Below are 44119 nucleotides of genomic sequence, written 5' to 3'. Positions count from 1 at the left end.
TAGGATAACCTGCTAACTTGGAAAAGAATTTATCAAAAGCTATAGTTAGTTGCCTTAATGCCACTTGCAAGCTTTGAGAGTTGCATTCGTTTAGGTAAGTGTAAGTCTCTTGTTTTTTGAGAGTAGTGAGCACCTTTTGCATGCTAAAGTAATTTCCTCTAATGCCTTGTGCGTATTGTTTTTGGCGGTATTCTAAAAAGTAGTTATAGACCACCCTAACAGCCAAAGTGCTTGTGTATCAAGGTTTTTTGCCCAATACTAGGGTGAACCGCCCCTCCCCAAAGGGAGGAGCTTCCCAACTAACAGAAATCAGCGTTTCTTAAGCTCGAAAAGCTTTGCATTTTAGAATCTGCAAGGCTAGTTCCTAGTCCAAGAGACTTTACCCCGCCCTTAAGATATTCTTGGTGGCATTGATGTCTCTATGCTCTATAAAGAAAGCTCAAAAAATCCCACCCCCTCACTTTTTGCAAATTAAAACCCTTTTAAACTTTTCCTTGCCATCAATGTAGGGGTGATATTGCGTTAGTTGCGCGATTTTAAACCCACACTCCAGCACGCCGTTTAAAATAGGATTAGTCGACACCGCAAAGGGCAAAGTATAGTCGCTAGGGATATAGCTATGATCCACCAGCAACACCCCGTTGTCATCAAATTTTTTATAGGTGTCGGGGATGTGATCAAGAGACATAAGTTTTAACCTTGCGGTATTGGGTCTATTTTTAATAACAAAGTTTGTAAAGAAATGCCCAGCTGCGCGCACTAATTGGCGTTTAGGGGTAAGGTACCAATCCACACTATGAAACCCTGCCCATGCCTTCTTTTTGGCAAAATAAGGGATAAAGGCAGTATTGACACAATTTGTGATGTTTGAGAGAATGATGAACTTCTTTTTACTTTTAATGAGTATTTTCCAATATTCTATGGCGCGCGAAAAGGGCGGATTAGTGCAGACAATGTCGGCTTCCTCGTTTAAAATCCTCAAAGATTCTTTTTCTTCAAACCCTCCATTATAATTAGGCGGGGTGTGCTTCATCTCGTGTGCGCCCTCTTTGGTAAAAATATAGCCCCGTGCGCCGGCGTTGAATAAATCTTGCGGACTGCCATAATGCGTGCAGATAAGTTTTTTCAGCTTGAGTCTGAAGAAGTGCTTTAAGAAGTAGAGAGCAAACGCGCTAGAGTCGGTATAATCTCTATTCTCTCCAATGGCATCATCGCAGTTACAAAATACGACTTTATTTTTCCATATTGCTATAGGGTATTGGGATAACTCTTTTTCTACATCCTCGTATCGGGTGTAAAACTCGTCATTTTTGACACGCATCGCCTTGTCTAGCAAAGTCTTTCTAGTAACCCCCGTTCTTGCATACTGGGCGTAGTTAAGGGTTTGAGTTCTTTTTTTGGCTTGGGGGGTTTGATGTTGATTTGGGCGATGAAATCGGGGTGGGCTTTGATGTAGCTTAGATAATTCTCAAAAAGGCTAGGGTTATAAAAATAAATTTCTCGTGTCTGCACTTCTCTTAAATGCGCAAAGGCGTTTTTAATGTCCTGCTCGATTTGACGCATATTAGCCACTTCACAAGTAAAAAGATAGTTGTAGGTATTCTCTTGTGATTGCCCTGTAACGCTGTTGTATTCTTTAAGCCGCCTTTTTAGGTCATGGGTAATACCAATTTTGCACTTGCTAGGCTCTAGACTGGATTGGACAAGGTAGAGGTATTGTTTTGGCATGGGGTTTTCCTAAAAGTTTGCAAAGGGGTATTTTAACACAAGGACAGCTATTTTCTTAGATTTGAGAATCTGCGCAAGCCCCCGCCTTTCTCACCCTTGCAAAGGGTAACATAGGAGATTTTTTAAACTAAAATAACCCTCTCGCCTTTGGCTTTTAAGGCTTCTTGCACCTCTTCATACCACCCCATAATGATTTGTGAGGTTTCTGCCCCCGGGTTTATGCATTTGTTTAATGTGCCTCTACCCTGTGGAATTGTTTGCCCCTCACCTGCCCAAGCTAAGATTTTAACAGGTCGTCTGTAGTGCATCCAATCCACTAAAGGGTCTTCTTTTTCAGTAACGCATAGAGCACGATCTTTTCTAATGTCATACGCCCCGCCAATGACTTGGGCGAGCGCAACGAGTGCTTGCCCATGTTTGATTGCCACAATGTCATTCACCCGCATCACTTCTAAAAAATCTTTAATTTGCCCTTTCTTCTCTTCCCAATCTGCCAAACCGATGAAATGATATTTTTCTAAAATTTGGCGCACATCTAGCACGCTCCATGCCTGTTGCATATGTTGCTGACTAAGTTGCATGTGCCAAAATTCTTGAAAGGGGATACCTGAAACATCTACAACCATCAAAACCTCCTAATTTTATGAATATCCTAGTGCTTTATCCTAGACCATAACCCCCACCCCACACCCCTAGCCTTAGGGTCCCACAAAAAAGCTTAAAGAATCTTGAATGCTAAAAGCTCAAGTTCTAAAACAGAAAACAACTTTTTTAAGCTACAATGCTTGCGTTACTCTTATATCAAGTATCAAGGATTGGGCGTTGTTGTCGCGTAGGGCATTTATTATTAAAGGGACAGAGGTTCTTTTGGGGCTCAGTGTGCCTCTTTTGGGGCACGATAGAGTGTCCATTAAAGAGGTGTTGGGTATTGTGCATGTCTTTGGCGATGGGGCCAAGTTAGATACCCTTAGCATCGCCTATAACACAGAGATTTCCAGAGTGCACAAACAAGACTTTAAAGTGTTGGGGCGCTTAATCACAGATGTCTATATCAGTCAAGATGCTAGGGGGGAGAAGCGCGTAGCCAGTGGAAAGTTTGTGATCTTAAAATTAAAAGAGCCCAAGTTAGCTTTATTGACAAGTATCCAACACCATAAGCCAGATCCACAACACAAAAAGAAATTTGTCGCTGGTGGCAAACCCGGGCACACCCTGAAATTACAAACCCCCACAGCACAACTTGTTGAAACTAAAAATAGCCAAAAAATATGGAAACTCTCTAGGGTATCTTATCCCATCATAGAGAATTTTAAAGCTTTCACATTTGAAGATAAAATCTTGCGAAGAACTTTGCGCTACAATCTGTTTATCCCTAAACACCAAAATAACCAACCCCTCCCTTTGGTGCTTTTCATGCACGATGCGGGCACAACGGGTACTTTACAGCAGGCTACCTTGTTGCAAGGTTTGGGGGCACTCATTTGGGCGCATCCAGAAGAACAGCGCAAACGCCCCTGCTATGTGCTCGCCCCGCAATATGATGAAATTGTAGTTGATGACAACTCACAAGCCTCAGCCATGCTAGATGTAACCATGCACCTAGTTCAAGAGATAAGCCAAAAATATCCCATAGATACCTCCAGAATCTATACTACAGGGCAATCTATGGGTTGCATGATGTCCATAGCCCTGCTCATCAAATACCCACATTTCTTTGCCAGTGCCTTTTTAGTGGCGGGGCGTTGGGATGCGCATTTGTGTGATCCTCTAGCACAGGATAAATTTTGGCTGCTCACCTCCAGCGATGACATGGGTAGCTTTGCATTTAGCAACGCCATTATAGAGAGATTAGAACGCAGGAGAGCTAAAGTGGCTAAGGCTATTTGGAATGGCAAATGGGATCAAGTACGATTTAAACAAGCTTGCCAAGAGATGATCGCCCAAAATGCTCCGATCAATTATGCTGTGTTTCAAAAAAATAGCCTGTTAGGTACAGATAAAATAAGCGCGCACCGCAATACTTGGCGTATAGCCTATACAATTGAGCCCATCCGTGCATGGCTTTTTGCGCAACGCCTAGAGAAAGACTAAAAGCAGATTGTCTATGACAAAAAGCAAGCTTTAAGGCTGTAAAGCAACCAAAGACTTCAAAAAGATTTAAAAACACACAGGAAAAGCGAGGCACATACACCAACCCCCCATCCCCTACCTTTCTTACCCTTGCAAAGGACAACCTACCCCTACCTTTTGCTACCACTCCTTACCCTTATGCTCCTGTGCTTTGGCTTCGTTTTGCTTTTGGGATTTATACTGGTATTGTGCTTGTGCCATGTAGTTTTTGGCGGCTTCTTTATCCCCTCTTGCCTCTGCCTCCTTGCTTTGGGCGTAGTAGCGATCCCCTTGCTTTTTGTTGTTTTCTGCGCGTTGTCTAAACATGTCCTCTTGGTTTTTGTAGTAAGCCATTAGACTCTCCTTGTTTTTTTTAAAGTCTTTTGCTTTATGCCTCTACATCCACGCCAGCCCAATCGCCATCGCTTACCTTAAAGTAATTTTTGGCTTCATCTTTGAGCATCCATAAAAAATTTATAGCATTTTCAAAATCTCCACTCATGCATCCTGCTGTAAATTGGTGGCAATTATCGAATAAGAGATTATAATCCCTAGTGTCATCCACCTTATCCAATGCACGCTTGCAAACATCTTGATCACCTACAGCAACCCAATCTCCATCACTATCGCGTTTGCAAAAAGCACGGATTCTGCCCTTAAGTAGAAACTTACCCTCTTTTTGATCACTTAAAGGCGTTATAAATTCCTTTATACCCACTTTCTTAATAACCCCATCAGAACACAACTCTACAAACTCATTGTTACCCACATAAATACCCGAATGCTCAACTGCACCCATATCACATTGAACAACCGAACCTTTTTTAAACTTTTTATCTAAATCTGTTGCCATGAATCCTCCTTGCACTAAGAAATTTCTAAAGCCTAAAGAAATTTAAATATCGATAAGAAAAACATCCAAAAGAAAAAAGATAACGCAACCCCTAAAACTGCATTCCATAGGGTAATAGTTTTCTAACACTTAACCGGTACTGCAACAGTTATGCTACGCTGATATTGAGTATTTTTTTTAACATCTCCAACGATAATACCACCCCTACTAATAAGGTGTGCTTTTAAATTGGAAAGGGCTTTCTCAGTATTTAAACCCTTATATACAAGATTTTCATCGTCTAACCAACTTTGAACCACCCCATCAACATCATTTTGAGGAACAGCTTTCGTTGCTTTTTCATCCCCATTGCTATGAAGCAAGACTATCACTTGTTTATTTGTGCTCACGCTACGCCTCCGATGTAGAAATTCAGGGATTCTAGCATAAAAACTTAAAAAAGCAAACATGAAAAAACTAAGCAAAGTTGAAAAATAAAAGAATAGAAGTGAATGAGTTTTAAACAAACCCCCCGCATCACCCTACTTTCCCACCCTTGCAAAGGGCAGTATCATCGGCGTTAGAGAGCTTGACTTCCAGGTTCGGGATGGGGCTGGGTATTTCCTCTCCACTAGGGACACGGGGAAAGCAAAGCTTTTAAAAAACTCTGTAACTTGTCAAAGCCTTGAGTTAGCACCTTAAGCATTGCCAAATGCTTTAGCAATGCTTAAGGGTTAGCTTGTCTTTTGCTCTTGTCAAACCAAGAGATTTTAAGGTCTCAAGCCTGAGTTTAAGCTAAGTTTAGCCAAGCCTCAAAGGTGCAAACTCCAAAGCTTAAGCAACCTTGCTTAAGCCCAAATGCTAGGCTAACTCAACACAAGCCACACAAGCAAGTTTGAGGCTTTGGAGTCCTAAGCCCAAAGCTTTAAAATAAAAACGCCACTCTAGCATTTTTGTTTTAAAAAAACAACAACAAGGCTTAAAAGCTTTGCTTTTGCCAATAACCTACGCTCCAGTTCCTACAAAGCACCATTACACTCAACAAGGCGGTGATACCTTATCAACCAAACAAGCCAAACGCTCTATTAGTAGTGGTTAGCTGAATGCATCACTGCACTTACACACCCACCCTATCAAACATGTAGTCTTCATGCGAGCTTCAGGGAAAGCTCATCTTGGAGTTGGCTTCGAGCTTAGATGCTTTCAGCTCTTATCACAACCATGCGTGGCTACTCAGCGGTGCTCTTGGCAGAACAACTGATGCACCAGTGGCATGTCCATCCCGGTCCTCTCGTACTAGGGACAGCTCTCCTCAGCTTTCCTACGCCCACAGCAGATAGGGACCGAACTGTCTCACGACGTTCTGAACCCAGCTCGCGTACCGCTTTAAATGGCGAACAGCCATACCCTTGGGACCTGCTCCAGCCCCAGGATGCGATGAGCCGACATCGAGGTGCCAAACCTCCCCGTCGATGTGAGCTCTTGGGGGAGATCAGCCTGTTATCCCCGGGGTACCTTTTATCCTTTGAGCGATGGCTCTTCCACACGAGAACCACCGGATCACTATGACCGACTTTCGTCTCTGCTTGAGTTGTCTCTCTTGCAGTTAAGCTAGCTTGTGCCATTACACTCAACTGGCGATTTCCAACCGCCATGAGCTAACCTTTGTAAGCCTCCGTTACTTTTTAGGAGGCGACCGCCCCAGTCAAACTACCCACCAAGCATTGTCCTGCCTAAGGATGACTTAGGCCAGTTAGCTAACAAAAACGCCAAGGGTGGTATCTCAAGGATGGCTCCACAGACACCAAAGTGTCTGCTTCAAAGCCTCCCACCTATCCTGCGCATGGCATTCCCATTAGCAGTGCTAAGCTATAGTAAAGGTCCACGGGGTCTTTCCGTCTTGCTGCGGGTAGGAGGAATTTTCACCTCCACTACAATTTCACTGGATCTCTCTTTGAGACAGCTCCCATCTCGTTACGCCATTCATGCAGGTCGGTATTTAACCGACAAGGAATTTCGCTACCTTAGGACCGTTATAGTTACGGCCGCCGTTTATTCGGGCTTCAATTCAAAGCTTCGCCTTGCGGCTAACCCATCCTCTTAACCTTCGAACACCGGGCAGGCGTCACACCTTATACTTCCTCTTACGAGTTGGCAAAGTGCTGTGTTTTTGGTAAACAGTCGGGAGGGACTCTTTGCTGAGACCTAATCGCTTAGGCACACCTTATCGCGAACTTACGGTGCTAGTTTGCAGAGTTCCTTAAAGAGAGTTCTTCCACGCGCCTTAGAATACTCATCTCATCTACCTGTGTCGGTTTGCGGTACGGACAATTAGGGCTAAACTTAGAGACTTTTCTTGGCACGATAGTATCAGTGATTCTCTCTTTGGTCCGAAGACCGCCAAGAGCCTTTCAGGTTTCAAATACAGGAGCGGATTTGCCTCTCTCCCAATCTACACCCTTAGACCAACACTTCCATCCGTTGGCTCACCTAACTTTATGCGTCCTCCCATCGCACACCCTAATTGGTATAGGAATATTAACCTATTTCCCATCGCCTACCCCTTTCGGACTTGGCTTAGGACCCGACTAACCCTACGATGACGAACATCGCGTAGGAAACCTTAGATTTACGGCGGATACGATTCTTACGCATCTTATCGCTACTCATTCCTGCATGCTCACTTCTGTGCGCTCCAACACTCCTTACCGGTATGCCTTCAACGCTGCACAGAACGCTCTTCTACCACTGCTCTAAAAGAGCAATCTACAACTTCGGTGTCTATCTTAGCCCCGTTATATTTTCAGCGCATGATCACTAGACCAGTGAGCTGTTACGCTTTCTTTAAAGGATGGCTGCTTCTAAGCCAACCTCCTGGTTGTTTGAGTAACCACACATCTTTTTCCACTCAGAATAGAACTTTGGGACCTTAGTTGGTAGTCTGGGTTGTTTCCCTCTTGACGATTGATTTTATCACCCACCGCCTGACTCCCAAGATACAACAAAAGGTATTCGCAGTTTGACAGGGTTTGGTACTGCGGCGAGCAGCCCTAGCCCAATCAGAGCTCTACCCCCTCTTGTTATGACTTGAGGCTATACCTAAATATATTTCGAAGAGAACCAGCTATCACCAAGTTTGTTTGGCCTTTCACCCCTATCCACAGCTCATCCCAGCCCGTTTCAATGGGCACGGGTTCAGTCCTCCACAAGCTGTTACACTCGTTTCAACTTGGCCATGGATAGATCACTTGGCTTCGGGTCTGCAGCGTCTGACTAAATAGCCCTATTCAGACTCGCTTTCGCTACGGCTCGTTTTCACTTAACCTTGCCAGACACCACAACTCGCAGGATCATTATGCAAAAGGCAGTCCATCACCCTGATAAATCATAGGGCTCTGAATGATTGTAAGTAGATGGTTTCAGGTTCTATTTCACTCCGTTACCCACGGTTCTTTTCACCTTTCCCTCACGGTACTTGTGCGCTATCGGTCAAAGAGTAGTATTTAGGGTTGGAGAGTGGTCTCCCCGGCTTCAGCCCGGATTTCACGTGTCCTGGCCTACTCTGGATCCGGCTATCTAGGGTTTTCCTTTCGCATACAGGGCTATCACCTTCTATGGCTTGTCTTTCCAAACAACTTTGCTAGAAAAACCCCTTGAATGTTGCCGTCCTCAACCCCGCGTGCAAGCACGCGGTTTGCCCTTTTCCCCTTTCGCTCGCCACTACTGAGGGAATCTCGTTGATTTCTTTTCCTCTAGGTACTGAGATGTTTCACTTCCCTAGGTTCGCTCTCTAACTTAATAGAGTAACCTACATTGCTGTAAGTTGGGTTGCCCCATTCGGACATCTGCGCCTCAACGCTTCTTGACAGCTCCACGCAGCTTATCGCAGTCTAGTGCGTCCTTCATCGCCTCTCTTTGCCAAGGCATCCACCATCCACTCTTAACATCTTGTTTGTTTCAGTTAGCATATCCGCTAAACTGCCTTGATAAGATTTCTACCGCCTTATTGAGTATAATTCTTTGGCTTTGTAGTTTTTACCTTTAACATAGGCTATTGACAATGAAAAGTCAAAAAACACTAAGCAAAAACCTTCCAGCGACACATCCCAAAAACGCACCTCTTAGGCAAAACCCCAAAAACACGCTTTAGAAAAAAGCCTTCGAGCTATCACATTTGCTTAGGCAAAAGCGCATTATATCGGTGTAAAGCTTAAGGGGGGCTTAAAAATAACGAAAAAGACAAAGACCCTTTTAAGAAACACCAATTAACACTTAATCTCCCCCCACATTGAGATCAAATATGGCCGCCTTGCACCCATCGACACCCTCAGGCGTTACATTAGGATTTGCTTTAACTGGATGGGCACTTTTGCGGCAAAGACCCAAATAATATTGCGCTTTTTTCTGACTCTTAGGAACACCTGATCCCTCATAATACATTCTCCCCAAACTAGCATACCCAGCTCCCCAACCCACTGCACCTGCTTTTTTATAGTGCTCGATGGCTTTGGGGATATCCTTTTTAACCACTTTTCCACAGCCAGACTCATAGAGCCTACCCAAACCCTCATAGGCCGCAAAATCCTTTTCTTGCACAGCCTGCTTAAAATACTTAAGAGCTTGTTTGCAATCTGTCTCCGGGTTTGTAGAAGTGTCATAGCCCCCACTAGCCCCGTAATAAGCCCAATACATCGCATCGCCTTTTTTATAAGCCTTGCTTTCTCCTAGCTTGAGTGCTTGCAAACCCATACTAGATAAAGCCACCACCACAGCCACACGCCACACAGATTTGAAAACCATGACCTACCTTTTATCAATTATTCAAAATGCCTAAAAATTGATCACATAGTTGGCAAAAGCAACAATGTTGCGTCTAAATGTGACAATACTATTGACATTGACACTGCGCTTTAAAATCCCCGTTTTTGTTGTGTAAGTGCCTTTATCAAGATAATAGGGATCATCAACAATAGGGATGCGCACACCCACCTCAAGCCCCTGATGCTTAGTGAGATTAAGCCTAAAGCCTAAATTGACAATCACTTGTAAAAAATTAGGCGCAAAAAAAGTCTTGAGTCCGGGGTAATGCTCGCTATTAATGCGCGCTTGATCTTTAAAAAATTGATTCAGCGTTACACAACCGGTTGTGCCATGGTTATAGGCATTAGCCCAATTACAATACTTATCCTTGCCCATAAACCAAGAACTCCCCCCAACCATCGCACCCCCAAAAATGCCAAAAGAATGCTCGCCATCATCATAGAAATTAAAGAGCATATCCATACCCCCACCATAGAAAATATTAACGGCGTTTAAATCCTTGACAATAAAATGAGAATCTGAGTCGCTGCCACGCACAGAGTTGGCATACCCTTTTTGCCCGCTGAAAAAGCCATAAAAACGCAAGCCAAAGCGTCTTGTTTCGCCAATAAAGAGCTTGTAGCCGATTTGGATATCCCCCCCATAAAGATTGCCATCATAAGGATTTGCCGCTTGAGTCGTTGCCTTGAAGACATAGGGCATCCCTGGTATCATGATTGTCTCTTGCAAGGTTATATTTTGCTTAAAAGAACCTCTAGCATAAGAGTACTGGAATCCCGCTTCTACAAATGCCCCACTCTTCTCAGCACCCAAGGGGAGCAAGGAAAAAAGTCCTAAAACACCGGGTAAAAATGTATTGGCTAATTTTTGTCTGATAGCCATACTCACTCCTTTTATTTGGACAAACAATCCTATCACACATCATCATAATTTTTTCTAAAAACGGACCGGGTGCTTGGGCTCAAATCCGGGATTGCTTCTGTCTAAACGCAATGAATCCCCAAAGACCTAAAGAGACCAACACCATCAGCATGCTCAAAATCTGCCCCATGCTCAAATGCCAAAAATAATACCCCAGTTGTGAATCTGCCTCGCGGTAATATTCTGAGACAAAACGCGCAGCCGCATAGCTCAAGCCATAGATCACCATGAGCATGCCATGCGCGTGGGTGTAGGCTTTGGCAACACCCACCACCACAAAGACCACCAGCCCCTCTAAAAGAGCCTCAATGAGCTGGCTAGGATAGCGCAACACCCCCTCAACCACAATGCCAATATGTTGCCCGAAAGTGTCCCCACTGGGCACCACGCGCCCAAAAAGTTCTTGGTTTAAGAAATTGCCTATGCGCCCAAAAACATAGGCTAAAGGGAGACTGATGGCAATCAAATCCAAATAGATCAAAAAATTTTGCTTTTTAATCACGCTAAAGAGCCAAGAGGCTAGCAAAAAACCCACCAGCCCCCCATGGTAGCTCATCCCCCGGATGCCGATAAATTCCCCATTATGGAAGGGGTTAAAAATCTGCCATGGGGCTTTGAGATAATAGAGGGTGTTGGGATCGTAGATCAAAATATAGCCCAAGCGCGCCCCCAAGATCACACCCACCTCAGCATAAATAAAATAACTTTCAAAATTGGCTTTGCTGATGGGAAAACGCTTTGGATCGCTTTTTAACGCCCTCAACGCCATTAAAAAAGCCAGCAAGAGCGCGGTTACATAAGCCAATCCATACCAATGCACCGGGACCCCAAAGACACTAAAAGCAACAGGGCTAAAATGGCTATAAATCTCGTTCCAATAACTCATCAAACTCCTTAAAATAGGGCGGGATAGGTGCACTCAAGGCGTAACCTAGTAGGGTGATTTTATGGGCGTGCAAGAGCAAATAGGGGTGGGGAGATGCCCCATAGAGTTGATCCCCCATGATGGGATGCTTAATTGCACTTAAGTGGGCGCGGATTTGGTGGGTGATCCCCGTTTTGATCACCACTTTTAAGAGCGTGTAATTTTTGTGGGTGGCTAGCGGGCTAATGTGTGTGATCGCCTCTTGCCCTTTAGGGTCCATATAGGTTTTTACAAAGCCCTTGCTAAAATGGCGGTGGCTTTTTTGCACTCTGAGGGGTATTTTGAGGGTTTGGGGCTCTTTAATCACCCCCTGCACCACCGCTAAGTATTCTTTATAAACTTTTCTTTGCCTAAAGGCTTGCAGGGCTTGGGTGTAAAGTGGTTCGGTGGCCAAGAGTAAAACCCCGCTGGTGCCTTGATCTAGGCGGTGTAAAAGCTGGTAGGGCGGGTGTTGTCTTTGCAGGGCATAGCTCTCCGTGTGTGCGCTTTTATTCAAGGCTAGCAGGTGATCATCTTGATAGAGAATGCCGGCCCTTTGGGGGGTTAGTAGGCTAAAATGCGTATCTAAGGGTAACTTAGCACGCGCTAATCTTAAGGGTTTGCCCCCCAACCCCACCAAGCCCCGATCAATGAGGGCTTTAGCTTTTTTGTGCGAAATGTCTAGCTGGAGACTCAAGAGTTTATAGGCTGGTTGGGTAGATGGCATGGGCTAATTCATTGATTTGGTGGTTGTGGGTGTCTAAAAAGCTGGGCAATAGCTGGGCGTGGTTGGCTAGAGTGGCACTCAGTTGTTCGGGCTCGATCAAGGCGTAATTTTGCACGCAAGCAAATAGGGCTTGTTGGTTAAAAATGTGCTTGCCACTGATGAGCTTGACCCCAAAAAAGGCGGGCTCTAAGGGGTTATGCCCCCCAATGGGCACAAAACTCCCCCCCAAGATCACCACATCGGCTAAGGGGTAAAAATCGTTGAGCACGCCCAACTTATCGATCACAAAGACCGACTTATCCAGATCAAAACCCTTGGAGAGGCTATTAAAGGCGGTGCTTTGATGGGCTAGTAGGGTTTTCACCTCTGCAAAACGCTCTGGGTGGCGCGGGGCGATCAAAAGCCTAGCATGGGGATCATTGAGGGCCAAAAAGGCTTTTAAGATCAATTCTTCCTCCCCGGGGTGGGTGCTGGCAGCTAAAACAATCAAATGATCGGGTTTGGTGTAGGTGTGAGAAACCTTAGGGGGGTTAAAGAGTTTGAGATTGGGGAAAATCTGGATATTTTGCGCGCCCAAAGTGGCTAGGCGTTCCTGATCTAAGGGGGTTTGGGCATAAATGTGATCAACTTGTTTGAATAGGCGGGTATAAAAACCCTTGAAGCGTTGGTAGCGCGGGTAGGAACGCTTAGAGATGCGCGCGTTGATCAAAAAGGTTTGTGCCCCCACACTTTTAGCTAGCCTAAAAACATTAAACCACAATTCAGCCTCCGTAACCACTAGGGCTTTTAAATGCGCTAAATCCTTGCGCCACAAAAATAAGAGCGTTTCAAAGAGCAAAAAGCGCACTTGGATACGGGGGTTTTTCGCATAAGTGGCACAAGCCAGCTCAAAGCCGGTTTGGGTGGTGGTGGTGAGCAAAATGGGGACTTGGGGGAATTGATCTAACAAGGCTTGTAAAGACTTGATTTCCCCAAAAGAACAGGCATGGAACCACAAGGTCGGGGGGAAGTCTAAAGCGTGCTTGCGGGCTAAAAAGCGCGCTTTGAGGGAGTGCTGGTATTTAGATTTGAGGCTAAAGAGCCCCACTAGGGGCAAGGCAAGCCCATGCAAGCTAGCCAAAATGCCCGTATAGAGAAACTCAAAGGGCTTGATTGGCAACCTCTGCAGGTGGGGTATGTGCATACAAAATACGGCCACAATGCGGGCAAGTGAGGATGTCCCCACTGCTCAAAAGCTCCGCATAGGTGCGATCGTTAATGCGGATAAAGCACCCCCCGCAGGCTTGTTTCTTCACACTCACCACGCAGGTATTTCCTGCCCAACGGCGGATTTTCTCATAAAAGGCGATGAGCTTACGATCCATTTTAAGAGTCAATTCCTGCTTTTTGTGGAAAATCTCTTGTTGCTCCTCTTTGAGCTGGATGGTGTCTAGTTCGACTTGTTTTTCAAGGATTTTGATCTGTTCCTCTAAATTTTGCAAGGAATTGTCCAAACTCTCTTGAAGCTTACTTTTATGGGCGATCTCATTTTGCAAACGATCGATCTCTTTATTGGCTTGGTTGGCACGCTCTTTGGTGATGTCCTCCTCAATGTTGAGGGAGCGCAATTCACGTTCCGATTTTACTTGTGAGATTTTCCTTTGGATACTCTCAATCTTGCCATTGGTTTCTTGGAGCATTTGTTCATTTTTGCCAATTTGTATATTTAGAGCCCTTTTTTCCTCTTCCAGTAGGGCATGTTCGGCTTGTTTCTTGCTTTTATTGGCAAGGGCCTTATCTAAATCTGCGCGCTTTTCCTTGATTAAGGGCTCTAGGGCCTCAATGTCTTTATCTAATTGTGCGATCTCAATGAGTTGGGATAAATGGATATTCATCAATGTGCCTTTAGGGTGAATGGACTTTTGCAATCAAAAAGTCTAACATGCTTTAACTGAGTTTGCAAGATATAGGGTTGTAATAGATCGTGCAACAAGGGCACAAAAGCCTTTTCACTCGCATAATGTTCGACCTCAATGAGGCTAATCCCCCGACTGCGGGCGGCCATGCTCTCATGGTGTTTTAAATCTCCGGTGATCAGGCAAAAATTGGGGGGTGGGTTTGTTAGGGTATCTAAATAAAACCCCCCCGATCCACAAATGACCCCGATATGCTCAATGTGGCTAGCCCCCCGCACGAAGCGCACATAGGGCAAGTTGAGGCGTTTTTGCACCTGTTGGGCTAAACCCCCTAAAGCGATGCGTTCTATCTGGCCTTGCAGGGCAAAGCCGAGTGCCTCTAGGTTCTCAAAGCCTAGCAAGCTAGCAAAATGCGCATTCAAATGGGTTTGATCAAAATTAGTGTGCAAGGCGATCAAGCTACAAGATTTTTGGATCAAAATTTGGGCGATGTTGCAAGGGTAAAGCGTGGGGTCAAAATTTTTGAGGGGCTTGAAAAAAAGCGGGTGGTGGGTTAAGATGAGCGTTTTAGGTTTGACTTCTTGAGCCAGCTCTAGCGTAGCCTCTAGGCTAATGGCGACTCGCTCAAACTCTGAGCCCAAAGACCCCAAGTTCAGCCCACTATTGTCCCAACTCTCCTGTAAGCTAAAAGGGCTAAGTTGGTCTAAAAAAGCGTAAATCTCCCCTATTGGCATAGGCGCTCCAAACGCGCGCCCTCTTGCTCTTTGTAAAGCAGCGCACACGCCTTAGCCAGCTGGCGGATTTTTAAAATACACTCTTGACGTTTAGCCACAGAGAGGGCTTTTCTAGCGTCCAGCACGTTAAAAAAATGCGCGCTGAGCATCACAAAGTCATAAGCCACTAAGGGCAGTTCTTGCTCCAAGCAATGGCGCGCCTCCTCTTGGTTGCGCTCAAAGCAATCCATGAGGAAATCTAGGCGCGCATGGTTAAAATGGTAATGGCTAAACTCATACTCACTTTCTAAATGGACCTCTTTGTACAAAATGGGCTTTTGATCCCGGACACTCCAAACAATATCCAAGATCGAATCCACATTTTGGATATAGGTTGCTAGGCGTTCTAACCCGTAGGTGATCTCAATGGGCACGGGGTGGCAAGCTAGCCCGCCCACTTGCTGGAAGTAGGTAAATTGCGTGATCTCCATGCCATCTAGCCACACCTCCCAGCCCAAGCCCCAAGCCCCCAAAGTGGGCGACTCCCAATTATCCTCCACAAAACGCACATCGTGCTGGCTAAAGTCAATCCCCAAGGCTTGCAAGGATTTTAAATACAATTCTTGGATGTTCAGCGGGCTAGGCTTGATGAGCACTTGGAACTGGTAGTAACTGCCCAAGCGATTAGGGTTTTCCCCATAACGCCCATCGGTGGGGCGGCGTGAGGGGGCGACATAAGCCACGCTCCAAGGCTGGCTATCCAAGCTCCTTAAAAGCGTGGCCGGGTGGAAAGTCCCCGCCCCAGCTGGGATGTCATAGGGCTGAATCAACAAACAACCTTGTTTTTGCCAAAAATCTTGCAATGCCAAAAGAATGTCTGAAAAAGTCATCATCTTCAATCCTAGCGTTTGATCAAGGTGTTCATGCTCTCTAAGGGGTTTTTGCCCTCTAAGAGGTGTTGGAGCTCAGAGGCGATCGGGGTGTAGATATTCTCTCTTTGGGCGATCTGCACGATGGCTTGTGTGGTCTTGATCCCCTCTGCCACTTCCCCCAATTCCTCTAAAATGCTCTCTAAGCTCTTAAATTGTGCCAGCCCCAGCCCCACGCGGTAATTGCGTGAAAAAAGCGAATTGGCCGTTAAAAACAAATCCCCCGCCCCGGATAGCCCTAAAAAGGTCTCCACCTTGCCCCCAAAGTGAGTCCCAAAACGGCACATCTCCACTAGCCCCCGGGCCAGCAAAGAAGCCTTAGCCCCCTGACCTAACTCCAGCCCATCGCACACCCCAGCAGCAATGGCGATCACATTTTTATACGCCCCGGCAATCTCCCCCCCTCTGATGTCATTTTGCACATAGGAGCGCATGAAAGCCGGCAAGGCTTGGGCGTAGCTATTAGCTAGGCTAGCATTACTAGAATGCACCGCCAAAGCGCAGGGCAGGCTAGCCATGATCTCCTTAGCAAAGCCTGGACCGGCTAAAAAGCACAGATTGTCTAGGGCGATGAAATTTTTAGCAATATCGCTCACAAACGCCCCGCCAAGCTCAATCCCCTTGCACGCCATTAAGATTTTAGCCGTGTAGGGCAGATTGGCTTTTTCAAACCATGCACGCAAATGTTGCGCGCTAATGGCGACCACAAACAAATCGGCTTGCATGCCTTGATCAAAATTAGCTTGCAAGATTGGGTCATGCCCTTTGAGCACCAAATGTTTATTTAAGGGCATCAGCAAGGGGGCTAAATTTTGGCGTGAGATGATGATCGTGGGGTTTTTATGCCCAAAGGCAAAGGCTAGGGCGCGCCCCCACGCCCCGCCCCCAAAGACGGCTACACGCATGCAACTCCTTAATCAATGGTAAATGAAAGGGCTATTATAGCAGGAAAAGATCGACTCGCACGCTTTTTAAGTGCCGGATTCCCAAAAATCAAGTTATCTTTAAGTTTATTTGGAATAGAATACCGCGCTATCTTAGAAAAAGGATTCACATGCGTAACATTAAACTCGTCTTTGGTTCCAGTATATCAGCTCTGTTGCTCTTTAGTGGGGCGTTACTAGCAGAAAATAGTGGCTTCTATGGGAGTATCGGTTTCCAATATTCCAACATGACTCGTGCAGCGGGGAGCAACGCTGTCCCCTCGCCATCCCCTCTTAACGCAACCCTTTTGGGAGGGGCTGCCACTGGTAGCAGTATCACTCCACCTAATTTGAGCAACCTAGCAAGTGGTGCTACTGGTGCTACTGGTTCGTTACCCACCCCCGCTCCTAAAAATCCCTAATTCTTAGAAAGGCAATCGATGAAAAAACGATCTTTTAGTTTGGCTCTTTTAGCCGCTTTCAATTTCACTCCAGCACTTGAGGCCGCAGACGATTCGGTCAGCGTGTCCAACATGGTCGATTCCATCACGGGCATCTTGGGGGGGACCTACACCGTGAGTGGGACTGGCACTCCTAGTATTGTTGTCAATCCCGTTAGTTCCATTCTCAATACTGGTGGGGGTTTGGGGTTGGCGAGCAACACGACCGTTGGGGGGGGGGGTTGTATCAAGGCACCAACAACCCCAACATTTTTGGGACCAGTACGAGTAGTGGCGTAACCACCGTTAATTCCGGCAACTTCAACCTCTATGGGAGTGGTGGCTTGCTCTCCAGCAATGCGGGCAATTACGTCTATGGCTTGAGTGGGGGAGACATCTATGATTGGAGTACGCTCAAAGGTTCTTTGCAAAGCGCGCAAAATTTAGCCGCACAATACTACACCTACCGCGTTCTCTTTGGTGGGATCACCAGTGCGGGTAATGCATTGGGGAGCAACTACCCCGGTGCCACCATTGCGGCCGGTCAAACCAATGCCGGTGGGGTTGGGACGATCACTGCTGGTTCGAATGCAGCCAGTGGGACTTATTGGACAATCACCCAAGCTGGGGCTGGGGGTGGAGCCGCTGGTGCAGCCACTGTAACGGGGACTTTTTTTAATACCACAACTGCAAATGCGGCAAATAACACACAATACCTAGCAACAGCTAGCACTGCCAAAGCCACAGAGGCCAACAATGTCATGAGTGCCATTTACAGCAACATCTCCTCTCTAGCCGACTATGCCGGCTTGGAGGCGCAATATGGCAGTGGGGGTAATGCTGGGGTTTTGAATGGGCAAGGTGCTACAGGTGGGCAACTCCCCACCTATGCCAATGCGCTTAACAACGCTCTTGCCAATGGCTCTACCATCCAAAGTGTGGGGAGTCAGTTGGTAAACGCATTGGCGAACACCTCTACAGGCTTGGGTGAGGACATCAACAACATGAATGGTGTACTCTTTGGCACAAACGTGGATGCGAGTACTGCGGGTAAAGCGATCTTCACCCGTGCTGCCCAAAACACAAATGGCACGCAATACACCACGACAGCGGGGACTTTGGGTGCCTTGCAAGCGATCAACACCCTCAATAATTTGGTTGTCAATGGGATTGCAGGCACAACACCCGGCTCTGCTGCTAATACCAACTGGACCACTGCAATTGCTGCTATCGGGGCTCCGAGGGGGGTTGCGGGGGCTGTTAGTGCCACTGCAATCGATGCGATCACCAACAACATACTCAATGTTAATAACCCCAATAACCCATCAGGCGAATCCAACGAAGTGGCTGCGATCAATGCGCTAGCCACTCTTAATTCTGGTGCTGCTGATTGGACAGGGGCTAATAGTGATGAGAAGGCAGCCATCAGCAAAGCCCTTAAGGGGCTTGTCAACCCTAATGGCTATAGCGTGGTCTATAACACTTACCAAGCAATCAAAAGTGATTTGGGCACATCTGCCTCTGGAAAGACTCCTGCAACAGGACTCCAGCTCGTCTTTGGGGCTAGCTCTGCAGGGCAGGCTTTTGCCGATGCGGTCAAGTTTAGCGATGCGCTCGCGCAACTCAAAAGTGCGGTCACTGCGATGAGTGATGTGGGGGGCAAAGGTGCTAATGCAGCTAATGTCAATACCGCTGTGCTCAGTGGCGATCTCTTTGGGGGCACGACCTCTCTTGCTGGTGACCCCTTGAAAAATGCCCTAAAAGCACTTTTTGATGTCTTTGGGGCTGGGGGTGGCTCCACGGTGACTACGCCCACGGACTACCAAAGCTTTAGTAGCGTTATCAGCAAACTAGAGGGTCTTGCCCAAGCTAACGTGAATGCGGGTGGAACCTCTACCACGCTCACCAACACCACAACCACAACCACTAGTGGCACAGACAACAAAAGCACCCAATACCCCGTGCAGACAGCTAGCACTGCAGGGGCTGGTAACCCCTATATCACCTCCTATAGCACGCAACAAGCCACTAATAGCGCCACTTACCAACAAGCTCTCAATCAGGCTCTGGGCACATTACTAGGGCAAGCGGCCAGCTATGCGGGGAATGTTGCTACGCTCAAATCTTTGCTTAAGGCCGGGTCTGCTAGCGCGGCTCTTATGGATAAGATGCTCACCCAAGCCATTAACAATGCTGCGGGCAATGCGATTTATAACAGCGGTTCTACGGAGGCGGCCAGCGCAGCCGATGCGATCAACAACCAAGCCAAGGTCTATAACACGATCAAGGCAGCCATCGCCTCCCATGACTTACTGGATAGCTATGTGGACGCCATCACCGCCACCACTTACAACACCACCACCAACCAGCAAACCCAGGCCAGCGCACTCAATGACCTTTACAAGGCACTCAACGCCTCTACTAGTGGCGCAGCGGCAACTCAGGGGATGTTGGGCGTAACACAGAACGATATCACTCAAGGGCAATTGGACATTAACAATGTCAAAGAGAGCATCTATAGCGTAACCCAATTGGAAAATGCATTTGGGCTTGTTGCAAGTGGTCAAGTTGGTGGGCTCAACACTACCAACACTGCTCTAGCGTGGAATCAGACTTGGAATGCCACCAACATCGCAAGTGCCGTTGGCACCCTATTTACAGACATGGGGACATTCACGGGGTATTATGCGGCCGCTCCTAACACTGGGGCTAAAGTCGCCACTGCTGCAGGAGCGGTTGATGCTATCGTGAGTAGCTACACAGCCCTAACAGATAACTTGAAAGACTTGGCAATTACACTGCCTACAGGGGCTCCCGGGAATGCAACTGGTTCTCCGCTAGTCATTGCTGCAGGTAGTGTTACATTAACAAATCTTCAAGATGCTTTGGCTTATCTAGCATCGAATAATTCTACAGCGGTTAACACTGTTTTTACCGCGGTTGGGTCTGGGGATGTTGCTACTGCCGTCGATAAAGCTCTCACGGCTCTTGTGGGCGGTGATACTTCAGGGAATAGCGATACCGCTAAGGGGCTTGCTGCATTCAATGGTACGCTCAAAACAGGCATAGGGGTTGCTAGTGCAACCAACATAGGGGATCTTATCAAACAAGCCACAACAATGGAAGGCACGATACAAAGCATCAATGGCATGCTCAATAGTTCTAGCGCGTTATCAGATTGGAGCAATGCCAATGTTAGCACCCTTGCAACCGCGCTTTTGAACAGTGCCAATAATGCTACTTGGTCTGGCTACGTCACCAGTGCTACGGATACCTCTATACTCTCTGGCACCGCTAAAACGGCTTTTGATAAGAATGTCAATAGCATGGGGGTTAGCGGGGCGGTGAATACGCTAGAAACACAGGTGCAAAATGCCTTGAATGCGATCAATGCGGGCGAGGCGATTGGCTTTGGTGGCGTGGCTGGTAATGGTCAGATGACCTTGAGTGTCGCCCAGATGAATAGCCTACTGGGCACATCTGGAGTGACCACAGCCAATGAGCCCCTAGCGGCAGCGGCGGTCAATTCGCTCCAAATTGCCTTGAATGCGTTGGCTACGGGGGGTGCTAATAACGCTTCGTTGGTCAATGTTGGCCTTTCTGGTTTGAGTTTGAGCTCAACCAATGCCAAAGGGGCAACCACGTCTGGCACGCTCAATACCCTTCTTAACGATGCTAGTAACCTCAATAGTGCAGTCCAAACACTTTATGGGGATGCCGCGGGCTTTTTTAGCACGACCGCCAACAACCTCTCCAGCACCTCTAATATCTATGTGAATGGCACTAACCAGCTAGGTTTGGGGAGCACCTCTGTAGGGGGGCAATTTGCCTCTAATGCCACCGCTGCAGCTGCTTACCTCAGTGGGATCGATCAACTCGGCACGATCTATGAAAATATCGGATCTGTGTTCCAAAACACAGCCAAAGCTGGTGGCCCAGCTAGTTATGCTGCTAGCCAGAACTACACCACTGTTTTTGGCACTGATGGTAACAATGGGGTAGCCAATACGATTGTGAGCAATAGCAGTGCGCTTACGAGCCCCGCAAGTGGTTTTTCCGGGAGCAACAACATAAATTCCTTGGTCAGTAAGTTGGAAACTCTCAGCCCAAGCACCACAGACACACAAGCTGTGAGCGCAATCGGGAGTCTTTTCACCACTCCGGGGACTGACAGTTCCGGAGACGCCTTGAATGCGTGGAATGCTTGGAAAGCCATTGCCTATGGTGATAGTGGTAAGAGCGATACAGGCGGGGCTTTGAGCCAACTCAATGGTGCACTTCTCACGGGTGGATCCAGCGATGCGGTTAAAAATCTTGATCTAAGTGGGAGTGATGCGACCAGTGTTGATCAAGTAGTGGCTTTGATCAACATGGCCAGTACGCTTAACACAGCTATTGGCAATTTGGCCACCGGTGCACCTATGCCCTATCTGGCACCTATGCCACTGCTAGCGGATTGACAATTAGCAACGCCACCGCACCTATCTTCCAGCAGGCACAAGCGGTTGCCCAAGCCTTAAACAAGGTCATGGATTCTGCAAATGGGGATAGCATGGCAAAGGTTATCATCCCCTTGCTCCAAGCCCTCAACACCTATAACCACAATAACACCTTGTTGGGGCAACTCATCAAGGGGGATAATGCGAGCGCAGCGATCAATAACATTGAGCAAAAGCTCCTCCAGTATGTGCAAGGGCTCGGGGCTGCCCAAGTGCTTACGGGCACCTCAAGTGCTTCAGATGCTAAAACCAACCTAGGTAAGCTCCAAGCCATCATCGATCGCTACCAATACTTGGAAGGCTTGAGTAATCAGGTAACAACAGCGATGGCAAACAACCCTTTTGCTCTTTTGGCTGGGCAACAGGCAGTTGTGGGTGGTGGCACTTTCCAAAATGCCGCCACCAACCTCTATGGCAACATTTTGAGCACGACCGGTAGAAATGAGCTCTTCAACCAAACTGGTGCTTCTACCTATGGTGCGGCCAGCACAATGGCACAGTCTTTGAGCACGATGGAAAACACCATCAATGCTAACAGTGCAACCATCAATGCTTGGAACACTTATGTAGGGGAAACAAGTGGGGGCACCCAAACCAATCTACAAAACATGGCCACTAGTGTTACTAACATTGCGGGCTATGTAGCGAATGCTTCGCTCTCTGGTGGCACTTTGAATTCTGTGGCTAGCACGACTACAAATGCCGACTCAGCTCTAAGCAGTGTAACGGCGGGGATCTTCCAAAATTCAGGGGGCACAGCGGCTACTTCTCTCACATGGGGGGGGTCTAGCGGAGCCAATACTGCCGCCGTCTATGGTGCTTTGAATGCGATCGACCAGCTCAACAATTGGTTTGGGGGGGGCTTGGGCGGTGCTAACTTTACCAAGTTCCAAAATGCTACAGGCAAATTGAGCGATTTGAGCACCCAAGTGAATAGCTTACTTGATCCCTTGACAGCGGCCACCCCTCAAGGTTTCATACCCGATAATATCCAGCTGGGTTCGCAAGATTCGGTGGGCTTTTTAAATAACGTGCTTGGGGCCCTACAGGGCAATACCGCCATCAACACCTTGCTTGGAAGCTCTCTCCCTACCTCGCTCTCAGCAAGCCAGCTTAGTGCCTTGCAACAAGTCCTCAACCCCATTCTAGGGACAACCAATACGGATTATCTTGTATCCGGGAATGGTGCCAATGCACTTACTTTCCTAACAGCTGCACAAAAGATCATAGCCGATGTGGGTACCATTGCGACCAATGTCGATTCCGCGGGGACTAGCTTGAACTTAAAAACCCTGCAAGGGCAACTCCAAGCCGCTCAAGACATCAACGGGCTTTATAACACGGTGCAAGGTGCACTGGTAGCTAATGGCAATGGCAATGACACGATCGTAGGGAATAGTGCCACAGGCTTTACTAACACCACTTGGGAAAAGATTGAACAGGCCATTGATACAGCCAATGAGCTCAAATCGACCATCAACATAACTCAATCTTTCATCACTTACATCACGAGTAATGCAGATGATACCTCTGCTATGCCCGCTAGTTTGCAAGCAGCAACCTCTTTCTTAGGGGTGGTGGCTAGCGAGCTTAAGGCGATGGGAGTTAGCCCTAACTCTACAACTAGCGTCGGGAATTATATCAGTGCGGCCACACCGGCACAGATCGCCCAAGTGGTTGCTAAGATCGAAGCGAATGCGGGCACAGCCAATGCGCTCACCACACCCAGCATGGATGCTCAAGCTATGGCCAGTGTTTTTGGCGATGTCCTTAAAAATGCCAAAGCCTATAATACTGCCGAAAGTGCCTTGGGCACCAGCGGGACTACTTCTGGTGCTAATGCCACCGCGCGAGCGATCAACAACGCCAATAGTGTCCAACAGCTCATGAAAGTGCTCAAAGGGGTGTCTAATGGGACCTATTCTAGTGCGGATTTAACCAATGCGTTAAACTTGCTTAAGAATATGGGTAATGTCGCTCAGGTGGTTACGCAGTTGCAAACAAGCAATAGTGCAGCCGCTCAGGAGGCGCGCAATATCCAGCAAGCCAGCAACAACACCAACCAAGCAACCACTCTTCTTGAAGACCTTACCCGTGTAACAACTGCAGTTGTGGGCACTCAAACCCCCAAGGAATACATGGACAGCAAGGCCCAAGCCTACTTGGCAATCCAAAATAACGCCCAAAATGGGCAGATCACCGTACAGGCTAATATCCTAGCTGCGAATGGGGCATATAATTTGGCAACCGTGCTCAATTCTTTGCAAACCCTTAGCCAGGGTAGTTTTGCCTCTGGCACTGTAGCAACTGGTATTGCCAATAGTGATATGTCTGGCATCTCTGGCGCGCAAATTGCCAGCTCTTTAAACGACTTGAACAAGTCTATTATCAGCACTTATAATTACCTCGGCTTTGGCAGTAATCCTAATCCCTCTGTTAATGCCGATCAAGCGCGTTCGATGTTGGAAAACTTGGTGAGTCAGATCGGGAGCTTACAACGTGAGGTTGTCAATATGTTGGTGGCTTTGAATAACGGCGTTTATGATGCAAGCTTGCAAGCTACCAACACTGATCTTGCGGCTAAGGGTGGCACCTTTGCCTTCCTCAAAAAAGGCTTTGGACAAACAACACCCATGAGTCCAACTGCTAGACAGACATTAGCCAATGATCTTAAAGCCCTGCTCCTACAGATCAACAAGAGTAAGCTGTATTCACAAGCTGCCTTGAAGAAGTATAATTCTAACTTGAGCGTGCAATTTGCCTCTAGACCCACAACCAGACACATGCAAACCAGCACCCAAAATGGGAACATGTATGGTATCGACATGCAGTTTGGTTATAAGCAATTCTTTGGCAAAAAGAAACGCTGGGGCTTGCGCTACTATGCCAGCTTTAGCTACCAACACGGGACTTTCAATGTGGGTGATGCGAGCGATGTGGATAACTTCGTCTATGGTGCGGGTGTGGATGCCCTTTATAACTTCTTTGAAAGTAAAGATGGGAACATGACCAGTGGTGTCTTTGCCGGGTTAATGCTCGCAGGTAGCACTTGGAATGTGAAAGGCATGAGCTACTATAAGAGCCTCATGGCGGATTGGAATGCTAACGGGGGCAAGGCTAGCATGAACACTAGCTACTTCCAAATCCCCATCAACATCGGCTTTAGAACCAATGTGAATCGCCACAATGGTTTTGAAATCGGCTTGCGTATTCCTTTGGCAACCAACTACTTCTTTAACGGGGTGAATGCCGATGGCGATCGCTTGCAGATTGCCTACAAGCGCAATGTTTCTGTCTTCTTCAACTATGTCTATAACTTCTAAGGCATAGCCACTTTTGGAGGGGGTAGGGGCTGGGCCCCCTTTTTTAAACCGATGGCAACACAGGCTTTAATCGATGCCATTAACTTCCACGCTTTTTGCATGGGCTTAGGCCCGCTGATTTTTGGGGCTAATTTGTTTTGGTTGGGGTATCTGAAAAATTATGCCACGCTCAATAAACGCCTCTATGCCATGATGGTGATCGTGTTCATGTGGGTGGCCATCGGGTTTTTTAGCGGGGTTTTTATTTGGGCGATGCAGGGCTTTAGCGGGTCTTTAAAAGTGCTCTTGATGGGTCTTGCGTTGGGGCTTATCAGCCTAGGGGAAATCCAGCGCATTAAAAAACTCAAGCACGCGCGCATAAAAGAGGCATACATGCAAAAATATATCCGCTGGTCTCAAGGACTCTACACGCTCAATCTTTTGCTCTCTAGTGCATTTTTTATCCCCCAAATTTTTTAATGCGTTTTCTCTACCACCCCCAAGCCAAAGCCCCCGAAGTGCTCTTAGAAGGGCAGGCTTACCGCCACCTTTATTTGAGCCGCCGCACGCCCGCTAGCCAAAGCATTGCCATGCGCAATCTGCAAGATGACAACTTGTATTTTTACAAACCCGTTACGATCCATAAAAAATACGCCCTTTTAAGCTTGCAGTCAGCCCAAGAGAGCCGGATATGCCCCACCCACCCCATACATCTTATTTGGGCGATCATCCATTTAAAAAATATTGAAAAGGTCTTGCCCTATCTTAACCAAATGGGGGTTAGCCAAATCAGCTTTTTTTATGCGGCTTATAGCCAACACGATGAAAAACTAGACACCCCCAAAATGGAGCGTTTCCAAAAAATCTTGATCGCCTCATGCGAGCAGAGTGGACGCAGCGATTTGATGGCTTTAGAGGTGTTGGGCAACACCCAAACAGCCCTAGAAACCTACCCTAAAGCCTGTGTCTTTGATCTAGGCGCGCCTAGCATGCCTGCTCAAAAAAGTCTAAAAAATGGGGTCATCATAGGTCCTGAAGGGGGGTTTAGCCCGCCAGAGAGGGCGTTATTTGCCAGCAGAGAGATTTATAGCACGCCCTCCCCTTTGATTTTAACCAGCGAGGGGAGTGCCCTCTACCTAGCAGCTTTGGGCGGTGCTCTAAATGTCTAGGGGGTCTAGCACAATTTTAAAATCTGCTTTGAGTTCTTGGAGTTGGTGCAACATTTGCAGTAAAGAGGGCGTTAAGCTTGCACTTAATAAAATTTCATAGCGGTAAGACTTGGCGATCTTAGCCACGCGTGCAGGGCCTGCCCCTAAAACCTGCACACCGAGGGGTAAAATCGACTCGATGTGTGTTAGCATAGCCTGCATCTTTTCTTGAGCCTTGAGCTCACTGGATGCGCTAAAGGTTAGCTGGGCTAGGCGTTTAAAGGGGGGGAAGCTTGGCACGCGCATTTTAAGCTCCTCTTGCAAAAACACTTCATAATCTTGGATATAAGGGCTTAAAAAAGCTTGATTGCGTGTTTGGATCAAAACCTTCCCCTTGTTTTTACGGGCACTGCGCCCGGCAATTTGGTGCATCAAGCTCACCCCCTGTTCAAAGCTAGCATAACTCCCATTGTGCAAGATTTCATCTAGACCCAAAATAATAGCCAAATTCACTTGGGGGTAATCATGCCCCTTGGCGATCATTTGCGTGCCAATTAAGATGTCTATTTCTTGGGCTTTGAGCGCGTCTAAGATGTGCTGGATTTGGGTATTAGTGTGGGTGTGATCCTTGTCTAAAATGCCTATGCGGGCATGGGGTAGGAGTTCTTCTAATTCTTTTTTAATCTGCTGCGTACCCATGCGTTTGCCCTGCAATAAATCATGTTGGCAGTGAGGGCAAATACTGGGAATCTGTTCGCTGTGTTGGCAATAGTGGCAACGCATGCATTGATCTTTGAGGTGTAAGCTCATATTGACACTGCAAAAAGGGCAACACACCCCCTGCCCGCACGCTTGGCACAAGAGTTTTTTAAAATGCGCCCGGGTGGGCACAAAAATCATGCTTTGTTGCTTGTGATCCAAAGCCTCTTGCAAATGCGCGCATAAAAAAGGGGTGATCGCGCTGTTGTGATCTTCAAAGATGATTTCTTTATGCGTGTCAAAAAAACGCCCCTTTAAACGCACCAAGTGCTGGTTTTTTTGCGCCATGTAGTAACTACGCAAACTAGGGGTGGCTGAACCTAGAATCACTTGGATGGGCATTTTGGTGGAGAGATAGAGGGCACTGTCGCGGGCGTGGTAGTAGGGGGCTTGGTTGGATTTGTAAGAATGATCATGCTCTTCATCGATGATGATGAGTCCTAGATTTGGCATGGGCAAAAAAAGCGCGCTGCGCGTGCCCACCACGATACGCACTTGCTGGCGGTGTAGTTTGTCTAAAAGTTCTGTTCTTTGTGCTGGCTTGAGCTTGCTATGCCACAAACCCACCAACGATCCAAAGTTGTCTAAAAGCGTGCGGTAAAGCTGGGGGGTTAGAGCAATTTCGGGGAGTAACAAAAGCGCGCTTGACCTTTCTGAAAGCTTGCTTGCGATCAGATGGGCGTAAATATGACTCTTGCCACTGCCCGTATCCCCAAAAAGTAAGGCTTGTTTGAGGGGGTGGAGGGCTTGATAGGCTTCTTGTTGGGCAGGGCTTAGTGGGGTTTGTGGGCAGGGACTAGTGCTCTGGATGGGGGGTAGAGGGGGGTTTTTAAAGGGGTAAAATAGGGGTGCAACCACGCCTAGTTCTGCACAATAATAATGCGTGATGAAGCGTAATAGTAGCATTTGGTGGGGGTTAAAATAGGTGTTGGTGGGGGTGGCTAGCTTGCATGCAAACTGGGGCTTAGGGCACTCTCCTAGCACCACGCCTAAAACTTGGCGTTTTTGGAGGGGGATTTTGACCAAAGCACCTATCTCTAGGCTTGCTTGGCTTTCATAGGTTAGGGGCTTGGTTTTAGCAAAGGGAGCAATGGTGTAAAACAAGGTCAGCCCTTCATGATAGCCAACTATACTATGGGGTGGGTTACCCCTTTCTGATCTCTTGCATCACCCGATCAAAGGCCTCTTTTGTGCCCGGACGCACGGGACTTAGCAAACTAAAAATAATGATGGCCAAAGAGCTAGCCAAAAATCCGGGCACGATCTCATAAATGTCCAAAAAGCCCTTGCCAAATTTATCATATAAGATCACCATGCCCGCCCCAAAGACCATGCCCATAATCGCCCCTAGGCGTGTCATGCGCGCCCAAAAGAGCGAAAAGAGGATCACGGTTCCAAAACTGGCCCCAAAGCCCGCCCACGCATAAGACACGATTTTAAGCACGCTAGCGTTGCGATCTTGAGAGATAAAAAAGGCAATACACGCCACGGCTAGCACAGAGGCGCGGCTGACCACCATAACGGTTTTAACCGGGGCTTGCTTGTTAAAGACTTTGGCATAAAAATCCTCAGCGATGGTTGAGGAGCTCACTAAAAGCTGGGAGCTAGCCGTGCTCATCACAGCCGCTAAGATTGCGCTTAAGAGAATCCCGCTCATCCAAGGGTTAAATAGGGTTGCGCTCATTTCAATGAAGATTTTTTCCGGATCGGCTAAGTTGAGATGGAATTTAGTCACATACGCTACACCCAAGAGCCCAATCAAGCAAGACCCCGCTAGACTAATCCCCATCCAGCCAATCCCAATGGCGGTTGCTTGGGGAATCTCTTTGATGGAGCGAATCGACATGAAACGCACCAAAATATGGGGTTGTCCAAAATAGCCCAAGCCCCACGCCAAACTAGAGATCACCGCCACAATAGAAGTCCCCTGTAAAAAGGTGAGATTTTCAGGCTTGATTTTGGCAATCGTGGCAAAACCCGCCTCAAATCCACCCAAGTGGTAGAGCATCATGCAGGGCACCACAATGAGCGCACCCATCATGAGCAAGCCTTGGATTAAGTCTGTCCAACACACCGCCTTATAGCCCCCTAAAAAGGTGTAGGTAACAATGATCAAAGTGCCCACAATAAGGGCATGGGTGTATTTGACCCCAAAGGTGGCTTCAAAGAGTTTAGCCCCACTCACCAGCCCTGAGGAAACATAAAAAGTAAAAAAAATCAAGATCACGATCGCCGAGATGAAGCGCAGAATGTGCTTGTCATCGCTAAAGCGGGTTTCAAAGTAATCCGGGATGGTGATCGAATTGGCGATCACGCTGGTATAGACTCGCAGGCGTTTAGCCACCAGCGACCAGTTGATAAACGCCCCAATGGTTAATCCAATGGCAATATGGCTATTGACCAACCCGCCCACATACAACGCCCCGGGCAAGCCCATTAAAAGCCACCCGCTCATATCGCTTGCCCCCGCACTTAAGGCACTAATCACAGGTCCCATGGAGCGATCGCCCAAAAAATAATCTTCGGTGGTTTCATTCTTGCGGTAAAAATAAAACCCAATGTAAAGCATCAAAACCGAATAGAGCACAAAGACGATTAAAATCTGGTAGCTAATGTGCATGCGCGTCCTTTGCTTTAAGCCCGCGTGCACCCAAATTTCCATAGCGGTGGTAAGAAATGCTGACTGATTTTTCTAGATGGTAATTGAGTAGCTCAAAACGCCCACAGGTTAGAGGTTTGGCATTGGCCACTACAATACCTAAATCTGCACTGGCCTGGTAGAGTGCGTCTAAATTTCTACCAAAGTAGCGTATGCGCCCAAAATCGCCCAATTTGGCACAAAAGTCCTCCAAACTCTCGTAGCAAATGGTGGGGTTGAAGTGGTGCTTGATATATTCCAAGCACTCTAAGAGCGTGGCAAAATGCAGATTATCCACATCGCTAGATAAGCTGATAGTTAAGGGGATTTGACTCACCGCAGCCCCCATCAAGACGCTAAAGAGTTCCAATAAGCCATCTTCAGGGCGCACGCGGTAGCCAATGCTAGAAACTTTGGTATAAGAAAACCAATTCTCCTCACCGCGGATCTGCACAAAATCCCTTTTTTGGTTAAACTCGTGTTGCTCGTAGTGGGCATAACTTTTAGCCATTTGCACGATTTGGTTGTGTGCATTTTGGTGGTGCTGGTTAAAAGACTCCAAGGCTTGGATAAAGGGAGTCGCGCTCACATCGGTAATGGGGGTTGCATTGGGCAATTCTCCAATCTCTACAAACTGGGTAACATAGTTGTAAATCCCCACCTTGCGCCCTAGTCCCACAGCGGATTTTTTAATCCCCCCAAAGGGTTGGCGCAAGACAATCGCTCCGGTGCTGGGCTTGTTGATATAGACATTCCCCACCTCAATATGCTCGGCATAATACTCCCATTCGCGCTCATCTAGAGACTCTAAAGCCCCGGTTAAGCCATATCCAGTTGCATTGGCAATCTCAATGGCCTCTTTAAGGTCCTTGGCCCGCATCACGGAGAGCAAGGGCACAAAAAGCTCGGTGGTGTGGGTGTAATCCCCAGACTTGGTGCCGTATTTGATACAGGGTTTCATCAAGTAGGGGTTATTATCCACAAACTCGGGTTGCAACACCCACTCTTCATGCTCGCCAATATGGTTTAACGCCTTTTGCACCTTAGCATCTGGAACATCGGCTAGCGTGCCAATCTTGTGCTTGAGTTCTAGGGGGTCGCCTACACTCATGGACTTGGTCGCATCTACTAAGGCGCGTTTGAAATCTGGGTCATTGTAAATCTCCTCCTCCAAGATCAACAGCGAAGTGGCGGAACATTTTTGCCCCGAATTGCTGAAGGCCGAATGGATGATATTTTTAACCGCTTGATCGCGATCGGCCATTTTGGTAACAATGGTGGCGTTCTTACCCCCCGTCTCTGCACTCAAATGTAAGGTGGGGTTAGCTTGGAGCATGCGATACGCTGTATCCTCTGAGCCGGTGAGCACGGCAAAACTAATGGCGGGGTCTTTTAAAAGGTGCTTGCTAATGTCCTCGCCCCTAGCGGGTAAGTAAATGAGTGTGTCTCTGGGCACGCCCGCATCCCAAAAGCATTCACACAAGCGATAACCCACCACCGCGCTAAGGCTGGAGGGCTTGTAAATCACGGCATTACCCCCAGCCAGCGGGGCAGCAATTGTGCCTACAGAGATTCCGATGGGGAAGTTCCACGGGGCGACCACCACGCCGATCCCCTTGGGCTTAAAGCGGATATGGGGGTGCTCCTCTAGGAGTTTTTGCAAACTATGGGGGTAAAATTCCAAAAAGTCAATCGCCTCGCTCACTTCCGCATCACTCTCGATGAGGGTTTTCCCCACTTCTAAAGCGCATAGACCTATCAAATCCCCCCGTCTGTCCCTAAAATTTTGCGCCACTTGGGCTAAGATCGCATGGATTTCGCTTAAAGATTTATGCCCAAAGGTGCTCTCTTTGGCCGATTCTAAGGCCTCTTGGATGAGGTTTTCATTAGCTAGGCTAATAGTGGCGATCTTTTTATGCGCAATCTTGTCTAGGACATCGATCATTTTGAGGCTTTTAAGGTTATATTCTCTACCAATGATGGGGGCAAGTTCGACAATGGGGGCATTCCTAGCCTTATCCACAACTTTTTTAGCCCATTCCCGATTAGCCTTCAAAATAAAATCGGTGTCACTCTCATTTTTAAAGGGGTTGTTGGGGTAGGCAGAGTGGCTAGCTTGGTGGATATTGCGATCCTGCTTGCGGTGTGTGGTGCTATCCAAGGTCTCTATGCCCGCCAAGCTCTTTAAAAACCGCTCCTCTTGATCTTTCCATGCCGGCGATCCCACGCTGAGATTAAAAAAGGCTTTCATGAAGTTATCGGCCGCGGTGTTTTCATCTAAACGGCGCACCAAGTAGGCGATGGCGTTATTAAAATGCTTTTCATCGCACACGGGCGCGTATAAAATGAGCTTGTGCATCTCTTTAAGTTCTAGGCTAGCCTGCAAACTCATGCCCTCCAACATCTCAAAGCTAAAATGCTCTAGGGCTACTGGATCATTTAAAGTGTGGATACGCGTATAAGCGTAGGCGATCTCAAAGAGGTTATGCGAGGCGATCCCAATTTGGATGTATTTGTAATTTTCATTCTCCAGCACAAAATCTAGCATTTTATTGTAGTTGGAGTCGGTGTCTTGTTTACGTGTGAAAGTGGGGAGCTCCCAGCCCTTGATTGAGGCGATGGTTTCTTCGCTCTCCATATTCGCTCCCTTGACAAAGCGAATCTTAATGGGAGGGAGGTTATTGAGCACTCTTTCTTTAGAAAAGGCATGCAGTTTTTGCAAGTAGGCATAAGAGTCGGGGATATAGGCTTGCAACACGATTCCGGCACTGATGGGGAATTTGGTGATAGACTCCATAAAAGACTCCACCGTGAGCTCTAAATCCCTAAACTCCTCCATGTCTAGGTTAATGAACTTGTCAATCCCATGTTCTTTTTTTTGCTCTAGGGCTAGGGCATAGAGGGTGTCTAGGCGCTTAACCACCTCTTCTTTAGAGCTCTCAAAGTCAATGATATTAATTTGGGAAAAAATCGTGGTGATCTTGATAGAAATGTATTTGATGTAGCTAGACTTGATCGCCTCTTGGTATTTGTGCATGCGGTAAGCCGCCTCCGATTCCCCCAACACTTCCTCACCAATCAAATTGATATTCAGCGTGATGTGCTCAGCTTCGCGTTTTTCAATCATGCTTTTGAGGCTATCGCTACTCTCATCTAAGACCAACCCTTTTGTGTCATGGCGAATCCGATTGACAAAAAAAGGCACGCTCATGGAGGGGGCAAGCTTGCCCACGCTCAAAAAGCCCGCCAGCAACAACTTTTCAAAGCTGGTGAAAAAATCCGCAATGCCGTATTTCTTAAGTGTGTATTCAATGAAATCAAAGCGCGCGTGGTTACTATGAGCTCTAAAGCTACGATCCAGCAACTCAATGAGCATAACCTTATGCGCGGGATTGTTCAAGAGTTTTTGCATTTTGGCATGGAAGGATCGTTCCTCACTGCTCAAGTGTTGCGTGATCTTGGTTTGCAGGGTCCTAGCAAGGGCAAGGGCAGATTGGATGATTTCACTAGCAGGTTGTTGCATGTGGGCTCCATTAATAAGAATTGTGGCTAATTGTGCAGACAAATAACCTAACTTGTGGAGTATAAAATACTTGGGTTAATGATCCTTGCCTGCTAGGATCGCAAAAAGCCGTGCCAAATGAGGTGTTAAGATTTGAAACAAAGGGTGGTACGCTTGGCAGGACTTGAACCTGCGGCCTACGGCTTAGAAGGCCGTTGCTCTATCCAGCTGAGCTACAAGCGCACGGGGTGGTACGCTTGAAGGGAGTCGAACCCCTAACCCCCAGATCCGAAGTCTGGTGCTCTATCCAATTGAGCTACAAGCGCATAAAAGTAAAATTTTGTAAGAAAAAAGGGAGTTTGTTAATGGGGTGGGTGATGGGGCTTGAACCCACGACCCCCAGGACCACAATCTGGTGCTCTAACCAACTGAGCTACACCCACCATTTTAAAGAAGACTGGTCGGGGCGAAAGGATTTGAACCTTCGACCCCTTGGTCCCAAACCAAGTGCGCTACCAGGCTGCGCTACGCCCCGCTATTCTCACAAACAAACGCCCATTTTAGCTTAAATTTGCTGTGTTGTCAAGGAATGGGGGCTAAAATAACAAGACACCAACTCAGAATCACTTCTAAAAGTCTTGACAAAATAAAATTTTTCGAGTAGAATACCCGCCGTGTTTGTGCAACACCCCTTAAAGAAACAATGCGCATTGTTCCTCACATTGGCTCAATCTTTTTAGCTGTTGGAGAAGATTGATTCCGCTGTTTTATTGCTGTTCTGCCACTCCTAATGGATTTGATCAAAATCCCTTAAACCTTTATTTTGCGGTGTGGGTTTGATGCCCAACCGCGACGATTATACCACCCAAAGATTAACCGATTGACAAGTCAAGATGTTTTAAATTAGAATTTTGAATTTTTAGCCCAGTTCCGCATAAATCCAGACTTGATGCCCCCTCTTAGCCCAATTTAGGGCTTTTTTCATTATTAATTCAATTCTTATAATTGTTTTTATATAATCCATATCTGTAATTTTTTTTCAAAAGGTTTTTAATGAAAAAAGTCATGGTCGCTCTTTGGGGGGGGTGTTTGTCTGTGCACAATTTACAGGCTATTGAAACCAAGCACTTACAAAGGGTGGAAACCACAGGGGCTAGCTTCAATGAAGAAGCCCCTAAGAGTTGGCGCAGTCCGGAGGTGAAAAACTATTTGGGTAGCCAAACCGTCATCTCGCACAAACAACTCACCCAACAAGCCAACCAAAGCATTGAAGAAGCTTTGCAAAATGTGCCCGGGGTGCATATCCGCAACGCCACCGGTGTAGGGGCGGTGCCTAGTTTCTCCATACGCGGGTTTGGGGGCGGGGGCTCGGGGCATAGCAATACGGGATTGATCTTAATCAATGGGATTCCGGCATATGTCGCGCCCTATGTGGATATTGGCATGCCCATCTTCCCGGTTACTTTCCAATCTGTGGATCGTATCAGTGTGATCAAGGGCGGGGAGAGTGTGCAGTATGGACCTAATGCCTTTGGCGGGGTGATCAACATCATCACTAAGCCCATTCCTCATAAATGGGAAAACCAAATCTCTGAGCGCATGACGGCTTGGGGGCGGGCAAGCAATGGGGGTTTTGCCGGACCAGCTAGCAAAAACCAATCTTTTATCCAAACCCTTGCCAATAATTTTTTATACAACACCTATTTAAAAAGCGGGGGCATGTTTAATAATCATGTCGGTGTGCAGGTCCAAGCCAATTACATCGCCGGGCAGGGTTTTCGCATGGATAGCCCCACCAATATCCAAAACTACCTTTTAGATGGAATTTACCAAATCAATGAAAACCATAAGATCACGGCTTACTACCAATATTATAAATTTTTCTTAACCGATCCGGGCTCTTTGGGTGTGCAAGCTTATGAGCAAAACCGCTTCCAAAACAACCGCCCCAACAATCAAAAAAGTGGTAAGGCGATGCGCTGGGGGGCGGTGTATCAGACCTTTTTTGGCGATACAGACAAACTGGGCGGGGATTTCACGCTCACCTACTACGGGCATGACATCAGTCGGGATTTCCAATTTGACTCCAACTTCCTCAATGTCAATACAAACCCTAAATTGGGTCCTGTCTATACCAATCAAAACTACAAGGGGTATAACATTGGCGATCACCCCCGCAATTATCTCATCAACGCCATTGAGCCCAATGTGAATATCACCTTAAACACCAAACACATGAGGCACACCTTTAAAATTGGCATGCGCTACATGGCTAGTGATATGCGGTTTCGATTCTTGCAAAATGAATGTCTATCTGTGAATAATGGCACTTGCCAAATGTCCGGATTCTTATATGACAAAAAAGCAAGCCAAAATTTGGAGATGTTTAATAATTATATCGTGGGTTATGCCAGCTATAAAATGGAATTTTTTAATGGTAAGCTCACCCTCATTCCGGGCTTCCGCTACACATTCTTAGATTATAAAAAAGTGTTGCCTGAAAATGTCAATCCTAATACGGGTAGCTTCACTGAAACTAAGGTTGTCAAAAAAACCGATAACCAGTATAGCCCGGCTTTCAATTTGGGCTACAAGCCCTTGAAAGATTGGGTGATGTATTTTAACTACCGCCGTAGCTTCATCCCCCCCCAAGCCAAATCGGTGAGCATTTTTTCCACCAATTACAACCAAATTTTCAATGAGTTTGAGGTGGGGTCGCGCTATTCCTACAAAGACCTCTTGAGTTTTAATGCCAACTACTTTGTCATTTTGGCACACCACTATTATAGTGGCGGGTATGGGAGCAATGCCTTAGATATTGATGCTAAGAGTCAGGGCGTGGAATTAGAGCTTTACTACGCTCCCATTAGGGGTTTGCAATTCCATGTAGCTTATACCTACATTGATGCGCGCATCACCAACAACGCTAAAGATAATCCTAGCTATTTTGAGGGCATTGTCAATCAATCCTTTAATCTCAAGGGTAAAAGATTACCCTATGTGAGCCCCAATCAATTCATCTTTGACATGAGCTATACCTATAAGAAAACTACCTTTGGTTTGAGTAGCTATTTTTATAGCCGTGCCTATTCCTCCATTCTCAACCAGGCTAAACCCCAAACCGCTTGCTTCTACTTTGGCTATAAGATCGATGGAGCAAGCTTTGGCTGTAATAGTGTTGGGCTCTTGCCTTGGTATTGGGTGTGGAATGTGCAACTCAGCCAAACATTTTGGCAGGGCGGACGGCACAAAGTTACGGGGAGTCTGCAGGTCAATAATATTTTTGACATGAAATACTACTTTAGGGGCATTGGCACTAGCCCCACAGGCAGGGAGCCCGGCCCGGGCCGCTCGGTTACGGTGTATTTGAGCTATGAGTTTTGAAAACAACGCCAACGCCAAAGGCTAGGTATCTCTTTAGAACTTCTTGCGTTGTACATCCTCAACAATCTGGGCAGAGATGTCATCAATCCCCTTAGAAACCTCTTGGGAATCTTGGGCAATGGCTAGGGAGCTGGCCGTATCTTTTTTAAACTCCTCTAGGACGGTGTTAATGTTCTGCACGCCACTAGATTGTTCTTGGATGCGTGCGGAAGTGTCTGCAATGCTTTGCACCAAGACATTGATATTGCTTTCCACCTCGCTCAAAGATTTTTGCGTGCGCTCGGCTAGCTTTCTGACCTCATCAGCCACCACCGCAAACCCGCGCCCATGCTCGCCCGCACGGGCGGCTTCTATGGCGGCATTTAAAGCCAGCAAGTTAGTTTGCTCAGCAATGTCGCGGATGATCTCCACGATGTTTTTAATGTCCTGACCTTGTTGGATCATCTGCGTGCTTTGTTGGGCTATTTGCGTGATTCCCCCTGTGATCTCCCCAATACTCAAAATGGTTTTATCCAAACTGCTATTTTGGCGCACCGCAATTTCATTGAGTCGATCGACACAAGAGTTAAGTGCATTGACCTTGCCATCTAGCTCTTTGGCAAAACCAGCCGAAGTGCTGAGCATGCGTCTGGTTTCTAAGCCCAACGCATCCACGGCCTTTTCCATTTGTGCGCTTGCTTGGGGAATCCCCTTTCTAAAATCAAATTGGGAGTAACGCTCAAAGGCATCGTGGAGGGTTTGCATGTGCAAGCCAATACTCTTTTGCATGTAAAGAATGATGTTATTAAGATTGGTTTTGAGTGCGGCTAGAGAAGGGTTATGGGGCTCTGCGCTAATGGTTTGGCTAAAGTCCCCACTCTCCACTTTTAAAGCCACTTGGATACTATTTTCCACCGCTTGGTTGTCCTGCATGATATTTTTTTGGATTTCTTGAATGCTTTGGTTAATGCTCTCTTGCATCCGCCCCAATTCGTCTAAATTCCTAGCGGGCACGAGTTGGATATTCTCCGCTGAAACCTCACGGCGCAGGATTTTAAAGAAGTTGTGTAAATTATCCGAAACAATCCCGATGCGTTTGATTATTAAGGTATAAATGAGCGCGTAGATAACCCCGATCACCACCAATAACCCAACAATATTGGTGATTGCCAAAGTGGCGCGGATCGCATCCACATCTCTAAAAATCCGCTTTTCGCTACGCACCCCAACCACCCCCCAAAACCAAGGCATGTCACCAACACTCTTGCCGATCACCCTAAAAGGATAGATGGCTGCATAGGAGGTCAAGCCGCTCACTGCAGAACGCACCATCATCACATCGGGCTTGCCACTTGCAATAACGGGAATTCCCTCATCAGAAAAAGTCTTGTGGAACTTTTCCCAAGAGGTGTTGCGCAGTTCCGGGTGTTTTTCAACATAGAGTAAAGTCCCATCTTGGGCGATCAGGTTAAATTTTGTTTCCCCCACGCCATAAGATTTGAGCACAAGTCCAAAACGATCGATATTGACAAACAAGATCACCGCCCCCCTAAAAGCCCCATGGGCATCCTTGATGGGGTAGGCTATATCGATACCATAAATCTCGCTTTTGTCTTGCATGGTGCGCACATAGGGCTTACCCAGCACCATTTTATTCTCCCTTTTACTCTCCAAATAAAGCGGGTTTTCATAAAAATACGGGGCTTTTAGCTCCACAATCTCGCCATTCCCGTTCAGACTATTAGTATCGCCTACTTTAACCTGTTCTAGCCTAAAAGCCCCATTTGGGTCATGTTCTAGCCCTATGGCGAGCGCGTTGATCGCACGGGTGTTGTACAGATAATCGCTTAAGAGTTGCTTTTTAAAGGGGGCTTCTTGAATCGTGTTGGCTAAAACACCGCGCAAGGAGACAAGACGCATAAAAGTCCGTGCAATGCTATCTTGCACGCCCTGCCCGGCATTGCGCACCTGAGCTTGGAGGCGGTTGATTGCCTCTGCTTTCAAAATACTTTCTACATGATTTATCACAAAATAAAAGATCGCCAGCATCAAAACCACCAAAACAGCCACAATACTCGCTACGATCTTAGCCCTTAGCGAGGCGTGCTTGAAGCGTGCAAACATAAAAAGCCTTTCATTGTAAATTTTCCCCATGATAGCAAAAAATATGATAGTCTTAGTGGCGATCCCTTTTTTAAAACCCCAGCGATGACCAAATCACCCAAAATCCACCACAAGGGGTTAGGGGCTTTTTAAAATCTCTTGCACAAAGTGTGTGATGGCAAAAAAATCCTTTTCAAAAAGTGCGCAAACATCGAGCACCACGCAATCAGAGCGCACCACTCCAGCCACGCCCCTTTTATAGAGGGCATGGTAGAGGGCTTTAGAATCTATATTAGCCTGTATTTGCACCCCAAAACTCTCTAAATCCTCCATCTGCACGCCCCCGCCTATACGCGCCTGAGTGGGGATCACAAAGGCTTTTAAGCCGGCTATCTGGCTTAAAGCGCGGTGCAATTTCAAAGCTTTATTGAGCAAAACATCCTTATCTTGCTCTAAAAAAGCTTGCAAAGGGGTTTTTTGCCCTTGTAAATAGCCTTGTAGGCTTTTGGTGAGTAAAAAAAGCGTGATCTTATCCACCCTAAAGGCGCGATAAAGCGGGTGTGCGCGCATGGCTTCTATATGCTCCCTCTCCCCTAGCACAATCCCGGCTTGCACGCTCCCTAGCAATTTATCCGCGCTAAAGCTCAAAAGATGCGCGTTTTTAAGGGCTTTTTTAGTGTGTTCCAAACTTTGCACACTCCCCAAATCCTCATAAAGGACAAGACCCTTTTCTTGGGCTAGAGCAAAAAGAGATTTAGAGGGCACGCTAGCCACAAACCCTTGCATGGAAAAATTGCTCCAATGCACGCTAGCAAGTAGCGCGCTGGCATCGCTGCAAGCATTCTTATAATCGCGCAAATAGGTTTTATTGGTGCTCCCCACTAACTTAAGGTGGGTTACACTCTCCAAGAGTTCATGGGCGCGAAAACCCCCCCCAATTTCGACCAACTGCCCATAAGAAAGCAAGGTTTGTTTGCGCTTAGATTTAGGGGCAAATACGCTCGCCACTAACACCAGCGCGCTCGCGTTGTTGTTCAGAATGAGCGCGTCCGGGGCGTTGAAAAGTGCCTTTAAGAGATTTTGCGCCTGAAAAGCGCGCTCAAAACGCATAGCCCGTTCTAAATCCACCTCTAAATCCACATAACCGCTTAAAATTTCCAATTCTCTAAGCGCGCCACTCTCCAAAGGCGCGCGCCCTAAATTGGTGGAGAGCAACACCCCTGTGGCGTTATAAACCTTCTTAAAGGGGGGAGCTAATAGAGCCTCATAGCGCGCTTGGAGCGCACCGCACCACTGGGCTAGGTTTTCATAGCCACATTGATTTTGCCGGCATTCCTCTAATAATGCATTAGCCAAAGCCTTTAAGATCGCGCGATTGCAACCTACAAAACAAGGGGCATTTAACAACGTGTGCATAGCAGGGGGGTGTTTGGGTGCTTTCATGGGGTGATTCTAGCACACAAAGAGGCTTTTTTTGTTATACTGCCACTTTTAAAGGGATGGCATGCAAACTTATGGCTTAGAATATTGGGGTAGAGAGGATTTTGTGATTGAGGGGGGGTTGGTTAAACTCAATGTGGGGAGCAAGCCTAGCTTAATGGAGATTGTGATGGAGTTACGCGAACAGGGCTTTAAAGGTCCCTTGCTCTTGCGTTTCCCCCATTTGATTGAAAAACAAGTCAAAGAACTCTTTAACATGTTTTCTAATGCCATTAGCCAATACCACTACAGCGGGGCGTTTAAAGCGGTCTTCCCCTTGAAGGTCAATCACATGCCCCATTTTGTTTTGCCCCTAGTGGAGATCTCTAAGGCGTTTAAAGGGCATTATGGTTTAGAGGCCGGGAGCAAAGCCGAATTAATTTTGGCGATGAGTTATATCCAAGAGGGCGCGCCCATCACGGTGAATGGGTTTAAAGACAAGGAAATGATTGAGCTGGGTTTTATTGCCTCTAGCATGGGGGCAGATATTACGCTGACCATAGAGGGACTAAGCGAACTTAAGAGTATCTTAGAAGTGGCATTAGAGAATAACACCACAGGGGAGAATGCCAAACTCTGCCCCAAAATCGGGATTCGCGTGCGCTTGCACAGCTCAGGGGTGGGGATTTGGGCTAAGAGCACGGGGATTCACGCCAAGTTTGGGCTAGCCAGCACGGAATTACTGGAGGCGATGCGTTTGTTAGAAGAACACGCCCTATTAGGGCAACTGAGCATGATTCATTTCCACATTGGTAGCCAAATTAGCGACATCACGCCCTTAAAAAAGGCACTCAAAGAGGCGGGGAATATTTATGCTGAGTTGCGCAAAATGGGGGCGTTTAATCTTAAGAGTGTGAATATTGGCGGGGGACTAGCCATTGAATACTCCCAGCACAAACACCAATGCGAGCGCAATTACACCCTAGAGGAGTTTGCCGGCGATGTGGTCTTTTTGCTCAAAGAGATTGTGAAAAATAAGAAGGAGCTAGAGCCTAATATTTTCATCGAATCGGGGCGTTTTATCAGTGCTAGCCATGCGGTCTTGGTCGCTCCCGTGTTGGAGTTGTTCTCTCAAGATTATGATGAAAGCATTCTGCGTCTTAAGGAGACTAACCCGCCCCTAGTAGCTGAAATGGAGGATCTCTACCACAATATCAACGCCAAAAACGCCATTGAATATTTGCATGACAGCTTGGATCACATGGAATCCCTTTTTACCCTCTTTGATTTAGGCTACATTGATTTGCAAGATCGCAGCAATGCGGAGGTTTTAGGGCATTTGATCATCAAAAAAGCCATTGGGTTTTTTAGGCACAAAGATCACAGCGACATTATCCGCATTCAAGAACAGGTGCAAGAACGCTATTTGTTGAATTGCTCTTTTTTCCAAAGCTTGCCGGATTATTGGGGCTTGAGGCAGAACTTCCCAGTCATGCCCTTACACAAATTAGATCAAGAGCCCACTAGGAGTGCGAGTTTGTGGGATATTACTTGTGATAGCGATGGGGAGATTAGCTTTAATAAAAATAAGCCCTTGTTCTTGCACGAAGTGGATGTGCGTCAAGAGGAGTATTTTTTAGGGTTTTTCTTGGTGGGGGCTTATCAAGAGGTTTTGGGCATGCACCATAATCTTTTCACCCACCCTACTGAGTGTTGCGTGCATGTGCATGCTGTAGGCGCGCCTGAGCCCTTTTCAATCAGCCATATTTTGGAAGCCCAAACGATTTTAGATGCCCTAGAGGATTTGGAGTATGACACCAAAGAGATGGAGCGCATTTTGAAACAAAAGATCGAGGAGAGTGCGCTTTTGGATAGCGAGGAGAAAAAGGAGGTCTTGGGGCGTTTGTATGTGATGCTGAGTGAAAATGGGTATTTGCGCACTCTGGCCTTGCAAGAATTATAAAACAAAAAAGAGGTCTGTATGTCTAAACCTAGTCTGTTTCTCAAATCCCAAAATATGTTTTTTGGGGAGCATTTTGGGGGCATGTTTGTGCCCGAAAATCTCAAAGATGCCCTATTGGAGTTGGCTAAGGCCTATGAAAATATCTTGCCAACACCCCAATTCCAAAACACCTTTAAAGACTTATGCACGCATTTTATTGGCCGCCCAACGCCCTTGATCTTTGCTAAAAACGCTTCGGCGATCTTGGGCAATGAAATTTATTTAAAATTTGAGGGTCTAGCTAATACCGGGGCGCATAAAATTAACAACGCCTTGGGGCAGGTCTTATTGGCTAAGATGATGGGTAAAACAAAAGCCATCGCTGAAACCGGGGCGGGCCAACATGGTCTAGCCACTGCAAGCGCGTGTGCTAAATTGGGCTTAGAGTGCCATATTTACATGGGGGCCAAAGATGTTAGACGGCAACGCCCCAATGTGTTTAACATGGAACTTTTAGGCGCGCATGTACATGCAGTTGAGAAAGGCGATCAGGGCTTAAAAGATGCTGTAGATGAGGCACTAAGGGCATGGAGTGAGCAGGTCGCTAGCACGCATTATGTGCTGGGTTCGGCTGTGGGACCCTACCCCTATCCGGATTTGGTGCGGGATTTACAAAGCGTGATTGGCAAAGAGCTAAAAGAGCAGATCAAGGGTTATTTTGAGGGCTTGCCCGATATGTTGGTGGCATGCATTGGTGGGGGGAGCAATGCGATGGGTTTTTTTAGTGCCTTTCTGGAGGATTGGGGGTGCGCCCTTTATGGCATAGAGGGCGGGGGCAGGGGGACTAATTTAGGCGAACACGCCACGCGTATGCGCCCGGGTAAGAAAATGGCGATCGCACATGGATTCCAGAGTATTTTTATCCAAGATGATCAAGGCAACTTGGCTAAAACCCATTCGATCAGTGCGGGGTTGGATTATGTGGGGATTGGCCCACAAATTGCGCATTTGGAAAATATCGGGCGTTTGCATTGTTTGAGTGCTAGAGACGAAGAGGCTTTGCACGCCCTGCAATTCTTTGCCAAACATGAGGGCATCATTGCAGCTTTAGAATCCAGCCATGCCCTAGCGGGAGTGTTAGAGTTGAGCAAGAGTGTTAAAAATAAAAAGATCATCGCACATGTTTCTGGGCGTGGGGATAAGGATATTTTTATCACTGCCAAACATGCCCACCCACAGAGATGGCTGGAATTTTTAGAGCATGAGACTTTAGAGTTAAGAGAAAAATTAAATTCTTAATGCCTAGAGGCTTCTAGTAAAACCTTGATTCCCCCTTTAAGGACAATGGGGTTTTGCATGTCGCTGATCTTAATAAAGCGGACTTCACTGGGGATGGAGACACTGATTTTAGAGGTGGGGTTTTTCTCGTAAATAAAGTCGCGCATGCGCAAAGAAGAATCAAAAAAGCTAATTTGGGGTTGCCAATCGGGGTTAGCAATGATGCTTAACTTGCCACTATAGGCCATATCTAGCCAATACTCTCCGCTAATTTCTTTGAGGGTTCTAAAATGCCCCGTGGGGATAATGGAGATGGCGTTAGCCAGTTTGGGAGTGCGTACTTGGAAGGCATAATGCCAATTTTGCAAATCATCGCGTTTGACATCGCTAAAATCAAAGCCCTTTTTGGCAAATAACTCGCCTAAAAGCGTGGGGTCTAGGGCGTATTCGGTGCTAAAGCCAAAGGTAGCCTTGCTCCAATCTTGTTTGTGCTCCATCTCTAGCACCATCACATAAGAATAGCCCATTAAAGACAGCACGCTTTGGATGGTCTTTAAAAGCAAGAGGGGGGAGCTTTGGGCTTCAAAACTCACGCGTAAGGTCCCGGGTTGTTTGAATTTGAGGGGCAAGAGGCCATTGGCCTTGAGCGTTTGCAACACTTTTCTCACCTGCAAATTACCTTGCTGGTCGTAAAAACTATTGGGGTTACTAAAAACCCGATCGATAAAATTACGGTTAGTCAAATAAAAGCGATCGCCAATGAGATTTTGAATCTTATCCTCTAGCGCACCCCCAAAAAGAAGGCTTGTGGTGCTGATGGAGAGGATGAGGTATTTTAAAGGGTTCAACTAGGGGCTCCGTTTTCTATAAGTTGAAAGGCTAATGCGGGTGAGTCCATTTTTAGGGGTGTATAAAAAGCGCAAGGGGCGATCCCGACTAGAATCCAAATCTTCCCCATTGGCTTTAATAGATAAATTGCCATGCCCAAAGGCTATGAGCCATTTATGCCCATGGGTTTCAAAGGTGTAGGTTTCTTTGATGATCGCTTGGGTCTTGTAATGGGTGTCTAGGTCAATACGTTCCATCCACACTTCCTCTTTAGGGGTGATCACAATGCTGTCATCTTGGGGTTCTGGAGTGCTTGCCTTTTCTTTTTGGGGACTTGGGGGAGGTGTTGGGGTGGGCTTAGTTGTGGGCGATGTAGCCGGGCTTGGTGGGGGGGGT

General features: G+C 47.0%; 29 protein-coding genes, 4 tRNA genes, 2 rRNA genes and 3 pseudogenes. 10 read left to right on the top strand and 28 right to left on the bottom strand.

Features of this window, described 5'->3' with window-relative positions; translation table 11 throughout:
• The 3 genes and pseudogenes from EAO36_RS05900 to EAO36_RS05890 form a co-directional block, all read right to left on the bottom strand.
• Positions 1–257: pseudogene (locus EAO36_RS05900) on the bottom strand (helix-turn-helix domain-containing protein); the annotation flags it as partial.
• A 200-nt stretch (positions 258–457) separates the two neighbouring features.
• A pseudogene (locus EAO36_RS05895) lies at positions 458–1728 on the bottom strand (adenine-specific methyltransferase EcoRI family protein).
• 122 nt (positions 1729–1850) lie between these two features.
• Positions 1851–2354, bottom strand: coding sequence for a pyruvate kinase (locus tag EAO36_RS05890; RefSeq protein ID WP_120955842.1), 504 nt, complete (start codon positions 2352–2354; stop codon positions 1851–1853).
• Positions 2355–2550: 196 nt separating this feature from the next.
• On the opposite strand from EAO36_RS05890, the gene EAO36_RS05885 reads away from it, so the two are divergent.
• Positions 2551–3819, top strand: coding sequence for an alpha/beta hydrolase-fold protein (locus EAO36_RS05885; protein WP_162983268.1), 1269 nt, complete (start codon positions 2551–2553; stop codon positions 3817–3819).
• Positions 3820–3978: 159 nt separating this feature from the next.
• Here the strand turns inward: EAO36_RS05885 and EAO36_RS05880 are convergent, their stop codons facing one another.
• From EAO36_RS05880 to EAO36_RS05815, 14 genes are all read right to left on the bottom strand, one after another.
• The gene (locus tag EAO36_RS05880) at positions 3979–4191 is read right to left on the bottom strand and encodes a hypothetical protein (protein WP_235852386.1); all 213 of its coding nucleotides are present in this window, start codon (positions 4189–4191) and stop codon (positions 3979–3981) included.
• Between the two features lie 34 nt (positions 4192–4225).
• A complete protein-coding gene (locus EAO36_RS05875; protein WP_120955840.1) occupies positions 4226–4690 on the bottom strand; it encodes a lecithin retinol acyltransferase family protein in 465 nt (154 codons plus the stop codon).
• A 122-nt stretch (positions 4691–4812) separates the two neighbouring features.
• Positions 4813–5079 (bottom strand): hypothetical protein, encoded by a 267-nt coding sequence (locus EAO36_RS05870; protein WP_120955839.1) that lies wholly within the window; start codon positions 5077–5079, stop codon positions 4813–4815.
• A 119-nt stretch (positions 5080–5198) separates the two neighbouring features.
• Positions 5199–5314: ribosomal RNA gene (gene rrf / locus EAO36_RS05865) — 5S ribosomal RNA — on the bottom strand.
• Between the two features lie 419 nt (positions 5315–5733).
• A 23S ribosomal RNA gene (locus EAO36_RS05860) occupies positions 5734–8623 on the bottom strand.
• A 318-nt stretch (positions 8624–8941) separates the two neighbouring features.
• Positions 8942–9469, bottom strand: a complete 528-nt coding sequence (locus tag EAO36_RS05855) for a tetratricopeptide repeat protein (protein WP_120948506.1) — start codon at positions 9467–9469, stop codon at positions 8942–8944.
• Positions 9470–9499: 30 nt separating this feature from the next.
• A complete protein-coding gene (locus tag EAO36_RS05850; protein WP_120955838.1) occupies positions 9500–10372 on the bottom strand; it encodes an outer membrane protein in 873 nt (290 codons plus the stop codon).
• Positions 10373–10451: 79 nt separating this feature from the next.
• Positions 10452–11297, bottom strand: coding sequence for a prolipoprotein diacylglyceryl transferase (lgt, locus tag EAO36_RS05845; protein WP_120948504.1), 846 nt, complete (start codon positions 11295–11297; stop codon positions 10452–10454).
• Positions 11272–12042 (bottom strand): RluA family pseudouridine synthase, encoded by a 771-nt coding sequence (locus EAO36_RS05840; protein WP_120948503.1) that lies wholly within the window; start codon positions 12040–12042, stop codon positions 11272–11274. The genes lgt and EAO36_RS05840 overlap by 26 nt, the downstream gene beginning before the upstream one ends.
• Positions 12017–13225 (bottom strand): lipid IV(A) 3-deoxy-D-manno-octulosonic acid transferase, encoded by a 1209-nt coding sequence (gene waaA / locus EAO36_RS05835; protein ID WP_120955837.1) that lies wholly within the window; start codon positions 13223–13225, stop codon positions 12017–12019. The genes EAO36_RS05840 and waaA overlap by 26 nt, the downstream gene beginning before the upstream one ends.
• Positions 13182–13916, bottom strand: coding sequence for a zinc ribbon domain-containing protein (locus tag EAO36_RS05830; protein WP_120948501.1), 735 nt, complete (start codon positions 13914–13916; stop codon positions 13182–13184). The genes waaA and EAO36_RS05830 overlap by 44 nt, the downstream gene beginning before the upstream one ends.
• Positions 13916–14671: a Nif3-like dinuclear metal center hexameric protein gene (locus EAO36_RS05825; protein WP_120955836.1), complete on the bottom strand. Its 756-nt coding sequence runs from the start codon at positions 14669–14671 to the stop codon at positions 13916–13918. The genes EAO36_RS05830 and EAO36_RS05825 overlap by 1 nt, the downstream gene beginning before the upstream one ends.
• Positions 14662–15543 carry a glycine--tRNA ligase subunit alpha gene (gene glyQ / locus EAO36_RS05820; RefSeq protein ID WP_120955835.1) on the bottom strand — a complete coding sequence of 294 codons (882 nt, stop codon included), beginning with the start codon at positions 15541–15543 and terminating at the stop codon, positions 14662–14664. Before glyQ ends, EAO36_RS05825 begins: the two co-directional genes overlap by 10 nt.
• 8 nt (positions 15544–15551) lie before the next feature.
• Positions 15552–16484, bottom strand: a complete 933-nt coding sequence (locus EAO36_RS05815; protein WP_120948498.1) for an NAD(P)H-dependent glycerol-3-phosphate dehydrogenase — start codon at positions 16482–16484, stop codon at positions 15552–15554.
• Positions 16485–16633: 149 nt separating this feature from the next.
• On the opposite strand from EAO36_RS05815, the gene EAO36_RS05810 reads away from it, so the two are divergent.
• The 6 genes from EAO36_RS05810 to EAO36_RS05790 are packed head-to-tail and all read left to right on the top strand — an operon-like array spanning position 16634 to position 25912.
• Positions 16634–16924, top strand: a complete 291-nt coding sequence (locus EAO36_RS05810; protein WP_120955834.1) for a hypothetical protein — start codon at positions 16634–16636, stop codon at positions 16922–16924.
• 18 nt (positions 16925–16942) lie between these two features.
• On the top strand, positions 16943–17242 hold the full coding sequence (locus EAO36_RS08480; RefSeq protein ID WP_162983267.1) for a hypothetical protein: 300 nt from the start codon (positions 16943–16945) through the stop codon (positions 17240–17242).
• Positions 17185–21402, top strand: a complete 4218-nt coding sequence (locus tag EAO36_RS05805) for a beta strand repeat-containing protein (protein WP_120955833.1) — start codon at positions 17185–17187, stop codon at positions 21400–21402. Before EAO36_RS08480 ends, EAO36_RS05805 begins: the two co-directional genes overlap by 58 nt.
• Entirely contained in the window at positions 21399–24764 is a 3366-nt protein-coding gene (locus EAO36_RS08740; RefSeq protein ID WP_235852385.1) for an outer membrane beta-barrel protein, read from the top strand. Before EAO36_RS05805 ends, EAO36_RS08740 begins: the two co-directional genes overlap by 4 nt.
• A gap of 51 nt (positions 24765–24815) precedes the next feature.
• The gene (locus tag EAO36_RS05795) at positions 24816–25223 is read left to right on the top strand and encodes a hypothetical protein (protein ID WP_185963004.1); all 408 of its coding nucleotides are present in this window, start codon (positions 24816–24818) and stop codon (positions 25221–25223) included.
• Entirely contained in the window at positions 25223–25912 is a 690-nt protein-coding gene (locus tag EAO36_RS05790) for a 16S rRNA (uracil(1498)-N(3))-methyltransferase (RefSeq protein ID WP_120955832.1), read from the top strand. Before EAO36_RS05795 ends, EAO36_RS05790 begins: the two co-directional genes overlap by 1 nt.
• On the opposite strand, the gene EAO36_RS05785 is transcribed toward EAO36_RS05790, so the two are convergent.
• From EAO36_RS05785 to EAO36_RS05755, 7 genes are all read right to left on the bottom strand, one after another.
• The gene (locus tag EAO36_RS05785) at positions 25901–27760 is read right to left on the bottom strand and encodes a primosomal protein N' (protein WP_120955831.1); all 1860 of its coding nucleotides are present in this window, start codon (positions 27758–27760) and stop codon (positions 25901–25903) included. The genes EAO36_RS05790 and EAO36_RS05785 overlap by 12 nt on opposite strands.
• A 34-nt stretch (positions 27761–27794) precedes the next feature.
• Positions 27795–29270 (bottom strand): sodium/proline symporter PutP, encoded by a 1476-nt coding sequence (gene putP, locus EAO36_RS05780; RefSeq protein WP_120948493.1) that lies wholly within the window; start codon positions 29268–29270, stop codon positions 27795–27797.
• Positions 29260–32811, bottom strand: a complete 3552-nt coding sequence (locus tag EAO36_RS05775) for a proline dehydrogenase family protein (protein WP_120948492.1) — start codon at positions 32809–32811, stop codon at positions 29260–29262. The genes putP and EAO36_RS05775 overlap by 11 nt, the downstream gene beginning before the upstream one ends.
• A gap of 145 nt (positions 32812–32956) precedes the next feature.
• Positions 32957–33033: transfer RNA gene (locus EAO36_RS05770), tRNA-Arg, on the bottom strand.
• A gap of 6 nt (positions 33034–33039) precedes the next feature.
• Positions 33040–33116 (bottom strand) — tRNA-Arg (locus tag EAO36_RS05765).
• Between the two features lie 40 nt (positions 33117–33156).
• Positions 33157–33233, bottom strand: a tRNA-His gene (locus tag EAO36_RS05760).
• A 15-nt stretch (positions 33234–33248) separates the two neighbouring features.
• Positions 33249–33325: transfer RNA gene (locus EAO36_RS05755), tRNA-Pro, on the bottom strand.
• A 518-nt stretch (positions 33326–33843) separates the two neighbouring features.
• On the opposite strand from EAO36_RS05755, the gene EAO36_RS05750 reads away from it, so the two are divergent.
• A complete protein-coding gene (locus EAO36_RS05750) occupies positions 33844–36174 on the top strand; it encodes a TonB-dependent receptor family protein (RefSeq protein ID WP_120955830.1) in 2331 nt (776 codons plus the stop codon).
• A gap of 33 nt (positions 36175–36207) precedes the next feature.
• Here the strand turns inward: EAO36_RS05750 and EAO36_RS05745 are convergent, their stop codons facing one another.
• Together EAO36_RS05745 and selA are read right to left on the bottom strand one after the other, a co-directional pair.
• The gene (locus tag EAO36_RS05745) at positions 36208–38277 is read right to left on the bottom strand and encodes a methyl-accepting chemotaxis protein (RefSeq protein WP_120948508.1); all 2070 of its coding nucleotides are present in this window, start codon (positions 38275–38277) and stop codon (positions 36208–36210) included.
• A gap of 117 nt (positions 38278–38394) precedes the next feature.
• On the bottom strand, positions 38395–39699 hold the full coding sequence (gene selA, locus EAO36_RS05740) for an L-seryl-tRNA(Sec) selenium transferase (RefSeq protein ID WP_235852384.1): 1305 nt from the start codon (positions 39697–39699) through the stop codon (positions 38395–38397).
• 61 nt (positions 39700–39760) lie between these two features.
• On the opposite strand from selA, the gene speA reads away from it, so the two are divergent.
• The gene (gene speA, locus EAO36_RS05735) at positions 39761–41638 is read left to right on the top strand and encodes an arginine decarboxylase (protein WP_120948491.1); all 1878 of its coding nucleotides are present in this window, start codon (positions 39761–39763) and stop codon (positions 41636–41638) included.
• 18 nt (positions 41639–41656) lie between these two features.
• Positions 41657–42916, top strand: coding sequence for a tryptophan synthase subunit beta (trpB, locus tag EAO36_RS05730; protein WP_120948490.1), 1260 nt, complete (start codon positions 41657–41659; stop codon positions 42914–42916).
• Here trpB and EAO36_RS05725 read toward each other — a convergent pair.
• The gene (locus tag EAO36_RS05725) at positions 42913–43743 is read right to left on the bottom strand and encodes a hypothetical protein (RefSeq protein WP_120948489.1); all 831 of its coding nucleotides are present in this window, start codon (positions 43741–43743) and stop codon (positions 42913–42915) included. The two genes, trpB and EAO36_RS05725, sit on opposite strands and share 4 nt — an antisense overlap.
• Positions 43744–44119: pseudogene (locus EAO36_RS05720) on the bottom strand (hypothetical protein); the annotation flags it as partial.

It is taken from the genome of Helicobacter mehlei (genome assembly GCF_003660265.1).
Lineage (GTDB): Bacteria > Campylobacterota > Campylobacteria > Campylobacterales > Helicobacteraceae > Helicobacter > Helicobacter mehlei.
Note: the sequence above shows the minus strand (reverse complement) of the source record. Positions and strands in the feature narration are given on the sequence as shown.

What these genes read in the sequence shown, in the direction of transcription:
- EAO36_RS05855 (WP_120948506.1), bottom strand. Translation starts at nt 9,469, where the DNA reads ATGGTTTTCAAATCTGTGTGGCGTGTGGCTGTGGTGGTGGCTTTATCT.
- EAO36_RS05840 (WP_120948503.1), bottom strand. Translation starts at nt 12,042, where the DNA reads ATGCCATCTACCCAACCAGCCTATAAACTCTTGAGTCTCCAGCTAGAC.
- EAO36_RS05810 (WP_120955834.1), top strand. Translation starts at nt 16,634, where the DNA reads ATGCGTAACATTAAACTCGTCTTTGGTTCCAGTATATCAGCTCTGTTG.
- EAO36_RS05890 (WP_120955842.1), bottom strand. Translation starts at nt 2,354, where the DNA reads ATGGTTGTAGATGTTTCAGGTATCCCCTTTCAAGAATTTTGGCACATG.
- waaA (WP_120955837.1), bottom strand. Translation starts at nt 13,225, where the DNA reads ATGCACATACCCCACCTGCAGAGGTTGCCAATCAAGCCCTTTGAGTTT.
- EAO36_RS05880 (WP_235852386.1), bottom strand. Translation starts at nt 4,191, where the DNA reads ATGGCTTACTACAAAAACCAAGAGGACATGTTTAGACAACGCGCAGAA.
- EAO36_RS05790 (WP_120955832.1), top strand. Translation starts at nt 25,223, where the DNA reads ATGCGTTTTCTCTACCACCCCCAAGCCAAAGCCCCCGAAGTGCTCTTA.
- EAO36_RS05795 (WP_185963004.1), top strand. Translation starts at nt 24,816, where the DNA reads ATGGCAACACAGGCTTTAATCGATGCCATTAACTTCCACGCTTTTTGC.
- selA (WP_235852384.1), bottom strand. Translation starts at nt 39,699, where the DNA reads ATGAAAGCACCCAAACACCCCCCTGCTATGCACACGTTGTTAAATGCC.
- EAO36_RS08480 (WP_162983267.1), top strand. Translation starts at nt 16,943, where the DNA reads ATGAAAAAACGATCTTTTAGTTTGGCTCTTTTAGCCGCTTTCAATTTC.
- EAO36_RS05875 (WP_120955840.1), bottom strand. Translation starts at nt 4,690, where the DNA reads ATGGCAACAGATTTAGATAAAAAGTTTAAAAAAGGTTCGGTTGTTCAA.
- trpB (WP_120948490.1), top strand. Translation starts at nt 41,657, where the DNA reads ATGTCTAAACCTAGTCTGTTTCTCAAATCCCAAAATATGTTTTTTGGG.
- EAO36_RS05815 (WP_120948498.1), bottom strand. Translation starts at nt 16,484, where the DNA reads ATGCGTGTAGCCGTCTTTGGGGGCGGGGCGTGGGGGCGCGCCCTAGCC.
- putP (WP_120948493.1), bottom strand. Translation starts at nt 29,270, where the DNA reads ATGCACATTAGCTACCAGATTTTAATCGTCTTTGTGCTCTATTCGGTT.
- EAO36_RS05830 (WP_120948501.1), bottom strand. Translation starts at nt 13,916, where the DNA reads ATGAATATCCATTTATCCCAACTCATTGAGATCGCACAATTAGATAAA.
- EAO36_RS05750 (WP_120955830.1), top strand. Translation starts at nt 33,844, where the DNA reads ATGAAAAAAGTCATGGTCGCTCTTTGGGGGGGGTGTTTGTCTGTGCAC.
- lgt (WP_120948504.1), bottom strand. Translation starts at nt 11,297, where the DNA reads ATGAGTTATTGGAACGAGATTTATAGCCATTTTAGCCCTGTTGCTTTT.
- EAO36_RS05745 (WP_120948508.1), bottom strand. Translation starts at nt 38,277, where the DNA reads ATGTTTGCACGCTTCAAGCACGCCTCGCTAAGGGCTAAGATCGTAGCG.
- EAO36_RS05850 (WP_120955838.1), bottom strand. Translation starts at nt 10,372, where the DNA reads ATGGCTATCAGACAAAAATTAGCCAATACATTTTTACCCGGTGTTTTA.
- speA (WP_120948491.1), top strand. Translation starts at nt 39,761, where the DNA reads ATGCAAACTTATGGCTTAGAATATTGGGGTAGAGAGGATTTTGTGATT.
- EAO36_RS05775 (WP_120948492.1), bottom strand. Translation starts at nt 32,811, where the DNA reads ATGCAACAACCTGCTAGTGAAATCATCCAATCTGCCCTTGCCCTTGCT.
- glyQ (WP_120955835.1), bottom strand. Translation starts at nt 15,543, where the DNA reads ATGATGACTTTTTCAGACATTCTTTTGGCATTGCAAGATTTTTGGCAA.
- EAO36_RS05825 (WP_120955836.1), bottom strand. Translation starts at nt 14,671, where the DNA reads ATGCCAATAGGGGAGATTTACGCTTTTTTAGACCAACTTAGCCCTTTT.